The following is a 57,671-nucleotide window of genomic DNA, read 5'->3' as shown; positions in this document are numbered from 1 at the left end:
TTGCTAGCTTAAAAACAACCGTTAAAGTTTGCAAAAAAACATCGCAAAGAGCATGGAGTGTACTGCTATGCGCTATTATTTTTTTTATTATAGGGTATTGGTGGATACTCTATTATTTTTCAAACCACGACATTGCACCCGTCGTTATGAATATGGTGGCTATGTTGTTACTTGGCGGTGGTGGGTTTGTTTTTTTAGTTATTAAACTGAGCTTAAAAAGTATTGTTAAAATAGAGCAAGCAACGCAGTATCAAAAATATCAAACTGAGCACGATAACTTAACAACTCTACCTAACCGCGATAAATTTTTTAAATCTTTAAGTAAACAAGTTGAATATCCTTCCCCATTTTCACTATTTTATATCGACTTAAATAACTTTAAACAAATTAATGATGCGTTTGGGCATCAGTGTGGTGACCAACTCTTGGCTGCATTTGCCAATAAACTAAATAAAGAATTATGCGGCATTGCTAAGTTATATCGAATAGGTGGCGATGAGTTTGCTTTTTTATTGCATACCGATACAGATGAAAGCATGAATTATTGTGTAAACATTATAAACTCAGCCGTCAAAAGTCCGTTTTGTACGAATGAGCAAATGGTTAAAATACAATTAAGTATAGGCGTAAGCCGTTTTCCTGATGATAGCCGATTGCCCGATCAGCTATTAAAAAAAGCTGACTTGGCACTGCATGAAGCTAAAAAAACATTTCAACCTTTGGTAAATTACTCATCTGCAATAGGTAAACGAGCTGAGGACTTTTTTGATTTATCAGCCAAAATTAAAGTGGCATTACATAAAGATGAGTTTGAGCTTTATTTACAACCCATAATGGACTCTAAAGATCTGCAATTACATGGCCTAGAAGCGCTTATCCGATGGCCGCAAGATGATGGTAGCTTTATTAGTCCAGAAAAGTTTATAACCGTAGCTGAGCGTACAGGGCTTATTTTTCCTTTATCGAAATGGGTTGTACAAGAAGCCGTTAATCATATTAGAAAGCTCAAGCTATTTGGTTTCACCGGTACTATACATGTCAATTTATCAACGAAAGATATTGAAAGCAGCGAGTTTTACGATTTTATAATTAGTTTACTCGCAACCGACCCTACATTAAGCGACTCGTTAATTTTTGAAATTACAGAAGGTGCAATGATGACAAATATACCGGCTGCTAGAAAAATGATGCAACAGTTGAGTATGCGCGGGTTTAAATTTAGTGTTGATGACTTTGGCACTGGCTTTTCGTCACTGTCATTATTAAGAGAGCTGCCAATCAATCAAATAAAAATTGATCAGTCGTTTGTCAAAGATATGCTTACTAACTCGCCTGATTACGCCATTGTAGAATCTACATTGTTTTTAGCGAGTCGATTAAATTGCGATGTAGTTGCTGAAGGAATAGAAACTAAAGAGGTAGAACAGGCGTTGTTGAGTCTTAACTGTGATTATTTACAAGGGTATTTATATAGCAAACCAATAGATATAGATGAATTTATAAATGTTTATTTAAGTGCAGAAAAAGTAAGTNATGAATTTATAAATGTTTATTTAAGTGCAGAAAAAGTAAGTTGAATTTAATGAGTATTGAGAAGTTTTAGACAGGGGAGTCAAATTGGCTGGGATACCAGGATTTGAACCTGGGAATGCCAGGATCAAAACCTGGTGCCTTACCGCTTGGCGATATCCCAACTATAAATTTGAATTAGTTTTAGTTCTTAATAAGAACATGGTGCGGAAGGAGAGACTTGAACTCTCACAACCTAAGTTACTGGAACCTAAATCCAGCGCGTCTACCAATTCCGCCACTCCCGCATTACTAAGTTGCTAATTTAAACTCTAAGCTAGAGCAATTCTTTTATCCAACTTTCCTTGGTAGAAGAAGTTGGCTGGGATACCAGGATTTGAACCTGGGAATGCCAGGATCAAAACCTGGTGCCTTACCGCTTGGCGATATCCCAACAAAGAATTCTTTATAATTTTAGTTCTTATAAGAACATGGTGCGGAAAGAGAGACTTGAACTCTCACAACCGAAGTTACTGGAACCTAAATCCAGCGCGTCTACCAATTCCGCCACTCCCGCATCAACAATTTGCCAATTTAAACTCTAAGCTAGAGCAATTCTTTTATCCAACTTTCCTTGGTAGAAGAAGTTGGCTGGGATACCAGGATTTGAACCTGGGAATGCCAGGATCAAAACCTGGTGCCTTACCGCTTGGCGATATCCCAACAAAGAATTAATGATAATTTTATTTCTTATCAAGAAATGGTGCGGAAAGAGAGACTTGAACTCTCACAACCGAAGTTACTGGAACCTAAATCCAGCGCGTCTACCAATTCCGCCACTCCCGCATCGTTTGTACAATAAAGTACAGGTAGTTATTTTAAACTCTTCATTGAGCTGCAATTTAACTCTTGCAGAGCCATTTCTAAAAGAAGAAATGGTGGCTAAGACGGGATTTGAACCTGTGACCCCATCATTATGAGTGATGTGCTCTAACCAGCTGAGCTACTTAGCCATTGTTGGCTGGGATACCAGGATTTGAACCTGGGAATGCCAGGATCAAAACCTGGTGCCTTACCGCTTGGCGATATCCCAACAATAACAATTGATACTTTTAATTCTTATCAAGAATTATGGTGCGGAAGGAGAGACTTGAACTCTCACATCCTAAGATACTGGAACCTAAATCCAGCGCGTCTACCAATTCCGCCACTCCCGCATCGTTTGTACAATAAAGTACAGGTAGTTATTTTAAACTCTTCATTGAGCAACAAAAAAATAATGGTGGCTAAGACGGGATTTGAACCTGTGACCCCATCATTATGAGTGATGTGCTCTAACCAGCTGAGCTACTTAGCCATCTTTTTTTGTTAGCACTTCATCGCTGAGTGCGGGGCGTATTATGCTGATATGACCCAAATTCGTCAACACCTTTTTTGCAAAAAAACACTTAACTGTGTTTGTTTGCAGGAAAATTAAGCTAACAGGCTAAAATTTAATAAAAATGCTGTTTTTTTAGCTGCCTTTAAGGCGCGGAATCTTAATTAACCCTGTACTTCTTTAATTAAGCGATATTACAAAGATAGACTAGTTGAGGCTAATTATTATTTTTATAATGCTTAAATACAAAAAAGGCTCGTAAAAACGAGCCTTTAAAAATTATTACCAAGTGAAATTGGTTTAATTTGTACTTATACGTTGAACAAGAAGTTCATTACATCGCCATCTTTAACAATGTACTCTTTACCTTCTTGACGCATCTTACCTGCTTCTTTTGCGCCACTCTCACCTTTAAAGGCAACAAAGTCGTCAAAAGCAATAGTTTGCGCACGGATAAAGCCACGCTCGAAGTCGGTATGGATTTTACCCGCTGCTTGTGGTGCTGTTGCACCTACAGGGATTGTCCATGCGCGTACTTCTTTTACGCCAGCTGTGAAATAAGTTTGTAATTGTAGTAATTCATAACCACCACGAATAACAAGGTTAAGACCTGGCTCTTCTAGACCAAGATCAGCCATAAACTCTAGCTTGTCTTCGTCATCTAGTTCTGAAAGCTCAGACTCGATAGCGGCACATACAGGAACAACAATCGCATCTTCAGCTGCGGCAATAGCGCGTACGCGGTCAAGGTATGGGTTATTTTCAAAACCATCTTCAGCAACGTTTGCAATATACATTGTTGGTTTAATCGTTAAGAAGTTAATAGAGCTGATTGCTGCTTTTTCTTCTTTAGTTAGTGCTAGACCACGTAAAGTTAAGCCTTCGTCAAGATGCACTTTTACTTTTTCAAGTACAGCATTTTGCTCTTTAGCGTCTTTATCGCCACCTTTTGCTTTTTTTGAATTACGGAAAAGGGCTTTTTCAGCGCTATCCATATCAGCAAGTACTAACTCAGTGTTGATTACGTCAATATCGTCAGCAGGGTCAATAGTGCCTGCTACGTGGATGATGTTTTCATCTTCAAAACAGCGAACTACGTGGCCAATTGCATCGGTTTCACGAATGTTAGCTAAAAACTGGTTACCAAGGCCTTCACCTTTAGATGCGCCTTTTACTAAGCCAGCAATGTCTACAAATTCCATACTGGTGGTAAGAACTCGTTGAGGATTAACTATTTTAGCAAGTTCGTCTAGACGAGGATCTGGCACAGGTACCACACCTGTATTAGGCTCAATGGTACAAAAAGGAAAGTTAGCGGCTTCAATACCCGCTTTAGTTAGTGCATTGAAAAGCGTTGATTTACCAACGTTAGGCAAGCCAACGATGCCACATTTAAAACCCATAGTAAGATACCTTGTTTAGAATTCGTTTAAACGGTGTACTTGGACCCAAGTTACTAGGGTTTAAACGAATGTAGTCTGTTTTGTGCTTTTAACACACCATCTTTTGCAAGTATTTCCATGCAACGAACTGCTTCATCAACAGCAGCATCCATTTTTTCTTGGTCTGCTTTGACCGCTTTTCCAAGCACCCAACCAGTAACCATTTCACGATGCCCCGGATGACCTACACCAATGCGCAAGCGCATAAAGTCTTTTTGATTTGCCATTTTTGCAATAATGTCTTTTAAACCATTATGACCGCCATGCCCGCCGCCTTTTTTTAACTTGGCAACGCCTGGGTCTAAATCCAATTCGTCATGGGCAACTAAAATGTCCTCGACAGGGATTTTGAAAAAATTAGCTAAACTACCGACCGCTTTACCACTTAAATTCATGTAAGTAGTGGGGATCAATAATTTGAATTCTTGGCCTTGAATGATCACTTTGCCTGTAAGGCCGTGATATTTAGGATCGTATTTTAGGGTGCAGTTGTAGCGTGCAGCGATTTGCTCGATGAACCAAGCACCTGCATTGTGGCGTGTGTTTGCGTATTCGGGGCCTGGATTAGCCAGGCCCACAAGCATTTGAATAGAATTCAAGGTTGCGAGACCTTAAAAATTATTCTGCTGCTGCAGCGTCGTCTTCAACTGGAGCTGCTTTGTTTGCTTTGATAGTCAGGATAGACTGATCATGGCCTTCGCCTTTACCTAAATCTACAGAGCTAACGCCTTTAGGGAAAGTAAGGTCAGAAATATGAACAGAATCGCCAACAACAAACTTAGAAACATCTACTTCAATGAATTCTGGAAGTGCTTTTGGAAGACACGTAATTTCAACTTCAGTTAACTGGTGAACAACAGTTGCGCCAGCTTTAGTTACAATATCTTCACCGATGAAGTGAAGAGGAACTTTAGTTTGAAATTTATGAGTAGCATCTACACGTTGGAAATCAAGGTGAGTAAGCTTAGGCTTGAATGGGTGACGTTGGATATCTTTTAAGATTACTTCAACAGCTTCGCCATCTACGTTAAGCGTAAGGATATGCGTGTAAAAACCTTCGTCTTCTTGTGCTTTGATCATATCTTTATGAGCAAAAGTAAGAGATAAAGCTTCTTTGTCAGCTCCGTAAAGGATTGCAGGAACTTTGTCTTCGCGACGTAGGCGGCGGCTCGCACCAGTACCAGTTTCTACGCGAAGTTCAGCGTTATATGTATAAGTTTTGTTAGACATGATGTCTCCAGTTATTAAAATGTGTAGGGCCTTTGCGACCAAGGTCCCTAGCCAAAAGGCGCGCTATCATACCACCACGCCCAGACAAAATAAACATCGCTTACAAAAAAAGCGCCAAAAGGCGCTTTTATACTCAGGAATGTTTAATTTTAGTGTTCAAACATCGCTGAGATAGATTCTTCGTTACTAATACGACGAATAGTCTCTGCTAACATGTCAGCAAGCGTAAGTACCTTAATTTTATCAAGGGCTTTAAGCTCGTCAGATAGCGGAATTGAGTCAGTTACAATTACTTCGTCAATCATCGAGTCACGTAAGTTTTCTGCTGCTTTACCTGAAAGAATAGGGTGCGTTGCGTATGCAAATACGCGTTTAGCGCCATGTTCTTTAAGTGCTTCTGCGGCTTTACATAACGTACCACCGGTATCAATCATATCATCTACGATAATACAATCACGACCTTCAACGTCACCAATAATGTGCATTACTTGAGAAACGTTTGCTTGAGGGCGGCGTTTGTCAATGATTGCTAAATCGGTATCGTTTAGTAGTTTTGCAATTGCACGTGCGCGTACAACACCACCAATATCTGGAGATACAACAACGACGTCTTCAAAGTCGCGTTCTTTCATATCTTCAAGTAATACAGGGCTGCCAAATACGTTGTCTACTGGTACATCAAAGAAGCCTTGGATTTGTTCAGCGTGTAAATCAACCGTAAGAACACGGTCAACACCAACGCTTGATAAGAAATCGGCAACGACTTTAGCGGTAATTGGAACACGGGCAGAACGTACACGACGGTCTTGGCGCGCATAACCAAAATAAGGAATGACGGCAGTAATACGACCTGCAGATGCACGACGTAGAGCATCAACCATAACGATAAGTTCCATTAGGTTATCGTTTGTAGGGGCACAGGTTGATTGCAAGATAAAAACGTCCGAGCCACGAACATTTTCATTTATTTGAACACTGATCTCACCGTCGCTAAAACGGCCAACAACAGCATCGCCTAATTCAATATATAAACGTTTTGCAACTTTTTGAGCTAACTCAGGTGTTGCGTTACCAGCGAAGAGCTTCATGTCAGGCACGGTAGGGTTCCTCAGGCACTGAATATTTGGACTAACGGGCAATGATAAATACCACTGCGAGTTAACTTATGATTACTTGTACGTTACTTCATTGATCGAATATGGCGGTTAACTCCGTATGAGCAGGTGAGACATTTGCGCTTGAAGCCACAAAACCCTGCCAAGTATGGGGGAGATTTTCAAGTACATCTTGTGCTTGAACTTGACTAGCAAATTCGACAAAACAACATGAACCTGTTCCGGTCATCTTCGACGGTGCGTATTTTAGCAACCACTGGAGGGTTTTTTCAACCTCGGGGCAAAGCTTTTTAACTAAAGGCTCACAATCATTGGTTAAAGTATGGTGTTTCCAATCGCCTATTATTTTTGGTGTGTCGCGTTTTAAATCTGGATGTGTAAATATTTTTGCAGTACTTACATGTTGGTTTGGGTGTACAACGCAGTACCATTTTTGTTCAAGTTTTACCTGGTGTAATTTCTCACCAATACCATGCGCTATGGCGCTTTGCCCTTGTATGAACACCGGAACATCAGCCCCTAATTTAAGTCCTAATTGGGCTAGAGTTTCTAAATTTAGTTCTAATTTCCATAATTTATTTAGCGCTAATAAAGTACTTGCGGCGTCGGATGAACCACCTCCAACACCTCCGCCCATGGGTAAGCGTTTAATTAAATTTATTTTTACACCTAAAGAGGTTTTACAGTGTGTTTGTAATAATAAAGCCGCTTTATAGATGAGATTATCATTTAGGGGTATGTCTTTAGTATCACCACCGACAGAAATACCACCGTCTGTTGTTAGCTCAAAATGCAACTCATCACCAAAATTTAAAAAAGTAAATAAGGTTTCTAGTTCATGATAGCCATCTTCTCGGCGAGCATTAATATGTAAAAATAAATTGAGTTTTGCCGGGGCAATAAGTGAAAAAGAGGTTTTGTTATTCATACTTATTTAAACTGCCAATCGTAGAGTTGAATTTTTATTTTTATTTGTTGATGCTTTAACGTCAGTTTAGTTGGTAACCAGTAACCTGCGTTTTGTACGTAAGTGCCGTAATCTATTTGCCATTTCTTGCCTGTATTATCAAACCATAATACTTGCTTTGCACGGCCTAGTTCATCAACGACTAAACTTTGATCGTCAATGGTGCCCTTAAGCCAGTTATCGGCGTTATCAACAGGGAGTGTAAAACCCGTTAAACGCTTTAAAAGCTCTGCAGCATTAGTATCAAAGTACTCATCGCCGTCAAACTCTAATTCAGCACCATTTGCTGTTTGTTTAAGCGACAAAATACGAGTACCAATAAAAGTAGTCAGTATTAAATTATTGGAATTTGTTGTTTGCTGCCAATTTAAGTTTGCAGATTGACGCTCTTCTGGGCTTATAAACGCGAGTTTCCCCTCGACCTGCCAAGTTTTTTGAGCAGCTAAACGTGGTTTCCAATCATCATAAAGTGTTGTTTTTGTATCAATTTGATGGGCACAGCCACCTAATAATAAAAAAAACATGAATAAAATCAAATATTGTCGAATCAAATGTTGTTCCTTACTTTCCATATTCCGCTGATTTTTGGTAAAATTACCGCCTTTGAAGTAGGGCTCAGCAATATTTGGCAAATATGACCATAATAGCACTAGGTATAAATCACAAAACCGCATCCGTAGAATTACGTGAAAAAGTGGCTTTTTCGCCTGAGCAAATTTCAGAGGCGTTGCAACAATTAAGTGGCCATGCCGACTTTAATGAAGCGGTTATTGTGTCTACCTGTAATCGAACCGAGATCTATTGTAGCCTCGCTCAGCAAAATTCCCAAACACTGTTAACTTGGCTTGCCAGTTTCCATGGTTTGGATGAACATGAACTGAGCAGCAATATATACTGCCATGAAGGTAATGACGCCATTAACCACTTAATGCGCGTAGCGTGTGGGTTGGATTCTCTTGTGTTAGGCGAGCCGCAAATTTTAGGGCAAATAAAGCAATCGTTTTTTAGTGCTAAAACCCACGATGCAATAGGGGTTACTTTTGATAGGTTGTTTCAAAAAACCTTTTCGGTAGCGAAGCAAGTTCGCACTGAAACAAATATAGGCGCAAGTGCCGTGTCGGTTGCATTTGCGGCTGTTAATTTAGCAAAACATATTTATGGCAAGCTTGATCAAACCAATGTGTTATTGATTGGTGCTGGTGAAACCATTGAACTGGTTGCTAAACATTTATATCAAAATGAGCCTAAAAAAATAACGGTCGCGAATAGAACAATTGAACGTGCTCGCAGTCTTGCTGATGAAGTGTCTGCAGATGTTATCGCACTTGCACAGTTACCAGAACGTTTACATGAAGCCGATATAGTCATTAGTTCTACCGCCAGTACTTTACCTATTATTGGTAAAGGGGTGGTTGAGCAAGCGCTTAAGCAGCGCCGTCACAAGCCTATGCTATTTATAGATATTGCGGTTCCGCGCGACATAGAAAGCCAAGTAGGTGAGCTAGATGCTGCCTATTTATATTCCGTTGATGACTTACAAACCATTGTAAGCGAGAATATGGCAGCGCGTGAGCAAGCTGCACAGCAAGCGCAAATAATTATTACTGAACGCACCAAAGAATTTGCAATGTGGATGCGCTCACTCGATTCGGTAGATTTAATCCGCCATTATCGAAATGATGTACAAACAATTAAGTCAGAACTTGTAGAGCGTGCTGTTAGTCAGCTAAATACAGGTAAAGATGCAGAAAAAATTATATTAGAGCTCGCCAATAAATTAACCAATCGCTTAATGCACGCGCCTACCCGTGCAATACAAGACGCAGCGAAAAAAGGTGAAGTGGCGCAGCTAAACCAGTTGAAAAAAATGTTAGGTATTGATCAGGAATAACCGTTAAATGAAAGAGTCTGTTTATAATAAATTAGAAACCTTAGTAGAGCGTTACGAAGAAGTACAAGCGCTACTAAGCGACCCGTCGGTCATTAGTGATCAAAATCGTTTTCGTGGGCTTTCAAAAGAATACTCTGAGCTTGAAGAGATTGTAAAAACGTTTTTAACTTACAAAGAAACGCAAGATGATTTAGCCAGTGCAGAAGAAATGCTTAAAGATTCTGACCCTGAAATGCGTGAAATGGCGCAAGAAGAATATAAAGAAGCTAAAGCACAAATTTTGGCAATTGAAGATCAAATTCAAGTATTAATGTTGCCAAAAGATCCGCGAGATAATAACAACGTGTTTGTTGAAGTACGCGCTGGAACAGGCGGTGATGAAGCGGCTATTTTTGCTGGCGACTTATTCCGTATGTACAGCCGCTATGCAGAAACTAAAAAATGGAAAGTAGAAGTTGTGAGCACCAATGAAGGTGAGCACGGTGGTTACAAAGAAGTTATTGCAAATATTAGTGGCGAAGGCGTTTACGGTCAATTAAAGTTTGAATCAGGTGTACACCGCGTACAACGTGTGCCAGAAACTGAGTCACAAGGGCGAGTTCATACCTCTGCGTGTACTGTTGCGGTAATGGCGGAAGTACCAGAGGCAGAAGCGATACAAATTAATACCGCAGATTTAAAAGTTGATACATTTCGTGCATCAGGCGCAGGTGGTCAGCACGTTAATAAAACAGATTCTGCTATTCGACTTACACATATACCTACCGGTGTTGTGGTTGAGTGTCAGGATCAACGTTCACAGCATAAAAACCGTGCTAAAGCGATGTCAGTACTTGCAGCACGTTTACAACAGGCTGAAGATGAAAAGCGCCATGCGGCAGAAGCATCTGAACGTCGTGACTTAGTAGGTAGTGGCGATCGTTCTGAACGTATCCGTACTTATAACTACCCACAAGGTCGTATTACCGATCACCGTATTAACTTAACACTTTATCGTTTGAATGAAGTGGTAGCGGGTGATTTAAGCTGCGTTATTGACCCATTAATGCAAGAACATCAAGCTGACTTATTAGCGGCTATGGGCGACGAGTAATCGTGAGCCACACTCTTGAACAAGCTATTGCTGCAGGCGCTAATTTATTAGCACCTAGCAGCGAAAGTGCTAAATTAGACGCACAAGTTTTACTTCTACATATTCTTCAAAAACCTCACAGTTACCTTTTTACTTGGCCAGAGCATGCGCTTAATGCCGAACAACAACAGCAATTTAATACATTTTGCCAAAGACGTTTAAACGGTGAACCTGTTGCACATATTACGGGGCAACGTGAATTTTGGAGCTTATCGCTTGAAGTTAACGCAACAACTTTAATACCTCGACCAGATACTGAAACGTTAGTAGAACAAGCACTTGAAGTGGCTGTACCTGCTACAGCTAAAGTGCTTGATTTAGGCACGGGTACTGGTGCAATCGCACTGGCCCTTGGTAGTGAAATGCCTAATTGGCAAATTATTGCAGTAGATAGAGTAAGCGATGCAGTTGCACTGGCTACACGTAACCAGCAGCGATTGGCTATTAATAACGTTCACGTTAAGCAAAGCAACTGGTTTAGCGAGTTACATGGTGAGAAATTCAACCTAATTGTTACCAACCCGCCTTATATTGAAAGCAGTGATATACATTTAAATCAGGGCGATGTGCGCTTTGAGCCTTTGTCGGCATTAGTGGCTGATGATTGTGGAATGTCTGATATTAAACAAATAATTACACAATCACGTGACTATTTGTTATCTAGTGGCTATCTTTTAATAGAACACGGTTTTGAGCAAGGTGAAGCTGTTCGTCATTTCTTCAAAAAAATGGCATTTGTGGATATTAAAACAGTGAAAGACTTTGGTGATAATGACCGTGTAACGTTTGCACAGTGGCCCTAAAGAATAATAATTGCCTGCTAGTGCGTTAAATAATGCCATGAAGGAATTTCGACTATGATGGGTGATTTTTTATTTTCAGATGAGCCAGAAGAAGCAATCAATGAGATTGAACTCGGTACCTGGAAAGTATTAATCGTTGATGATGAACCTGAAGTTCATGCTGTTACAAAACTAGCGTTGAGTGATTTTGAGTTTCAAAATAAACGCTTAGAATTTATTAGTGCGTACTCAGGTGCTGAAGCAAAAGAGCTTGTGAAAGAGCATCCAGATGCAGCCATTGTACTACTTGATGTAGTAATGGAGACCGATGATGCCGGTTTGCAAGTTGCTAAGTTTATTCGTGAAGAAGCTAAAAATAATCATATTCGAATTATTTTAAGAACGGGTCAACCTGGTCAAGCACCTGAACGACAAGTAATTATTAATTATGATATTAACGATTACAAATCTAAAACAGAGCTAACGGCTCAAAAGTTATTTACTGTTATTATGTCGAGCCTGCGTTCGTATCGGGATATTATTTCGATTGAGCAGTCACGCGAAGGGCTTGAGAAAATAATTATAGCGTCCCGTGATATTTTTTCTGCGCATTCAATAGAGCACTTTATTGAAGGCGTTATGCAGCAGTTAACTTCTTTACTCGGTATTGCTGATCAAGCTATGTATGCAACTACTTTAGTTGCGCAAAATCCTGAAGCACAAAATAATAAAAAATTAATTGTTTGCTCGGGTACCGGTGACTTTGAAAAAAGTGAAGGTAAAGAGCTCGATGAGGTATTACAAGCTGAACAGTTAAGTGCATGTCATCAGGCGCTTAATGAAAAAAGCATTATTTATAAAGATAACTACTTATTTGCGTATTGTAGCAGTGAGTACAATCATAATTCGATGCTATTTATATCAGGTATTCCAAAGGATTTAACGGATACTCAGCGCCATTTAATTAAGATTTTTTCTCAAAATGTGCAACTTGCGTTTGAAAATGTACAACTTCAGTCTGAAATAGAAGCAACGCAACAAGAGCTTGTTTACAGGTTAAGTGAAGCGGTAGAGCAACGCTCAACAGAAACGGGTAATCATGTTAAGCGTGTAGCACATATTTGTCATATATTGGCACAAGGGTATGGCTTATCTAAGCATGATGCTGATTTAGTAAGGTTGGCGTCGCCTCTTCATGATGTAGGCAAAGTGGGCATTCCTGATGCGGTATTAAATAAACCAGCAAAGTTAGATGCCCAAGAATGGGAAGTGATGAAAACCCATACTGATAAAGGCTATACTATTTTAAAAGACTCGCCGCATGAGATTGTTAGTGCAGGCGCAATTATTGCAAAAGAGCATCATGAAAAATGGGATGGCTCTGGTTACCCACAAGGTTTAAGCGGAAACGCAATTAATGTATTTGGTCGTATAGTTGCACTTGCTGATGTATACGATGCACTTCGCCATAAACGATGCTATAAAGAACCTTGGACACTGCAAAACGTAGTTGATGAAATTAACGCTCAAAAAGGCACACACTTTGAACCGAAATTGGTTGAAGTATTTAACGAGAAGCTTGATGAGTTAGAAGCGGTTCTTAACCGTTTTCCTGATTAAATTTTTATAAAACAGAAGTACAGGGGCATATGGATTATTTAGCAGTAAAGCATTCACACATGGCAATTGCGATGTTGAGTGTGATTTTATTTTATGTTCGCGCATTTTCGCGAATGGGCAGTGGTAAATTAGCAAAAAATAAAGCGGTAATGATTGGTAGTCATAGTATAGATACTTTGTTATTAGTGTCTGCACTTACGCTTATATTTATGGCTAAAATTAACCCGTTTGAACAATATTGGCTATTAGAAAAAATAGTTTTAGTGGTTATATATATTGGTATTGGGGCTAAAAGCGCCAGACAAACTAAAATGACGGCTAAAGTTGCTTACGTTTTAGTTAACACTGCTGTTATTTTAGCGATAGGTTATTTAGCGACGTCTAAATCAGCTTTTTTGCTTTAATTTGCTTTAAGTAATACCTGACTATTTGAGCTTTATAGTTGTTTTATAAAGCTCAAATACGACTCTCTCTCAGAAAATATTCAAAAACATCTCTATATTGGTATATAGCTTTAAAGTTAGGTAAACTAGGCCTTCGTTTTCTAAAATGTTGCAGTATTAATGACTACCCTCGGGTTTGACGAACACGATGAATCTTATCTTGATGATGCTTACGATGAATTTACACCTCCAGCGATTTACCGCTGTATTAAAGCAGAGTCAAAATGGGACCCTCAGATAGATTTAACACCATGTTATGAAACTTTAACTGACTTTGAACAGCAAATTTCAGCGCTGTGTTTAAAAGTGAGTGATGAGCACGATCGCTTCGAAAAATTATTAGATATGTTTTACAGCGATTGGCTATTTAGTGCCTCAGGCTTAAAAGTGCCAGAATACAAATTAAATACATTAAGCTATACGCTTTCTATGCGTAGTGGCTCACCAACAACGCTTGCAATTATACTTTGTCACTTTTTACAACAAGCTAACTTTGATGCAAATCTTAGTCTTACGCTGGGTGATGTTGGTGTTCATGTGGCGATAAGTGATGAAGAGGGCTACATAATTGAGCCAAGCAGCGGGCAACAAAGCTGGTATATCATCCCTGAAAACGCAGATGAAGATGATGGGCAAGAACAAGAGCCTTTAGAGTTAATTTTTGATGACGAAGTATATAAGCTATTTTTAGCTCAGCAAAAATGGTCTTTCATTAGCGAAAACAAATTTGGTCATGCTTTGACCTGTGTAGAGATGCTAATGGAGCTAATAGGCGACGACCCGTATGAGAGACGCGACAGAGGTTACTTATTAAATCAGCTCGGTTGCCCTAAAATGGCACGTGATGATTTACAGTTTTTTGTCGATGAGTGTCCGGACGATCCTGCAATAGAGATTATTCAACACCAAATAGAAGAACTAGAAGATAATAATAAAACGCACCATTAAGAATAGGAATAATTATGGTTGAAACTCAAAGCGCATTAATTACAAATGATGCCGTTGTGCTTGGTTTGCTTGCTATTATTTTGGGGTTTATTTTTAAAACCTCAAACAGTGAGCGTCCAGCTTTAAAACGATTTTATAAATACGTACCTGCTTTACTACTGTGTTACTTTTTACCTTCGTTATTAAATACCTTTGGTATTGTAGATGGTAATAAATCCAATGTTTATTATGTGGCTTCGCGCTACTTACTGCCTGCTTGTTTAATACTGCTTACCATTAGTATTGATTTAAAAGCTATTATTAACTTAGGCCCTAAAGCGCTCATTATGTTTTTAGTGGGTACATTGGGCATTGTTATTGGTGGGCCATTAGCTATTTTAGTCGTGAGTGCATTTGATCCAAGTATTGTTGGTGGTCATGGGCCCGATGCAGTATGGCGCGGTATGACAACCGTTGCGGGTAGCTGGATTGGCGGTGGTGCTAACCAAGCATCAATGAAAGAGATGTTTGAAGTTGGTGGTGATATATTTTCTGTAATGATTACAGTAGATGTAATAGTCGCGAATATTTGGATGGCTGTTTTATTGTTAATGGCAGCAAACCATAAAAAGATTGATGCAGCTACGGGTGCTGATACAAGCGCAATTGAAGATTTAAAAAAACGTGTTGAAGCCTATCATGCTGAACACGCACGTATTCCTACTCTTAACGATTACATGACGCTGCTTGCAATTGCATTTGGTATAACCGGTTTAGCGCATTTTTGTGCTGACTTTTTAGGTCCGTACTTTGGCACGACTTATGAGTGGGCAAAAGAATACAGCTTAAACAGTAAATTCTTTTGGCTAATTGTTATATCAACAACGATTGGCATAGGCTTATCGTTTACTAAAGTTAGACAAATAGAAGCGTTTGGCGCTTCAAAAGTAGCCTCTAGCTTTTTGTATATTTTAGTTGCATCGATTGGTTTGCATATGAATGTAACCGCTATTTTTAATAACCCAGGGTTATTTTTAGTTGGTGCCATTTGGATGTTAGTGCATGCAAGCATAATGTTAGTAGTAGCTAAACTAATTAAAGCACCGTTATTTTATATGGCAGTGGGCTCGCAGGCTAATGTGGGCGGTGCAGCGTCTGCACCTGTTGTAGCATCAGCATTTCACCCTTCGCTTGCGCCTGTTGGTGTCCTGTTAGCTGTACTGGGCTATGGTGTGGGTACTTATATGGCTTATATTTGTGGATTAATGATGCAAGCAGTTGCACCGTAAGGAATTTAAATGAAAGACCAAATTATTAAAATTAATGAAATTGAACTAGCAAACAACAAACCGTTTGTATTGTTTGGTGGTATTAACGTATTAGAATCTCGCGATTTAGCTATGCGTGTTGCAGAGCATTACGTAGAAGTTACGACGAAACTCAATATTCCTTATGTATTTAAAGCGTCATTTGATAAGGCTAACCGTTCTTCAATCAATTCGTACCGTGGTCCTGGTATGGAAGAAGGTTTAAAAATATTTGAAGAGATTAAAAAGACTTTCAACATACCGCTTATTACTGATGTACATGAACCGCATCAAGCAGCACCTGTTGCTGAAGTTGTTGATGTAATTCAGTTACCAGCCTTTTTAGCACGTCAAACAGATTTAGTTGTGGCGATGGCTAAAACAGGTGCAATTATTAACGTGAAAAAACCACAGTTTTTAGCGCCACATGAAATGCGCCACATCATTACTAAATTTAATGAAGCGGGTAATAATAACATCGCACTTTGTGAGCGTGGTTCTAGCTTTGGTTACAACAACCTAGTGGTTGATATGCTGGGTATGGATGACATGAAAGCAATGGCGCCTGTTATTTTTGATGCAACACATGCACTTCAGCGCCCTGGTGGCCGAGCTGATTCTGCTGATGGTCGTCGTGCACAAGCAGCAGAGCTTGCACGCAGCGGTATGGCGCTAGGTATTGCAGGTTTATTTATTGAGGCGCATCCAAACCCTAATGAAGCTAAATGCGATGGCCCATGTGCGCTAGCGCTTAGTAAGTTAGAAGGATACTTAACGCAAATGAAAGCGGTTGATGATTTAATTAAAAGCTTTGCCCCACTTGATACAAGTGCAAGCGATTTATAATTAAGCATGATGTTTATTAAAAAGCGACTCAGGTCGCTTTTTTTATGCCTTTAATATACACAAACTTATATGATGTATATAATCTCACGCATAAGAAAAACTAATTCTAAGCTTGGTTATTATGTCAAGACGGGTACCTCCATTAAACGCATTAAAAGCCTTTGAAGCGGCTGCGCGTCATTTAAGTTTTACTAAGGCTGCAGAAGAGCTCTATGTAACGCAGGCGGCAGTAAGTCATCAAATAAAAACACTTGAAGAGCATTTAGGTTTAAAGTTGTTTTTACGTAAAAACCGCTCATTATTATTAACTGAAGAAGGCCAAGGCTATTTTTTAGATATAAAAGAGATTTTTACTCAGCTTATTGATGCAACTGAAAAGCTATTAGCCCGTGGTGCTAAGGGCTCATTAACAGTTAGTCTAACACCAAGTTTTGCTATTCAGTGGTTAGTGCCTCGTTTGAGTTTGTTTAATGAGTTACACCCAGAGATAGACGTGCGAATAAAAGCACAAGATCAAGATGAAAACTCACTGACTGATGACGTAGATATTGCTATTTACTATGGAAGAGGTCATTGGAATGGCGTACAAGCGTACAAACTTCATACCGAATATTTAGTACCACTTTGTAGTCCTATGTTATTAAGCGGATTAAAGCCGCTTGATCAACCTAGTGATTTAGCGCATCACACCTTATTGCATGACACCACACGTAAAAACTGGAAAACGTGGATGAAAACTGCAGGCGTGCGTAACATTCAGGTAAATCAAGGACCTATATTTAGTCACTCATCAATGGTGTTACAAGCTGCAGTACATGGGCAAGGTGTGGCAATTGGTAATAGTGTATTAGCTAAACCCGACATAGATGCAGGGCGTTTGGTTATTCCGTTTAATCACAGTCTAGAAAGTAAAAATGCATATTACTTAGTGCTTCGCGAATCGCAAACCGAGCTTGGTAAAATAGTTTCGTTTAAAGAGTGGATGCTGAGCTTAGTAGAGCATGAGCAAGAACATGAGTATTAATAATGATTGAATGGTTTAAAAGCACCGCACAACCTGCAATTGCACAGTTTATATTTGCGCATGGTGCAGGTGCCGGTAGCGATTCTGACTTTATGCAACATATGGCAAAATTAATAAGCGAGCAAGGTGTTGATGTTGGTTTATTTGATTTTGAATATATGCAAATTGCTAAACAAACTAATAAACGTAGGCCTCCTGAGCGAGCGCCAAAGCTACTTACTTATTATGAGCAAGTGCTTGGTCAGGCGCAGCCAGATTTACCGTTATTTATAGGCGGTAAATCGATGGGCGGACGCATGGCATCAATGCTTGCGTGCAGCACAGAGCAAAGACTTTCGGGTGTTATTGCATTTGGTTATCCATTTCATCCGCCGGGTAAGCCAGAAAAGTTACGCACCGATCATTTTGCTGATATTGTTTGCCCTTTTTTAGTATTACAGGGCGAGCGAGATACATTTGGTACACGTGAAGAACTGCTTACTATGGAAATGCCAAAACAGCCTTTACTCACATGGCTGACTGATGGCGATCATTCATTAAAACCACGTAAAAAAAGTGGCGTAACTGAACTGCAAAATAGAGAAACAGCAGCGTTAAGTGCCGTTGAATTTATTAAGCAACAAGTAGAGATGTGTTAAGACTCGATTAGGGGATTAGATGATTAAATTATTTTTAATGGCCGGCAGTATTTTTTGTATGCTCTCGGTTATGTTAGGTGCATTTGCTGCCCATGGTTTAAAAAGCCGTTTATCGGAGTATTCATTAGGGGTTTTTAAAACAGCTGCTGAGTATCAAATGGTGCATGGCCTTGCACTTATTGCGGTGGCTATTTTAATTAAATGGGGCATAAATCTGAGTTGGGCTGGTGGCTTTTTTATAACGGGCACACTACTTTTTAGTGGCAGTTTATATTTACTCGCTCTAACAGATATGAAGTGGCTAGGGCCGATAACACCGCTTGGTGGATTGTGCTTTATTATTGGTTGGATTGTTATTTTAGTGCAAGTCGCACGATTTAAGTTTTAAAGAGTTTAAGGGTTAATATGTCTAGTGTTGTGATTTATTGTCGTAGTGGTTTTGAAAGCGATGCCGCTGCTGAAATAACGTTTCATGCTGCAGAGCAGGGTTTTGCAGGGTATGTAAAAGCAAAGCCAAATACAGGTTATGTTGTTTACGAATGTTTTGAAGCGCATCACAGCGACGAAATAATCAAAAAAGTCGATTTTAAAAATATGGTGTTCGCACGCCAATGGTTTGCCGGTACATTACTTGAAAACATGCCAGTAGAGGACCGTGTAAGTGCAGTAGTTGAAGCTGCTAAAGATTTTACATTGTGCTCAGAGCTGCGCGTAGAAACGCCAGATACAAATGAAGGCAAAGAGCTTTTAACGTTCTGTAAAAAAATATCAACGCCGCTTAAAAAAGCCCTCGAAAAACAAAATACAGTACTGCGTGAGCCAAAAGCAAACCGCCCAGTAATGCATGTCATGTTTTTAACAAACAATACGGCTTATGTTGGTTACTCGTATAGCTTTAATAATTCTCCATTTTTCATGGGTATTTTACGCCTTCGTATGCCAAGCGATGCACCGAGTCGTTCAACGTTAAAACTCGACGAAGCGTTTAATGTATTTATTCCTGAGCAACAACGTGAATCACGCGTGGCAGCAGGTATGCGCAGTGTTGATTTAGGTGCATGCCCGGGTGGTTGGACTTATCAGCTTGTACGCCGTGGTATGTTTGTAAGTGCGATTGATAACGGCCCAATGAATGACGATTTAATGCAAACGGGGCAAGTTAAACATTTTAGAGCAGATGGTTTTAAATATCGCCCAGAAAAAAGAAATATTACTTGGTTAGTGTGCGATATGGTGGAAAAACCAACCAAAGTGACTACGCTAATGATTGACTGGGCAGTAAATGCATACGCAAAAGAGTTTATATTTAACTTAAAACTACCTATGAAAAAACGCTTTGATAGTGTTTATGAATGTCTTTCAATGATAAGAAAAGAGCTTGAGAAACATAGTATTAATTACGAGTTACAAGCTAAACATCTCTATCATGATCGTGAGGAAATAACCGTTCATTTAAACGTTACTAAGGTGCCACAAAATTTGTATAGTTAATATGTAGAGGCTAAAAGTGGTAAAAAACAATATTAATAAATGGTTAAGTTTACTTTTTTTATCACTTTTAATCACAGGTTGTGGCGGCGGCGGAGAAGGTAGTGATTCAACTACGCCCTCTGGTAACGCTGCGCCCAGTGTTACGCTCTCTGTTAGTAGTAACGTTATTGTCTCTAACCAATCGTTTACTATTACTGCGCTTGCAAGTGATAGTGACGGGCAAATAGCCAATTATCAATGGCAACAACTTAGTGGTCCTGAATTTACATTTATTGTTAATGGCAATACGCTTACAGCCACTGCACCGAGTGTAACCACTGATACGACCTTTAGCTTTTCAGTTACTGTTACTGATAATTCAGGTGCTACTGCACAACAAGTATTTTCAGGCACTATCACTTCTCAAAATAATGCACCTACAGTTAATATTACAGGCCCAAGTAGTGCACTTGCTAACACACAAGTAAGCTTAGTTGCTAACGCTCAAGATACAGATGGAACCATAAGCACTATTAGTTGGATTCAGTCTGCGGGAGATAATGTTGATTTTAGCCAGTCAGATGGTGTACTTAGTTTTACTGCCCCCAATGTATCTGAAAATACAACGCTAGGCTTTAGCGTAACCGTAACAGATAATGCCGGTAAAAGCGCTCAAGCGAGTAAAACGGTTTTAATTAATCAAGTAAATAGCGCGCCAACAGTCATTGTTACAGGCCCAGAAGAAGCTGAAAAAGATGACAGTGTAACCCTAGTTGCAGATGCACAAGACAGCGATGGTAGTATTAATAACATAACCTGGCAGCAAACAAGTGGCCCTGTAGTTGAATTTACCCAAACAGAAACAAGTATTAGCTTTAATGCGCCCACTGTTGCGCAAAATACCAATGTAACGTTTGTAGTAACTGTTACCGATGACGATAACGCTACAAATAGCGCCCAGAAAATAGTTGTAATATTAGCCCCAAATAATCCACCGGCTGCCGATGATGTAAATATAAATGTGCAATATAACCAAGCCACAGAATTTAGCTTAGTGGTTAGCGACGCTGATAACGATAGCGTACAGATTGACTTTGGTGATGATTTAAATGGAGCGAAAATCAGTGTTATTGATGGCCAAGCCTTACGTTTTAGTTACACACCTCCTGCAAACAGTATCACTCCACAAAGCTATACGTTAACGGCGACTGATACAAAAGACACAACCGAATTTGTACTGAGTGTTACCGTTGTTGATTCAACGCCCGCTACAATTAGTAATGTAACGCCCCAAAATAGTAATGACCCAGTCTTTGTAGATAGCCCTGTTAGCATTACATTTTCAGATATTATGCTCGTGAGTACTTTAGCCGTTAACTCTAGCAGTGGTACTTGTACTGGAAGCGTACAAGTGTCAGCAGATAATTTTACTACTTGCTTGGCCTTAACTATTGAAAGTTTGTCGGGTACTACCAGCGACACAAGTACTTATTTTCATACTGTAAATTTAAGCGCAAGCTTTGATGAAGACACTCAATATATTGTTCGTGTTACAGCTGATTTAGCTAATTTTGATAGCACAACTATTTTGGCGCAAACTGCCACCTCGTTTACAACTTCTAGCCAAGATATAAAAATAACAGAGCTTTCATCTGTGCAATTTAGTAATGACTTACCTTGGATTGAACTTTATAACGGCACCGGTGCGACAGTAAATTTACAAGACTACTCTCTTAAAGCTCGCAGTATTAATATGTCTGATAGTACGTTGAGTGATGAGCAAATATTTACGCTGCCTAATAAAGAGCTTTTAAATGGCGCCTATATTATTTTACAAAGCCGCTTTGGCGATGATTTTTTAGCAAGTGCGTCATTAAATAACACTAAGCTTGTGCTTGTTGGTAGCGCGAATGATCAAATTAGGCCTTATTGGTACATAAATGGTTTTGCAGAATTACTTAATAGTGCGGGTACACAAACTATCGACTTTGTTAAGTTTGGAAATTCAACCCAAGAGCCTGAAACAGCCTCGCAGTGGCAAGGCGAAAATGCTGCACAAATACTGCCAGAGCAGGGCGCCAGCTTAAAGCGTACGCTCGGCGCAACCGATACCAACCAAAATACAGACTGGAACTACTCAGTATTCAATACTCCGGCAGGGCCTAACGATATAACTTGCTCAATAGATGATGATGAAGACGGTATTCCAGATTGCGCAGAGGTAGAGGGAGCAACATTTGGTGGGCTGCCTTTATATGAATGGGGAGCGCGTACTTCACAAAAAGATATATTTATTGAAATAGATTATATGGATAGTAGTGATGTTGGAATAACCCCTCATCGAACTGCACTTGAAAAAATTGTTAGTGTATTTGCAAGTAAAGGCTATACCGTTCATTTTGATGTAGGTGACTTATTTGATCAAAATAGCGATATTGCGCCGCAAAACTTTGATTTAGGTGGCGGAAATGTTGTCCCTTTTAATAGTTATACTCCGTTTGAGTACGATTTAAGTAGCCCTAATTTGTTTGCTTATAAAATGGAATATACCGATATAACCCGCAGACCCATTTTTCATTACTTATTAATGGCAAGTAGTGGAAATGAAGATGGCAGTATTAGTGGGTCGGGTATTGCTGAGATCAGCGGTAATGATTTAATGGTAACTATGGGCGGCTGGGGCTTAACGCTCGATACGCAAATATCAACCAATGTAACTTATAATTATCAAGCATCAACTATCTTTCATGAGCTAGGCCATAACTTAGGCTTATACCATGGTGGCGATGAAGAGGTTAACTTTAAGCCTAATCATTTAAGCTCTATGAATTATTTATATCAATTAGCGGGTTTATCAACAATAGGTAATAACGAAGGCGATCGTTATTATGAGCGTTTTTATCCAGGCAATGCTAGCTGCGATATTACACCAAATACTAATAGTCATTTAGGCTCTACAGATGATTTTATTATTGATTATTCAAGTGGTAGTTCAGCAGATTTAAATGAGAGCACAATACTTGAAGCACAGGGGTTAAATCGAAATGGCTCACTACCTGTTGATTTTAACTGTAATGCAATTAACACCGAAAGCTTAACCAGCTTTGATACTAACCAAGATAATACAATATCAATACTTAGTGATGTAGATGAGTGGAGCATGCTTAATTTGCAGTTTTATATGCAAAGTGCAGGTAATCGATTTGGCGTGCCAAATACTAATAATAGTAAGGTGTATAATTTACAAAGCTCACCTACTAATATTGAAACGCTGCCCAGTTATATAAAAGAAGCGCAGCCAAGTAGTGCAATTATTGCTGAGTTAAAAGCAATTAAAGAGCATTAATATGAAACTAGGGTTAAGTATTAAGTTTATTGTTGGTAGTAGTTTTTTAAGCTTACTAATAGCGTGTAGCGATACTAACAATGCACGTGAATGGTTACTAAAAAATGACAATTTATATTACAAAAATACAGCTATTGAATGGCGAGTTGAATCAGTAAAGGGCTGTAAGACATGCGTTATAAACCAAGATGTTGTTTATCAGCCTGAAGGCATTAGTAGTTATAATACGTTAATGCAGAGTCAAAATTGGGTGGCGGTACATGAGTTAAGTAAAATCAATGTTATCCGTTTAAAGATGCCAGACCAAACACCTTACTTATTCGTAGAGCGTATAAAAGGGCGAACACTAAAGCTGTTTGATCAGCAGCAAAACTACAGTATAAAAATTGGTGAAGTTACAGCCGTTAATTTTAACAATCAGCGCTTTAGTATTTTGATTAAAAAATTTGAAGAAGTAGATAAACAAAGCGTCGCATTACCAAGGCGTGCATCGCTTGAGTTTATTGTTTTAAAAATAGATTAAAAAAGCACCTTAGGTGCTTTTTTATCTCGGGTGCGGTGTCCTTTGAATATTGAAAAGTCAGCAACCTCTTAATTAACTACGGTATTTTGGTCGATAATTATCGACCCACAAACGTGTTGCACCACACACAGCTACAGGCATAACTATTAAGTTTACAAAGGGTATAGCCGTTAATAACATAACAGCAAAACCAAACCCGTATGATAAACCTTGCTTAGATTTTAAATCGTCTTTCATCTGCTTAAAGCCAATTTTATGGTTATCAAACGCATAGTCTTCATACTGCACCGCGTACATCCAACAGGTAAACAAAACCCATAGTATTTGGCCAATGACAGGTAAAACCCAAAGTAGTATGAAAAAACCAATAGCGCGAGGAAGGTAATAACATAATTTTTTCCACTCACGGCCAAGCATTCTAGGCACATCTTTTAATAAATCGGCAAAGCCGTCATCATTAATTTTTTGACCCGTTAAATAAAGCTCAACTTTTTCGCTTAATAAAGCATTAAAGGGGGCTGCAATAAAATTAGTGATGACTGTAAAGAGCATACTATAGCTAAATAGCACGACTAATACTGCAATTGGCCACATTAGCCATTCAAGCCAGCTTAACCATTCTGGTAGCATGTTGTTAATGTAGCTAAAGCTATCACTTAACCATCCAAACAAGAAAAACAACGAACTACCAAACAGCAAAATATTAATTAAAAGCGGGATAAGTACAAAACGCTTTAACCCCTTTTGGCTAATTAATTTAAATCCTGAAAAAAAATATTCCATACCTTGTGTGATCTGCACTGTAACCTCAAAAAATATTCACCATTATTGACAGTATAAATAGCTTAATAATTTTAAACAGTATTTTTAGGTAACAAAGTGTTTAAGTTAAGTAATAACAACGGCCAGTTTACTATTTTTTTCTCCCAGCTTAATAAGCGACAATTAGTTTACAAGCTTTATACATTGGCTCTATGGCGTAACCAGGCGCTAACTTACCTTGATTTTTTGGTAGTGCAAAGCGTACTATAGCTGATCTAGCCACTCTAGGCTTAGGCATCGTTTTGATGCATTGTGGAGAAATTAGTAAAGTTGCTGCGTCAGTGCGTTGCAAAAATAAAGGGTATAAATAGTGATGTACAAAAATCAGGAAGTAATTTTACGATTGCGCGCTAATATTCCAGCGTTTGAATGCGTAAAAGGATGCCACGACTGCTGCGGGCCAGTAACAACGTCTTCAGAGGAAATGTCGCGCTTACCGGTAAAAACAGATGCGGAGCATGAAGCGGCGTTAAACGAGTTCAATTGTGTGCATCTTGGCCCCAATGGCTGCACTGTATATGATGAGCGCCCATTAATTTGTCGCTTATTTGGTACTACGCCAAGAATGCCTTGCCCGAATGATCGTCGACCAGATGAGCCTGTTGACCCTAAAATTGAGCGCGAAGTACATCACTTTATAGCAAACACGCGTCAAGTATTAGTGTAAGTATCGTATTTATTAAAGTAATAGGCGCTTATTAAGCGCTTTTTTATGTGTGTTATACGCGTTGCTAATAATTTAAAAACTATCAATAAATTTACCCAAAATATTATCTTAGTTATTTTTACAAAAATACTATCAATACATATTAAATATATTGCGAGATTAATTATGCATTTGACTATTAATATACTTAGCCTTATGTATCTTGTTCTATCGCTGTATTTTCCATCTCTTTATTTATATTGCTATTTCTGTTTTCCTAACCCCTTCAAAATTGTTGTTTTATATTTGTTTATTATTAAAAATAGCTGTAAGCAAGGCTTTACTATTGTGTAAATTCACTATTAATAATTAGAGTACCGTTGGATTAGGTGGCTGAAAAGGGTAAAATATTTACAAGTTGGCAGTTAAGATATTTGTTATGGCATTTTCTAAACTCGGAATAAAGTAAGATCGAAAGATAATTTAACCTTTTGATTCGCGTCGCTTCATTTCGTATTTAGGGTGGGTGTTGTGGTATGTCGCTATGTCGGTAACTAAAAATCCATCAAGAGACGATAAATGAGCACTACTGGAGTAACAAAACAACATGAGGATGAGCATTCATCTACAATAAAGTATTTGGTAGGGGTAGATATACCGGTATTTTTAATCAGTGGTGGCATTCTTGTGCTATTTGCTGTGCTAGCACTTTATGATATTGATTTGATGTCGGGCTGGATCAATACCGCCTTTGCTTTTTCTACTAAGACGTTTGGTGCCTTTTGGCAAATATTATTGCTTTCGACCTTTATAATTGGTTTTTTTTTAGCCTTTGGACGTACCGGAAAAGTGGTATTAGGTGGTTTAAAAAAACCAGAGATTAACACCTTTAAGTGGATCAGCATTATTATGTGTACACTCCTTGCTGGTGGTGGGGTGTTTTGGGCTGCTGCTGAGCCCATGGCGCATTTTATTTCGCCGCCGCCAATTTTTGGTGGTGAATCAGGCACTAAAGAGACTGCATTTAATGCTTTAGCGCAAAGCTTTATGCATTGGGGATTTTTAGCCTGGGCTATTTTAGGTAGTCTGACTGGCATAGTTTATATGCATTTACATTACGAAAAAGGTTTACCGCTTAAGCCACGTACTTTGTTGTATCCGGTATTTGGTGAGCGCGTAATGAAAGGTGCATTTGGGGCTATTGTCGATTCGTGTTGTGTTATAGCTGTAGTAGCAGGCACGGTAGGCCCTATTGGTTTTTTAGGGTTGCAAGTAAGTTTTGGTTTAGAAAAGCTATTTGGTATTCCAGATACTTACACCACTCAAGTGGCTATTTTATTTGGTTTAATTGCAATTTATACTCTATCTGCTGTAAGTGGCGTCACTAAAGGAATTCAATTACTCAGTCGCTTTAATGTAATTTTAGCCGTAGCGTTAATGCTGTTTATTTTGCTGATGGGGCCTACAGCTTTTATTTTTGATAGCTATATACATTCGTTTGGGCTTTATATTAATAACTTTATTCCTATGGCCACTTTTCGTGCCGATACCGCCTGGTTAGACTGGTGGACGGTATTCTTTTGGGGCTGGTTTTTAGGGTATGGACCTTTAATGGCTATGTTTGTTGCACGAATTTCACGCGGCCGTACTATTCGCGAAATGATCACGCTTATCTCAATAATTGCTCCTGTTATTACTTGTTTTTGGTTTACGATAGTGGGTGGTTCAGGTATATTTTTTGAGTTAGCAAACCCGGGTGTTATTTCAGAACCCTTTGCGGGCTTAAATTTACCCGCTGCACTGTTGGCTATTACTGAGCAGCTGCCTATGGGCTTTGTTATATCGGTGTTGTTTTTAATTTTAACCACAATATTTGTAGCAACCACGGGTGACTCCATGACCTACTCGGTATCTATGGTAATGACGGGTAACGATCATCCGCAAACACCCGTTAGAGTGTTTTGGGGTATTATGATGGGGGTGATGGCAGCAATATTAATTTCGATAGGTTCAGGTGGTATTTCTGCACTGCAGTCGTTTATTGTAGTAACCGCCGTACCTGTATCATTTGTGTTGTTACCATCACTTTGGACTGCCCCACAAATTGCGAAAAAAATGGCTACTGAGCAAGGTTTATAAACAATAGGTATTAAAGCTAAATAAAGGATTGATTGCCCAACGTGAGGTAATCAATCTTATTTATAGGTTAGCGCCCCCTGCATCGAGTCTAGAGTGGTCGGGGTTTTCTACCAAGACCCCCACACCGAGATAATTTATTTTTAGCCAAATATCTTCGTCAATTCCGATCCCATGATTAACTGAGTGATTTTTGTTTTTTCAATTTTTTCAGCGCTAATCATATAACTGTTATCACTTTTAAGTGAGGTAGTTATACCAACCTGCATAAATATTTGATCATTTTAACGAATTAAATTGCACTATAACGTTGTTAAAAATTTTTTATTTAGAATAACTAGATACAAAAATTTTTGCCTAGTTCTAGTGTAATTTTCTTAACGTTAAATAGACCCCGTATATAAGCAGATTGGTATTAAATCGACCCTTGAACTACAAATAATGGTTAACGCTTGCTTGTCATCAGAGGTTATTAAGTTGGTTACACCGCTACTATAGCTAGGGTAACGTCTACCTAAAACGCCCGCATAAAGTAATGCTAATACGACTAATCTGTATGTTCTTTTTATTATTTAGTGTACTTAATAGCGATAAGCCTAGCCCTAGAAGCAAAATAGGGGCGGGTATAAAAGCAGGATTAATCAATACTAAAATTGGCGTAGCAATAACCCCTAAGCCAAAACCAAGTAAACTTTGCAGTGCAGCAGCACCAGCAATAAGGGTTAAAGCAAGGATTAAAATTAAAGGGTCGGTGAGCATAATCACACAGCAAAGAGGCATAACGATTAAGTTTATAAATGGTATAGCGGTTAATAACATAACAGCAAAACCAAATCCGTACGATAAACCTTGCTTAGCTTTTAAATCGTCTTTCATCTGCTCAAAGTCAATTTTATGGTTATCAAACGCATAGTCTTCGTATTGCACCGCACACATCCAACACGTAAATAAACCCCATAATACTTGACCAATGACCGGTAAAACCCAAAGTAATATAAAAAAGCCAATAGTGCATAGAGGGTAGTAGCACAGCTTTGCCCACTCACGGGCAAGCATTCCAGGTACATCTTTAACTAATTCAGAAAAGCCATCATCGCTAATTTTTTGGCCCGTTAAATAAAGCTCAACTTTTTCGCTTAATAAAGCATTGAATGGGGCTGTAATACCAACCTGCATAAATCTTTGATCAATTTAACGAATCAAATTGCACTACAACGTCGTTAAAAATTTTTTATTTAGAACAACTAGATACAAAAATTTTTGCCTAGTTCTAGCGTAATTTTCTTAACGTTAAATAGACCCCATATATAAGCAGATTGGTATAATAAAATTAGTGATTATAGTAAATAGCATGCTGTAGCCAAATAATACGACCAAAACTGCGATTGGCCACATTAACCACTCAAGCCAGCTTAACCACTCGGGTAGTATATTATTTATGCATCTAAAACAGTCGCTTAACCAGAAAAATAAAAAACAACGAGCTACCAAATACTAAAACATTAACTAAAAGCGGGATGAGTACAAAACGCTTTAACCCTTTTTGGCTAATTAATTTAAATCCCGAAAAAATATTCCATACCTTGTATGATCTGCACAGCTACCTCAAAAAATATTTTCCATTTGCACTTGTATAAATAGCTGAGTAATTTTAAACAGTATTTTTAGGTAACAAAGTGTTAGCTTTAATGTTGCTATTTTGGTTATATGGTAACTACAGATGTTTAGTAATATGCAATTATGATTGATCAAAATAGGCCAGATTAGTTTTTTATTAGTAAAATAATAACCTACTAATCATGACTATACTGAACTTTACTACATAGTAAAAAAGCATCTGCTTGAGGCTTTTGTTGTATCAATATGTATAAATAATGCGAGCAAGTGAAAATGGGTACGGACAGGTTAAAAAAGTTATTATCTCACCAGCAAGGCATTTTATCTAAAATTGCATTAGGGGCACCTTTAAATGAGGTGCTTACTGAAATTTGTTTATCGATAGAAAAAATTATGGATGATGAATCTGCTAGGTGTTCCATTTTATCAGCTAAAGGCGAGCAGCTTTTTCATTGTGCAGCCCCTAATATTCATCCAGAGTACTGTGGTTTGCTTAATGGAGTTTACATAGGGCCAAAAGTGGGTTCATGTGGTACTGCTGCATTTTCGAAATCGCGCATAATTGTAGAAAATATTGAAACTTCACCACTGTGGGTGGATTTTAAAGACTTAGCGTTAAAGTTTGATCTTAAGTCATGTTGGTCAACGCCTATTATGTCAACTCAAGCTGATTTGTTAGGCACCTTTGCTATCTATCACAGCAGCCCTAAAGCCCCATCAGAGCAAGAGTTAGAATTAATAGATTTTTTTGTACACTTTTCAAGTATTGCTCTTGAGAAAAGTAACGAATTTGAGAAGGCAAAACAGCTTGTCGCTAATTTACAGCACAGTAATGAAAAATTTAAAGCCTTTACCAAAGTAATGCCCGATCTCATCCTCATTTTAAGTGAAGACGGCATATATACCGATGTTTATGGTACTTCTAATGAGTTACTGCTTGATTCGACCATGGATATTATTGGTCAAAATGTTAAAGACTTACTTCCTCAAAAAGATGCGCAAATGATAATGGCAGTCATTGCAAAAACGTTGTCGACTAACGATATGCAAATATTTGAATATGAATTAAATGTCCCGAAGGGGAGTATAGTTTTTGAAGGACGAGCCGCTGCTTTAGATCATTACCATCCTGAGAACCCGACAAAACGGCATATTGTATGGATGGCCAGGGATATTTCAATAAGGAAAAAAGCAGAGCAAGAAGTTCATAAGCTTGCATTTTATGACCCACTCACCAATTTGCCAAATAGAAGAATGCTTAGCGATAGGTTAAATACGTGCGTAGAGAGCATCAAAAGTATAAAAAATATTGGAGCTTTATTATTTTTAGACCTAGATAACTTTAAGCGTATTAATGATTCGTTGGGGCACAGTGCTGGAGACGAAGTGCTTGTAGAGCTATCAAAAAGATTAAACGCCATAATCAAAAGCTCAGACACGTTAGCTAGAGCCGGTGGCGATGAGTTTATTATTTTACTTGAAGACATAGGTGAAAATACAAAGCAGGCAATTTATGAATGCGAATCCGTGGCAAAAAAAATCCAGAGCGTGTTTCATGATAATTTTGAAGTCGGCGAACTTGCCTTTCAAGTAAGTTGCAGCATAGGTATTTGCCTAATTGACAGCGTAAACGCACAAACTGACAATATATTAAAGTTTGCCGACACTGCTATGTATCGCTCTAAAAAGAAAGGCGGAAACAGCAGTAGCTTTTACGATCCAGCGTCGCAAACACTGCTTGAAAAGCAAACCGAGCTTGAAACCGACATTGTTAGAGCTATTGCTTCTGATGAGTTTTGTGCTTATTTTCAGCCACAAGTTAATACTTGCGGAGATATTATTGGAGCTGAAGCGCTAATTAGATGGAACCATCCGCAAAGAGGCCTTATAGCGCCAAATGAATTTATACCTATAGCTGAGCAGTACGGACTTATACAAAAACTACAAAATGTAGTATTACGCGATATATGTATTTTAATTAATGAACTTAAAGAAGCCAGCGCTATTGACGATTCGTTCTGTGTTTCAATTAATATTAGCCAAAGTCAGTTTAATTCATCAAATTTAAAAAAGGAGCTGTTTAGTACTATAAGCGAGTTTGATATTCGAGCTTCACAAATTAAGTTAGAAATAACCGAGTCAATGCTCTCAAGTGATGTAGAGTATACAATTAAACAAATGAAAGAGCTTATTGCTGCGGGTTTTATATTTTCTATTGATGATTTTGGAACTGGGTATTCTTGCTTAGCTTACTTAAGTGCGTTTCCCGTTAAAGAATTAAAAATAGATAAAAGTTTTATAGATAAAATTTTAGACAATGATATTGGTTTTAATATCGCGCAAACAATTATTAGCTTAGGGAAAAGCTTAAATTTGGCCGTTGTTGCAGAAGGTGTAGAAACCGCTGAGCAATATGATTTACTTAAAAAAATGAACATTGATTCGATGCAAGGTTATTTAATCGCAAAACCAATGGATAAGGAGCGCTATTTAAAATGGCATAACGCTAAAAATAAGCCTCACGATCTCATTACTTAAAGCTCAACGCAATTTAATAGCAATAATCTAACTACTCATTTTGGTACTGGATTATTTATTGCTCTTAGTGATGAAATTTCACAATGCGGGCTCCCCTAAAGATTTTTTTGTTAAACAGTGCTAAGCTACGTCCGCTTAAATATATTATTTAAAGCTTAATAAACTTATAACAATGAATGGAAGCTTTATGCAGTTAGTTGATTTGAATCCAAGTGATCCCGATGTAGTTAACGTATTTGACGATATAGACCGACTTATAAATTCGTTGTACCCTGTTGCAACAGCTCAGTCTCTTGAGTTAGACGAATTAACCTCACCTAATGTATATGCTATTGGTTTAAAAACCGAAGAGGGAATTATTGCCTGCGGTGCGATTGTCGAGAAATTTGATACTCAACCTTATGGCGAAATAAGACGTTTATACGTTAAACCAAGCCATCGTGGTAAAGGGCTATCGAGACGTATTATGCAAATTTTATTGCATCAAGCTGGTGAAAAGCAAATCCCGTTAATACGTTTAGAGACAGGCCCAAAGCAAATAAAATCGATCAGTTTATATGAAAATTTAGGCTTTAAACGTTGTGGCAGCTTTGGCTCATATGTCGATAATCCACAAAGTGTATTTATGGAGTTAGGGCTTAGCCAATAAGTTAACTAGCTCTGCGGCATGTTAAAGTTTAATATGTCGTAAATATCCTTCCCTACAATCACCCATTATTACCTTGCAATAAACGCTATTCTTAAAACTAATCACTATGAAAACTCCTTTTATAGATAAGCAAAAAATACTTCACTGTTTTTAACACCTGTCTTCGTATAAAATCTGTCTCGATAATTAGTAATTAACTTACAAAGCGAGAATTTTTATCTTTTCTAATAGTAGCGATAAACCAATGAGCGAAATAACAGTAGTAACCCACAATGGTAATTTTCATGCAGACGACGTTTTTAGTATTGCGGTACTTAAACATATTTTGCCAGCGTTTAAGCTTGTTCGTACTCGCGATAAAGCGCTTATAGAAAGTGCTGATATTGTTGTTGATGTAGGCGGCGAATATAACCCAGATACAGGTCGATTTGATCATCATCAACGCGGTGGTGCGGGTGAGCGTGAAAATGGCACTCCTTATTCATCATTTGGTTTAATTTGGAAAAAGTACGGTTTAACGCTTTGTAATGATAATCAAGCAGTAGCAGATAGAGTTGACTCTGGCCTGGTATCGACTATTGATGCCATTGACTGCGGTTACGTAAAAGGTGTGGTTGAGGGCATAACGCTGAGTCAAACAATTTCAATGTTTAACCCTACATGGGAAGAAGAAAGTAACTTTGATGCCTGTTTTGATGAAGCCGTTGAATTTGCAGCGCGTATGCTAACGCGTTTTATCGCTTCAGCTCACGGTAGTGTAAATGCAAAAGCGATTGTTGCTAAAGCAATTGAAAATGCAGAAGATGCCCGAGTAATTGTGCTTGAAAAATACACACCGTGGAAAAAAACAGTGCATATTTTATCAAGTGACGCACTATACATGGTTTACCCATCGCATTCTGGGCAATGGATATTACAAACAGTACCCGTTGAGCCTGGCTCGTTTGAAGATAGAAAATCGTTGCCTAAAGCGTGGTCTGGTTTATCTGATCAAGCGTTTGTAGATGAAACAGGTATTGCCGATGCCGTGTTCTGTCACAACGGTTTATTTATAGCGGGTACCAAGTCGTTTGAAAGCACAATGAAACTTGCCACCATGGCGCTTAGCGAATAACAACGCAGATTCATAACGAATACTAAGCATAACAATTTATATAGATTGTTATGCTTGTTATCTTAGCGTGGAGCATTATGTTTGAACTAAAAACAATCGCACTTTTTACTATTACAGCCTTAGCAGAAATAGTGGGTTGTTATTTGCCTTACCTTTGGCTTAAGCAAGATAAAAGTATTTTACTTTTAATTCCAGCGGCTTTAAGTTTGGCACTATTTGCATGGTTGCTATCTTTACATCCTACTGCAGCAGGGCGCGTGTATGCAGCTTATGGCGGCGTATATATTTGTGTTGCGCTATTATGGTTATGGGTTGTTGATGGCGTAAAGCTTACTATGTGGGATATTATCGGTGGTTTAGTAGCACTGCTAGGTATGGCGATAATTATGTTCGCCCCAAAGTCTATTTGATTCAAAGACATGCCAAAGCTTACTCATAATGAAATCACGCATGAGCTTCCTGAAAGCCGATTTTTTGAAGATATGTTTGGGGTAGACTACCCAGGCTATCTCCCATATTGGCTTGCCTATATGAACCCAAAAGAGAGGCAAGCGTACCTCTTAGCTAACAAAGTCAGAGTATATGGATATAGTTGATGAGATGTATAACGAAAGCTTTAATTGGCAAGAATGGTTACCTTACCCTTATTAAAACGTCACAAAATCCCGCACGCTAATTATCTATTTACTGTAATAAGATGCTCTAAAGTTTTAATTTGAATACCTAACTAGCGCTTTTTTCAAATAAGGAAAAAGATGAACATTTCATGTCTTGTGATTATTTTTGCATGTATAGCAGCTAGCTATCTTTTTTTTGCGTTTTTTATTTATAGGCTACCAAAACCCCAGCAGCAAAAATGTATTGAAGGTGAAATTGTATTTATTTTTATTGATATGAATACTCACTATAAGTATTGATGAACGGTTATGTTTTTTTAGATTGACGTTGAACGTTTTAGGGGGACAAATTTACCCATATATTAAAAAAAATATATATGTATTACTTAACCACAATAAACTGGCTGAACAGCCAGAAATATCGGGCGAAGAGGTTGCACGTCCTTAATTTACTCGGGCAGCTCATTTTTGCTAATAAAATTTATAATAAGTGATTTTAAAATTGTCACTTTTACAACTTTCCTTATCTTTAATAGTCATCAACGCCATATTTTATATACGCTAGAGAGCAATACGTGATTGGTCGTTTTATCAATATTAAAAATCACTCGTTACGAGTAAAAATACTTGTTGGACTTGAATGTCTATTTTTCTTTTAATGCGCGGCACTAGCCGAGTCGGCATTAATTAAATAAAAGAGAAAGATAAATGAAAGAAACAACATCACTAGAACAAGCTCGTACGAGCTACAATGTTCGTCATTGGAGCCAAGGTTTTTTTGGTATTAATGATCAAGGTGATGTGTATGTTGCACCCAAGGCTCATGCACCAGAGCAAACCATTGCATTAACAGATATCGCAAAGCAACTACAAGAGAAAGGTTTAAGCTTACCTGCTTTAGTTCGTTTTCCGCAAATTTTACACCATCGTGTACACAGCTTATGCGGCGCATTTAATACTGCGATTGAAAACTATGGTTACCCTAAAGACTACCTATTAGTTTACCCAATAAAAGTAAACCAACAACGTGAAGTGGTTGAAGAAATAGTAGCAAGCCAAGCACAAGTAGAAAAAAAGCAACTTGGTTTAGAAGCAGGCAGCAAGCCTGAACTACTTACGGTACTAGCACTGGCTGAAAAAACCAGCGCGGTTATTGTATGTAACGGCTACAAAGATAAAGAATACGTACGTTTAGCACTTATTGGCGAAAAGCTAGGTCATAAAGTGTATATCGTACTTGAAAAGCTTTCTGAGCTAGACATGGTACTTAGCCAAGCAAAAGAGCTTAACGTAAAACCACGCATTGGTATTCGTGTACGTTTAGCATCGCAAGGTAAAGGTAAATGGCAAGCGAGTGGCGGCGAAAAATCAAAATTTGGTCTATCTGCATCGCAAGTTTTGCATGTAGTTAATCGTTTAAAAGACGCAAACCAGCTTGATTTACTTCAGCTAGTACATTTTCACTTAGGGTCACAAATGGCGAACATTCGTGACGTACGTTTAGGTGTAAGCGAAGCGGCGCGTTTTTACTGTGAGCTACGTAAGTTAGGCGCAGAAATTGATTGCCTTGATGTAGGTGGTGGATTAGCTGTTGATTACGACGGCACACGTAGCCAATCGCATAACTCTATGAATTACAGCTTAGCTGAATATGCAAATAACATTGTGTACACCATTGGTGATACATGTAAGCAATATGAGCAACCAATGCCGACTATTATTTCTGAGTCGGGTCGTGCGCTTACAGCGCATCATGCTGTGCTTATTTCTAATGTTATTGGTACTGAAAGTTACACGCCAGAAGAGTTAGTAGCGCCAGCGGCAGATGCACCACTTTTATTAAAAAACATGTGGGCATCGTTTGTGCAATTAACTGATTTAACGGATGACCGTGCATTAATTGAAATTTATCACGACAGCCAAGGTGATTTAGCTGAAGCGCATAACCAATTTGCACTCGGTTTATTAGACTTAGCGCAGCGTGCGTGGGCTGAACAAATTAATATTCGTATTTGTTATGAACTTAACAAGCACATGGATAACAAAAACCGTTTTCATCGTCCTATTATTGACGAGTTAAACGTACGTTTAGCCGATAAGTTTTTTGTAAACTTTTCGTTATTTCAATCGCTTCCAGATGCATGGGGCATTGATCAAGTGTTTCCGGTATTGCCATTAAGTGGCTTAACTGAAGCACCAAAAAAACGTGCTGTATTACTTGATATAACCTGTGATTCAGACGGTGCACTTGAGCATTACGTAGATGGACAAGGCATTGAAAGCACACTACCTGTACCAGAGTTTAGCGCTGATAAACCTTATTTAATGGGCTTTTTCTTGGTGGGTGCTTATCAAGAAATTCTAGGTGACATGCATAACTTGTTTGGCGATACGCACAGCGCAATTGTTAATATGGATGAGCAAGGCGTTGCAAGTATTACCGAGATAAACCAAGGCGACACTGTTGCCGATATGATGCGCTATGTACATTTAGATGTTGAAAGTTTTCAGCAATCATACGAGCAGTTAGTAAGCACTAAAATTGAAAAACACGAACAGCAAAGCGTTTTAGACGAGTTGCAAAGCGGCCTTGATGGCTACACTTATTTAGAAGAGTTATAAGTAATGTCGACTTTGTTTGGTCACGCAGATCACTCATTGTACTCAAATGGGATGACGTTTTTGCGTCGTCCTATGGTGCAAAATATTAATGCAATTGATGCAGACGTAGTCGTTTTAGGCTTACCGTTTGATTTAGCGACATCGGGTCGCCCTGGTGCACGTTTAGGTCCGGATGCGATTCGTCGTGCGTCGGTTCATTTAGCATGGGAAGACACTAAGTACCCGTGGACGTTCCCGTTATTTGAGCGTTTAAAAGTGGCAGACGCAGGGGACTTTACTTACCCTGTTGGCGATCCTGAGTATTTTACTGCGCAACTAGAAATGGCTGCTGAGCAAATACTTCGCCAAGGTAAAACGCTATTAGGTTTAGGGGGCGATCACTTTGTGACGCTTCCGCTATTACGCGCTCATGCAAAAATACATGGCAAAATGGCGTTAGTGCACTTTGATGCGCACACCGATACCTATAGCAATGGCTCGCGTTTTGATCACGGCACTATGTTTTATCATGCACCAATGGAAGGGCTGATTGATGTTGAGCACAGTATACAAATAGGTATTCGTACCGACTTTGATCAAAGTAAACATGAGTTTGCTGTGATTGATGCAATGCAAGCCAACGATTTACATGCAAATGATATTGCAGCGCAAATACTTGAACGAGTAGGTGACCTACCTGTTTACTTAACGTTTGATATAGATTGTTTAGACCCTGCGTTTGCGCCTGGTACAGGCACTCCTGTGTGCGGTGGTTTAACGTCAGATAAAGTACTTAAAGTACTGCGTGCGCTAAAAGGCATAAACATGGTAGGTATGGATGTGGTAGAAGTATCACCTTCGTACGACCAAAGTGAGCTTACCGCAATTGCCGCAGCAACCATTGCGAGCGAATTACTGCATTTGTGGACGCATAAAAATAAGTACTAATTTTACAAATTAAATACTACAAAAAAGGGTATGCGCTTGCATACCCTTTTTTTACTTAGAGGTATCGATTATTCAGCAGCTTAATTTCCTTTAACCAAATAACGCTTAGCCCAATAAGAGGCAGGTTAGTAGTTACAGGGTTAAATGCTTCAATAAGCAATTGTTGCTGCACTGCAACTACAGCGAGTAGAAGGCCAATTAATGCTAAAATATTTAAAATTACTAAGTGTTTATTTTTATAAAACACAAATAAACACAATCCAAATATAATTTCGCCAAAACCCGCCGAACGTGTAATTAAGTCAGACACTTCTGCTGAAAAACCAGCACTGCCAGTCATTAATTTTTCAAGTGGTGCAATATGATAAAGCTTTGGAAAAAAGCCATGATATATCCAACTTAAACTCACTATGTAACGAGCAAGTTGAATATAACCGCGATTATTTCCTAGCATTATTAATACGCTCTTGTGCACTTGGGTGGCTAGATAAATACTCTAAAAAGTCATTTACTTTTTCGAGGTGCTCGTTTTCGCTGGTATGGCTTTCTTGCAGCGCTTCTATTGCATCAGCAAAATCATTACTCGAATACCCAAGCGACTCTAATTGAATGAGTGCAAAGGTATCTGCCTCGCGTTCCATATCTCGTGAAAACCCTTGCTGAGCAAACGATGCACCCGTACCTAATGCAACCTCTGCAACCCCTTCTAAATCACCAAATACAACCGCTAGCACAATCGTACTTGCGGCAGATTGTGCTGTAATACGTACGCTATGCTGGTGGACTACATGGCCCATCTCGTGTAGCAATACCGCTTTTAGTGCATTGGGTTTATCGGCAAGTAAATTTGCTAAATCATCTGTGACCACGATACGACCATGGGGTAGTGCAAACGCGTTAGCACCAAAGCTGTCTGATTTATAAAACGATAATCTATAAACCGATTGATCAAGCGATAACGCATTAAGCATACTTGTAAAATGCGCTTGTACTTTAGCTTGTTGCTCTGCGGGCAGCTCGCTTGGGTCAAGCGCAATCTTTTTAATTAGTGTAAAGCTTTGCTCCCCCATTTGTTCCACAACATTTCGTGGCAAGGTATCAACACTGTAAACAGCAATGGCCGGTACCGCTTTATAAAGTACTAACCACATAAAAAGCGGTGTAAATATGACTGCAGCTAAAATTGCCCATTTACTTTTTTCAAGGCGCTCCATTATGTGATGGTTATTTTCTTTAAATGGCCATCTGTAACTTACATCTTGAGGAATAAAACGACTGCCATCTTCAAAGTTTAGTTCGTCGGCAAGTCCTGCCATCCCCGAACTTAATTTTAGACTTGAGATTGCGTGGCGAGCTATAACGTGTTCATCGTTGATAACTTCAATGTGTGTGTCGCTAATAGTTGCAACACACACTTGATAGTTACTCGATGCGATGGGGAAAAAATGTCCCTTTACATGCATAGTGAGCTCTTAAGTTAGAGAAAGGTCAATATCAAATACGTTTGCAGCTTCCTCAGCAAATGATGATTGCTGTTCTTGCGCGGTATCAATTAGGTTTAATGCACCAGGATAAATAGTGACGTTAGTTACATCAGCGAGCATTTTTGATGTACGTACTTTTGTCCATGGGTATGCAAGGCCTAAAGAAAATACAATAGCCAACATATTAGTTAATAGTAAAACAGCGAAAGGAATTGGTTTTAGCTCTGATTTAAATGTAGCAACGCCTTCAAAATAGCTGTTATCAAAAATGTGATTTCTAATAGCGGCGTGCCATACAGCAGAAACAATGGCAATCATTAGCACATAGGCAATCATCATAAAGATAGGAAGCATAACCATAGCTGCAGAGTTTTCTAAATTTTGTTGATTTTCAATATCTACTAAGTTGAGGCCAAATAATCCTAAAATCCCCATAAATACCACCATGGTGATAGAGCTCACTACAAAGCAAATAAGCGCTGTTAAGTAATAGGTTTCGCCTTTTAGATTTACAGTAAGCGGTTTGTCGCCATAACTAATATTGCTATGGATATAGCTATCAATACGTTTTATAACGTAAGGCATTAATAAATAAAGCGTAAATATGCTGGCAATAGGTAAAAGTATAAAGTTAACAAAGGCTTCGCCATAGCTGCCTTTAAAAGCAAAGCGAACATTACGATGGCGGGTCATACGCAGATTAAAACGTAAACCTTGGTTAATAATCCATGGCATTAAAAAGATAAAACCAAGAGCAATAAACAGGCCTAAAATAGGCATAAAGCTAATAGAAAATGTATAAATAAAAAATACAATAACCGCTAAAATCCGACCTTTTAAAATTTGTATTGGCGTTGCTAGGTAGTCAAAGCTATGACCATCTATGCGGGTGTGGCCGTAAAAATAGCGATGCGTACGTACTTTAGCCCACGCTGAGTATATGCCAAGCGTAATAACGCTAAGTAATATATTTACAATCCAAATTCCAAAAAACTCACCGCCTTTACCACTAAACTGCACTTTTCCGCTAAAAATTGGTTCAGCAGGCTCATTTATTGGTGGGGTTGTTTCAGATGGGGTAGGGTGTATTGATTCCATTAAAATTATATCCATGTTGTTTTTTTGTTAATTTACCCATTTTTAGTGCAAAATTCAATGTTTATAATTATCTCACCCTTCTGTAAACAGCCATAAATAGGCGTTTTAAGTATTGAGTTAAATACTCTAATACTTTTTTATAAATAAACCTCGCTGGTTTTATTTATTTGGCTGGTAACTGGGATCTTTAGCTTTTTAATATGCGATTTAGCTACTATACATAGTTAATGCTGCTTAAATGTAATGGCATTAATTATGTATTAAGCACACCTACGTACAATTAAGCTAATTGATTTATATGCCAAAATAATAGATTGTAAGAGTAGTGAGGATGTAAATTTATTTAGGTTTTACAGCTTTTATCACCGCTTTAAATAACATTAGGATATTTATTATGTTTCAAGCAGTCGTGTTAGGGGGATTAGAGTTTAGCCCGCTGATTGTTTACTTCCCAATTGCGTTTATTTTAACAGCGCTGACTCGTTTTGCTTTGCATCGACTAGATTGGCATGACCGTATTTGGAAAGTGGCTTGGTTTGAAGTGTCACTATTTGTTTGTTACTTGGCACTGGCCGTCTATTTACTAAGTGGAAGATAAATTGAATGATTAAATATCTGCGTATTACTTTTACTATCTTGGTTGTTATAGCTGCGGTTTTTGCTGGGCGTTGGGTATGGACTGACTACATGCATACTCCTTGGACGCGCGACGGTCGCATTCGAGCAGACATAGTTACAGTTGCTCCAGACGTGTCGGGTTGGGTGACTGCTTTAAACATTAAAGATGGTCAAAACGTACAAAAAGGCGAAGTACTTTTTAATGTTGATCAAAAGCGTTACCAAGCAGCGCTTGATAAAAGTAAAGCCAATACAGAAAATACGCTATATACATGGGAGCTTGCTAAACATAAATACGAAAGACGTGTTGAGCTAAACACTCAACAGGCAATAAGTGAAGAAACGCTAGAATCAACACGTATCAATACTAAAATTGCTGAGGCAAATTATAACCTAGCTAAAACAGAGCAAACAATTGCGCAATTAAATGTTGATAGAACTAAAATTGTTGCGCCTGCATCGGGGCAAATAATTAATCTGAATTTACGCCAAGGTAACTATGTAGCTCAAGGCACACCTGTGTTTGCTATCGTGCAGTCAGATTCATTTTACGTAACGGGTTACTTTGAAGAGAGTAAAATACCGCTTATTTATCCTGATCAAAAAGCTAAAATAGCGCTTCTAAGCGGTGGTAAGCAATTAACGGGGCATGTAGTGAGTGTAGGTAAAGCAATTGCAAATACGAATACACAAAGTAACGGGCAGCTTTTACCACAAGTACAACAAACATTTAATTGGGTACGTTTATCGCAACGTATTCCTGTTGATATTAAGTTAGATTCATTGCCCGAAGATACACAGTTAAGCGCAGGAATGACCGCCACAATACATCTCGCTACACGTTAAGGGGAAGACAGTGGGCGTTGTATTACAAAATTTGTTTTTTCCTAAAAAACAGGCAATTATTTTTGCGACTAAGGGCGTTATAGCCATGGTAATGGCGCTTACTATTGCTATGTGGCTTAATCTTGAAAGACCTTATTGGGCGTTAGTCTCGGCTATATTTTTGCAATTACGCCCGCAAAGCGGATTGGTTATTGAAAAAGCAATTTGCCAAATAATAGGCACCATAGTGGGTGGTTTATTTGGCATATTGCTTTTAACTCAGTTAATTCTCTACCCTTATTTAGCGCTCGGTGCATTGGCATTATGGTTGGGGGTAAACTCTGCGTTATCGGCAATGGTACGCCAAGCAAACTTTGTTTATGCGTTTGCTATGGCAGGTGTAACAGCCGCTATTATTGTACTTTTAGTCATGGTTACTCCGGCAATGGTGAGCAGCCAAAGCATATTTGATATTGCACAAGCGCGCGTGAGTGAAATAGTAATAGGCTCAATATGTGCAGGCCTTGTGAGCCATTTGTTTTGGCCTGTAAAAGTTAAACACTTACTGCAAGTACAAGCGCGGTCGGTTATAAACCAAACGTTAGATTATTTAGTAACTGAGCTTGATTCTAAAGGCTCGCACGAAAATCGCCATCAGCAAATAGATGGCATTATGGCAACATTAGGATCAATAAACGAAGACTCCAGCGCAGTAAGGTACGAAGGGCCAAAAGGTCCAGGGCGCTCACGTGCTGCAAATCAATTGTCGCAAAAAGTACTTTCTTTACTGGCTTCAATTCAAATAATTGGTCGCCTGCAACGAAACCACGCAGACCTTATTACTCCCACATTAGACAAATTAATAAGTAAACTTAAACACGTATTCGCGCAAATTAAAGAATCTGACGATTTTGATTACTGCGCCGAACAAGTTAAAACGCTGCGTAAAGAGCTAACCGACTATAGAGCAAATACGGTGTGTGATTCGCCATTTGAATCTCACATGCTCAATGTGAGCTTAGAAGTGGCAGCGGACTTAACAATTTTACTACGGGCATACAGAGCTTTAGAACAACGCGATAAAACATTATTAAATGCACCCAGTATGCTTACATATCGCGACCCATTAGCTGGCATTATTGTTGGATTTAGAACTGCTTTGGTGTTTTCTATCGGCGCATTTATTTGGATTAATACAGGTTCTTCAGCTGCATTATTAATTATGATATTACCGGTCATATTTTCGATAATGCTGTCGAGAATACCCTTGGCTATTTTACAGGTTGTAATTAAACGTTTATTGGCAGGTATAATTGTTGCTACTTTTGTAACTATTTTTTATGCGTTAAATTTACTGTCGCAAAGTGGTGGGCAATTAGAAATATTGTTGCTTGTATTAGCGGGTCCGTATTTTTTGGGTTTGCTGTTACTCGCTGATCAACAAACGCTGCCATACGGCTTAGGGTTTTGTATTCCATTTACTATTTTGGTTAGACCCAGCACGGATATGAGCCTAGCTTTTTCAATTGATTATACACTCAGCTCTGCAATCGCGATTTTTGCTGGCGTGAGTATTTTATTTTGGATTTTTCAGTTATTTACAGGACCAAGTGTTCAGTTACTTGTTCATCGTGTTTTTAAGGCTACCTATAAAGATTTACTCGAAATAAATACCCATCAAACTCCGAGTATTTGGTACAATCGCCGCATGGCAGATAGGTTAATACGCTTAACTAATTACGATCAGGGCTCACGCTCAAGAGCTATTACTGACCTTGCATTAACAGCTTTAAACTTAGGGCACGCGTCGGTACGATTAAAAGCAATTTGCGAAAATCTTGCTGGTGACACAAAGCTAAAATATTTAAATGAGTGGCAACGCACGTTGGCTGATGCATTTATGCTGGCTACCAAAGGTAAGTTTGATGAAAACTTTAAGCAAGCGTCTGATAATCTTTATAACGAATTAGCCGCATCTGTTGGTGATTCAAACCAATTAGAGGCAATAAAAGGGATGTTTATTCGCATTAATCTGACCTTTGAAAGAAGTGCGAGTAAGATAAATTAGCCCTATTCGCTGCTTTTCGAGTTCAGATGTTATAACGAAATCTGTTATACTTGCTGGATAATTTTATGGGGCTGTTATGATTTCAAAAAACCAACTCAAACTTATTCGCCAACTTGGCCAAAAAAAGTACCGAAAGCAATATAATCAATACCTTGTACAGGGTGAAAAAAACGTACTTGAGTTATTAAACAGCCCATTAAATGCGGTTAATATTTTTGCTACAAACGAATTTATAAATGCGTACCAAGGTGAGTATCAGCACGCTAATTTTATTGAAGCGGATGAAGAGACCCTCACTAAAGCGAGCACGCTAGTTAGCAATAATGCAGCCATTGCTATTGTTGATATGCCAAAGGCAGCTTTACCACAAGCAAATGGCTTAATACTCGCGCTTGATGGCGTATCAGACCCTGGTAACTTAGGCACAATAATTAGAGTAGCTGATTGGTACGGTATTAAACATATAGTAACTAGCACCGACAGCGCAGACGCTTACAACCCTAAAACAATTAGCGCCACAATGGGCTCATTTGTAAGGGTATCGGTAAGCCAAGTAGATTTACCTGATTACTTACAGTCTTTAAATTTACCTGTTTACGGTGCTTTTTTAGATGGACAAAGTGTACATAAAACCCAATTTACGGGCTCAGGCGTTTTGCTAATGGGCAGTGAGTCGCATGGTATACGCGAGACATGTGCAAAGTTAGTGACCAATAAAATCACCATTCCCGCTTTTGGTGGAGCAGAGTCACTTAATGTTGCAATGGCGACCGGTATTATTTTAGATAACTTTAAACGACAAGCTTAATCTATTAGTAAATTATGGGTTAAATTGTTTATGACAAATAACAATAATAAATTGGTAATAACAATAAGATGCGCTTAAGCACTATTAAATTAGCGGGCTTTAAATCGTTTGTAGAGCCCACTAAAATTCCATTTCCTGATCAAATGACGTGTGTTGTAGGCCCTAATGGCTGTGGCAAATCTAACGTTATTGATGCAGTACGATGGGTGCTAGGTGAAAGCTCTGCTAAAAACCTGCGTGGCGATGCCATGACCGACGTTATTTTTAATGGCTCAACTAATCGTAAAGCCATATCACAAGCTTCTGTAGAGCTTGTTTTTGATAACGATAAAGGTAGTCCTTCTAATACATTTGCCGACAGAAACCAAATTGCAATTAAACGCTTAGTAACGCGCGACGGGCTATCGCTGTACTTTTTAAATGGCAGTAAATGCCGTAAGCGTGATATTACCGATATATTTTTAGGTACAGGTCTTGGTCCGCGTAGTTACGCGATTATTGAGCAAGGGATGATCTCGCGCTTAATAGAAAGTAAACCACAAGAATTACGTGTATTTTTAGAAGAAGCCGCTGGTGTTTCTAAATACAAAGAGCGCCGCCGCGAAACACAAACACGTATTAAAAGCACCCGCGAAAACCTTGAACGTTTACTCGATGTGCGTAAAGAGCTGCAAAGCCAGTTAGATAAATTGGCTGTGCAGTCGGTTGATGCAAAAAAATACCGAGAGTTAAAAGCGCAAGAGCGAACGCTAAAAGGGCAAATTGCGGTTTTAAAATGGCAAAAGTTACATCAACAACAACTTGAAAAAAGTACTCTAATTAAAAAACTGAACGATCAAATTTCTTTTTTTAAAACTGCTAACTCAGGGCATGACGATGTACTTGCAAGCTTAGAAGGGCAAGTACAAGCCAAGCAAGATAAACTAAGCGATGCACAGCATCAGCAACATGTAATACACACCGAGCTTACCCGCGCTGAGCAACAGCAAATAAATGTAAAGCAACAAACTCAAACGCTTAAACAAAATTTAATTAAATTACAGCAACGCCAAACCCATAGCACTGAGGTTAAAACGCAGCAGCAAATTGTGTGCGAGCAACTAAATGAAGCCCTGCAAGAGGCAAGTGAAAACGCGTTAATGTGCGAAGAGCAAGTTAGGAAGTTAACGCATGAGCTTGAGGAATTATTAGCACTGAAGCAGCGCCACAATACACACTGGCAAACTTTGTGTGAGCAACAGCAACAACTTAATAATAGTGCGCAACTGCATAGCAGTCACATTAAACAAACTCAGCAGCAAATAAGCCACGTTAACGAGCAAATTGATCAGTTAAATACGCAGCTTACTGACTTACAAAGTAGCGATGTAGAACAACAATTAACGCAGCAAACACAGCAAACACAAACATTAACCCAAGAACTTGCTGCTAAACAAACAGCGCACACACAGTGCAGTGCTAAGCTTGAAGTGCAAAATGAGCGTGTTAATAACTCACAAAAGCAATATTCGACGCTTACTCAAACAATAAATGAGTTAAAAGCCAGTATAACGGGGCTTAAAAGTACATTAGGGCTTGATGAAAAAAGTGAAAGTACTAATGGTTTGTTTAATCAGCTAAGTGTTAAAGAAGGCTTTGAGCCCTTAATAGAGCAAGCACTTAAATCGCTAGAGCACTTAAATGTAAGTGAGCAGCAAGCTGATAATAGTGTGTGGCCAATTAGTGGTAAGCACATTGCTGAAAATAGCTTAGCGGCATTCATAGCAAGTGGCGTGTACCCAGATCATTTAACGCGTATTGCTTATAGTGAGAGCGGTGATCTAACGCTCTTAAACGATGCCTATTATACAGCCGTTATGGATAAAAACGGCGCTTTATATGGTCGTAACTGGCATGTAAGTGCCGATCGAAATGCCGAAAACTCATTACTTTTAAAACATAAGCAATTACAGGATAAAACTCAGCAGTTAACTAGTGCCGAGTATGAGCTAAAACAAATAACATCGACTCGTGATGAACATATAGCCAAGCAAGTAAAGTTAACTAACGAGCAGAGCGAGCTTAAAGAAGCGATACATGAGCTTGCGCAAAATATAGCGGTAGGGAGTACGCGAAGCGATATGCTCAAACAGCAAGTAGCGCACTTTAAGCTGCAGCTTGAAAAACGACAGCAACAAAAACAGCAATTAACCACTGCGCTTTTGCAATTAAATAACGTGCTTGATGAGCAAACAGAGCAATTGGAAGTGTTAAATGAGCAGCAACTTAACTTAGCGGATGAGGTAGACGCTGCAAATAGCCTGCGCTCACAAAGTGATAAAAGTTATAGCGAAGTATTAAGCATGCTTGAGCAATATAAAACACAAGCACATAAGGCAACGCTCTCAGAGCAAAAGGCACGCAGTGAATGGCAGTTAAGCCAAACCAAATTGAGCCATGCGGAGCAAGAGCACGTTAGTGCATCTGAAGGTGCGCAAGAACTACTTAGTGAAATAGAAGAGCTGCTGATACCAGAGCAAGAACTTGGCGATAAAATTACGCAGCTCTTAGCACAGCATCAAAAAGGTGAGCAGGCATTAGTATTGCTACAAAAAGAATTAGCTCAGGCCAAAGAGAGCTTAAACACTAAGCAAATAAGCCTTAAAAATTCACAAGGTGAGCTGGTGGGCTTGCAAGAGCAGCACCAAAAGCTAACAATTGAAGAGCAAAGCTTAGTAATAAAAGCGCAAGTTGCGCTTGAGCCATTAGAAGAGTTGAAACAAAGCTTAAAAGCAATACTTGATGAATTACCTGATTCATTAAACTTAAGTGCAGCGCAAAATCAGTTAGCCGGATTTACTAATCAGGTAGAAAAATTAGGTGCAGTAAACTTAGCGGCAATAGAAGAGTTTGATTTAGCTAAAGCTCGTAGTGATTATCTTGATAATCAATTAGATGATTTAACAAAAGCGTTAAGTACCCTTGAAGGTGCAATTCGTAAAATTGATAGTGAGACCAAAACACGCTTTAAAGCGACGTTCGATCAAGTTAACGAAGACTTTGCAGAGCTATTTCCTAAAGTTTTTGGTGGTGGTAGTGCGTATTTAGAATTAACCAGTGACGATTTACTCGAAAGTGGTGTTAGTATAATGGCACGACCACCGGGTAAGAAAAATTCAACAATTCATTTGTTAAGTGGTGGAGAAAAAGCGCTGACCGCATTATCATTAGTGTTTTCTATATTCAGGCTCAATCCAGCTCCTTTCTGTATGCTGGACGAAGTAGATGCACCATTAGATGATGCCAACGTTGTGCGTTTTTGCCGTTTGGTTGAAGAAATGTCACAATCAGTGCAGTTTATTTATATTAGTCATAATAAAATTGCGATGGAAATGGCTGGTAGATTAACAGGTGTTACTATGGCAGAACCTGGCGTATCGCGTATGGTTGCTGTAGATATAGAGCAGGCTGTGCAACTTGCACATGCATAAATTTTTATAACAAGTGTATTATTTTTTAATTAATATACAGGTTTTAGGCATATCAAATAATAAAAGGTGAGGGGATGGCCGAACAATTAAGATGGGTTTTAATCATTATCAGTGTAGTTGTCATTGGTGGTTTATTAATACATGGATTGTGGTCTGTGAGAAAAAAAGACCGCCCAGAAGTATCTGATAACGAGCGGGTTGAACCATTACAAGAAAGCGCATCAGCTTCATCTAAACCGTTTCGAACTGAGGCTGAACCAAAAGAGCTAATGCAAAACGAACGTGATGAGCCACAGTTTGGTGAGCTTAACTTTGATGAAAATGAGCCGCAAATAGATACAAGCGTTCCAGAAGTGCCGATTGAAGATGACCTAGAAATAGTTGATGACCTAGAAGCAAAAGAGCAAAGCGCTGAAGAAGCACCTGCCCAAATGTCTGACTTTGTTATTGTACATATTCAAATGCCGGAAGAGCTTAGTATGCAGGGCAGTAAATTATTGCCGGCAGTTAACACTTTAGGTTTTAAATATTCTGAGGAAGGCTTTTTTAATCGCCACTTAGATCCGGCTGGTCAAGGCCCTGTTTTATTTAGATTAGTAAATATGTACAACCCAGGTACGTTTGATATTGATAATATGGAACAGTTTAGTACCGCTGGGGTAAGCTTATTTATGACGTTACCGTGCGACGGCGATGGTCTAGCTGCATTTAATATGTTGCACAGCGCAGCTAAAAAGTTAGCGGATGAATTTGGTGCACAAATTTTAGATGCTGAGCGAAATGAAATGACAGTAGATCGCGTAAGACAATATGTTGAGCAGGTTCGTTCTTTTTCAGCGTAAATAACGCATACATTATATTTTTATAAGCCACTGGACGGTGAATCGTCAAAGTGGCTTTTTTTATGTTTATTGAGGTTTAAATGTCTAGCAGCATTAGTGAGCAAGTTAATCATCTTCGTACTACATTAGAGCAACACAACTATAATTATTATGTGCTCGACACCCCCAGTATTCCTGATTCTGAATACGATAGGTTATTACGCGAACTAAGCGCACTTGAAACCGAGCATCCTGAATTTTTAACCGCCGACTCACCTACACAAAAAGTAGGCGGTGCAGCACTTAGTAAATTTGAACAAGTAGCGCACCAAGTACCCATGCTCTCACTTGATAACGCCTTTAGTGAAGAAGAATTCACTGCGTTTAATCGCCGTATAAAAGAGCGTTTAATGAGTACTGATGAGCTTACTTTTTGTTGTGAGCCAAAACTTGATGGTTTAGCTGTATCAATTATTTATCGCGATGGTGTGCTTGTACAAGCGGCTACTCGAGGTGATGGTTTTACTGGTGAAAACATTACTCAAAATGTTAAAACCATTCGTAATGTACCGCTCAAGCTCCGTGGTGATTACCCAAAAGAGCTTGAAGTTCGCGGCGAAGTATTTATGGACAGCGCTGGCTTTGATAAATTGAATACTGAAGCGCAAAAACGCGGTGAAAAAGTATTTGTTAACCCGCGTAATGCAGCCGCGGGGAGTTTGCGTCAACTCGACTCTAAAATTACCGCTAAACGCCCACTCATGTTTTATGCTTACAGCACCGGGCTTGTTGCTGATGGCAGCATTCCTGAGGATCACTATCAGCAATTAGAAAAGCTGACTGATTGGGGACTACCTTTGTGCCCAGAAACAAAATTAGTTGAAGGTCCAAAAGCCGCGCTCGATTACTACAGCGATATTTTAACGCGCCGTGGTGAGCTTAAATATGAAATTGATGGCGTAGTAATAAAAATAAATAAAAAGACCTTACAAGAGCGCTTAGGCTTTGTGGCACGTGCTCCTCGTTGGGCTATTGCGTATAAGTTTCCGGCGCAAGAGGAAATAACCCAACTACTTGATGTTGATTTTCAAGTCGGTCGTACTGGCGCCATTACACCTGTTGCACGTTTGAAGCCTGTTTTTGTGGGTGGCGTTACCGTATCAAATGCAACGCTTCATAACAGTGATGAAGTTGCACGTTTAGGCGTAAAAGTAGGCGATACAGTTATTATTCGCCGTGCTGGAGACGTAATCCCACAAATAACTCAAGTTGTACTTGAACGCAGACCTGATGATGCCAGAGATATTGAATTCCCGACGACTTGCCCAATCTGTGATTCTCATGTTGAAAAGGTTGAAGGCGAAGCTGTAGCCCGTTGTACGGGTGGACTTGTATGTCCTGCACAGCGTAAGCAAGCTATTAAGCACTTTGCTTCGCGCAAAGCGCTGGATATAGATGGTCTTGGCGATAAGATTGTTGATCAGTTAGTCGATAGAGAACTTATAAAAACGCCTGCTGATTTGTTTATATTAAAACAAGGGCATTTTGAATCACTTGAGCGCATGGGACCTAAGTCAGCTAAAAACTTAGTAACAGCACTTGAAGAGGCTAAAGGCACTACGCTTGCTAAGTTTTTATACTCTTTGGGTATTCGTGAAGCTGGTGAAGCAACAGCACAAAATTTAGCAAATCACTTCCTATCCCTTGAAAATGTAATAAATGCCAGCATTGATAGTTTAACGCAAGTAAGTGATATAGGCGAAATAGTAGCTGCTCATGTTCGTGGCTTTTTTGATGAAGAGCATAATTTAGCAGTTGTTAATGCGCTGATAGATCAAGGTGTAAACTGGCCAGCGTTGAGCGCACCTTCTGAGGAAGAACAGCCGCTCGCTGGGCTTACATATGTACTTACAGGTACGCTTAATACACTTAATCGCAATGATGCAAAAGCACGATTACAACAACTTGGTGCCAAGGTGTCTGGTAGCGTATCGGCTAAAACAGATGCGTTAGTGGCGGGTGAAAAAGCAGGTTCAAAACTAACAAAAGCACAAGACCTAGGCATAGACATACTAACTGAAGATGAATTAATTGAGTTGCTTATAAAGCATAACGGTTAGGAAAATGACAATGAGCCGATATGGGCCAGAATACTGGGATAAGTACGGAAGTTACCGTACGCCTATTGCATTTCATTTAAGTGTGCTTGTGCTATTACGCAGTTATTTTATTTGGGTTATTGCGGCTTTAAGCCGCAGGCCTGAACTAGATTTAATGTCGTTATTTTTTAAAAATAAAAATGATTTTTTTATCGCAATAACGATTGGAAGTATTGCAATAATACCGACTATTTTATTTTGTTTACGCAGACCACGAGATTCACACAGTGCAAGCAACAGGTTAGCAAGAATATGGCGACATATGCGCTGGCCTCTTATTTTATGTGCAGTTGTTGATTTAACATGGTTAAGTGTTCAAGCGGCGCATAGCCATTATCGATTTTCATCATTTTTAGCAGTACAAATGATGATTGTTTTATGGGTATTATGGTATTTGGTGAAAAGCCGCTATTTAACTGTTTTCTTTAATGATTGGCCTGAGCCGACAGAAAAGGCATCAGAAGAAAAAAAGCGACTTAAAAGGGATTAGTTGTGGACGCCGTAAATAAAAAAATAGCGATAGCTATATCGATAATAGGCTTTGTGCTTATTATTTTAATGATTAGCACTGAGCTTTTAGAGCTTATGTGGTTTAAAGCGTTATTTGGGCTATGGGTATTTGTTTTTTGCTCAAGCGTTTATAGGTTAACGCCTTTATTTAAATCAAGAAACAGGTTAGAGGATTTTATTCAGCGAGACGCCCAACACTTATTACTTTTTAGTTTGATGGGATTTTTTGATAAAAAGCACGGTCCAGATTGGTTAGTTATTGAGAGTATTGAACGTATAACGACAAAGGATGATGAGCTAATAATTTACAGTAATAACGAGCGCCAAATGAGTGTTAGTTTACCTGTAAAAAAAGCAGAGCTAGATAGTTTTATTAAACGAATACTTACCGACTCAGAAAAACAAAATATTACCTTTAGCTAAGAAAATTACCTTTAAGATTGAACGAGTTTTAGTCTTAAACTGTCAACACTCCTTAGCTGATCTTTAGTGTATTAAATAACGTAATAATTAGCCGTACTTTTTATGACTTTATAAAGTATAGCTAATCAACTATTCAATGAGGCTATTATGTTGAAGTGGAATGATGTTATTAACTTTGCCACCAATGGCAATCCTACCCCAAGTAAAAAAGTAGTCAAAACTGACGAGCAGTGGCGGATGCAACTATCAGAAGATGAATATTACGTAACACGTAAAAAGGGAACAGAGCGCCCAGGTAGCTCGGGTAGTTGTACATTACTCGAACCTGGCAAGTATGTGTGTATTTGTTGTGATAATCTATTGTTTGATGCTGATGAGAAGTTTGATAGTGGTACTGGTTGGCCGTCATTTACGCAACCTGCGACAATTGAAGCGATTGGCTATGTAAGCGATACAAGTCATGGTATGGAGCGCATAGAGGTGGTTTGTAACGTGTGCGATTCGCACTTAGGTCATATTTTTCCAGATGGTCCATTACCAACGGGTTTACGTTATTGCGTTAATGCCGCATCAATGAAAAAGCTCTAATATTTTATTTACTAGCGCTTTGAATATCTAAATTCATTTCTTTTGCTATGTGCAAAATCTTATCTAAACGCTGCGTCTGATCTGCTTGTAATTTAGTTTTATCAAGAAGGGCGTAGCACCTTCTAGCAAGATCCATATTAAATGAGCTGCCAGATTGCTTAGTTGAATCAAATAGGCACTGTAATAAATTAAGTGCGATACTTTGATTACGAGGCATGACTCTAAACGCTTGTGTAAAAGCTTCCAACGCAGTATTTAATTGGCCTTTATTAAATTGACTAACGGCATGGTTGTTAAGCTCTTTTGGACCCATTTTAATATCGCGTCGCTCACTTTGTTGCTGCTGAATATAACGTAAGTAAGTTGTGTCGCTAACTGCGGGATGTCTTTCACAGTGGCTAATTATTTGTGTGAATAAGGTTTGCGCCTTTTGATGAAACCCCAGTTCATGAAATGCTTTTGCTTTATCAAGTGCGCCATCAACCGATCGGATATGAGTATCGTCATCATCAAGTTGTTCAATTAGCTTTTTCGCTTTTTGATGCTCGTCTTTTAAGTAATGGAGTCGTGCATTAAGTACATCAATTTGAGCTTGATTTGTATTATTAGGAAACTGTTTTTTTAAATCATTAATGTACTGATTGGTTTGCCTAGAAATTCGTTGAATTTGATCGGTTTGATCAGTCGTTAGCGCAAAGTCGATACCTGCACGTGCTGCATTCAAATATACATCGGGGTGGTCGTGTATTGAGTGTTTTGCAAAGGTGGCTATATCTTTTTGAGTTAAATAGCTTTTTTCGTAGTCGTGATTAATTAGCGACACATTACTTAGCGATTTTTGGCGTGTGATATTTCGCGGTGCAATTTCTGCAGCTTGGCTTAAAAAGCTTTGTGCTAGCTCAAATTGATTTAGCTTTATTTCTAATCTGCCCAACAAATCAAGGGCTACTAAACGAGTTTCTTGGCGCTCTAACATTGTTTTGAGCATTCGCTGCGCCAAAATATGTTCGTTATTCGCTATAAGTGCTTCTACTAAGCCTACTTTTGCCCAAGCAAATTTTTGAATGTCGAGAACAGACTTAAAAAAGTCTTTCGCATCTTGAGCGCGCTTTAAGCGAAGTAAGGCATCACCTTTTAAGCGAAGTAGGATAGGGCTGTAATTATTATTATTTTTATCCAGAGCGGTATCAATAAACTTAATAGCTTTTGAATCGTTACCATCATCAATTAATGAATACACTGTTTGTAAGTCGTGTTTACGCTTTAGGATTCGTTCAATGCGTATTTTAAGCTCTTGTACTGTAAAAGGTTTAACTAAAAAGTCATCAGGTTGCAGCTCAAGAACACTATGAACGAGTGAGCCACTTGTTTCTGCTGAGATAAAAATAAAGCCAGTCGAGCTTTTTATGAGTTGCTTTACACGTAGCTCTTCATAAAGCTGGTAGCCATCTTGGTGTTTATTTAAGTTGAATGAGCAAACGATTAGATCAAATTCTTCACTTAAACACTGCTCTTTTGCAGAATTTGCATGATCAGCAAAGCGCAACTGCCGAAAGCCAAGCCTTTCTAACGATTGTTTCATATAGCTTTGAGCAAGTGGCTGCTCCTCTACTATAAGTATTTTGGCTTTTGAATAGATCTTAGTTGGCATTGGCTTAAGCGTGATTGTATTTAACACAGACTATAATCAACAGTTTAACTCCTTACAAGGGAATTTAAATGATAGCTGTATTTATTAGGTAGTTAACTTTGCCTAATACGTTTATCTAACTACGAAGGTACTGAGCCGAATAACATAATTAAAAACTAAATAAGTAAAATTGATAACGCTATATTTGATGAGTGCTTTGATATGGAAATTTAGATTTTAATAAAAATATGAAATGTATTTAAGGTAAAAAGAGGAGTTAAACGTATTCAATATGGGAAAAGAGTTATTACTAGAGAAGTTGTCATTTAAAGAGTTATCTGATGGTATTTATATGTGGTGGGTGATTACTTGGCTTGATACCAGTGACTTAATTACATACGACTTATACCAACCTGCATAAATCTTTGATCAATTTAACGAATTAAATTGCACTATAACGTCGTTAAAAATTTTTTATTTAGAACAACTAGATACAAAAACTTTTGCCTAGTTCTAGCGTAATTTTCTTAACGTTAAATAGACCCCATATATAAGCAGATTGGTATTATATATTGAGTTTTTATGAAGTTCTTAAATGTATTTAATATGCGAAGAAAGAGTTATTACTAGAGAGGTTGTCTGATGGTATTTATATGTGGTGGGTGATACTGGACTTGAACCAGTGACCCTCGCCTTGTAAGGGCGATGCTCTCCCAACTGAGCTAATCACCCACATATAATAGGTATGCCTGTTATTTAATTCTTTATTATCAAATTAACCGCTTGATGTAATTTGGTGGGTGATACTGGACTTGAACCAGTGACCCTCGCCTTGTAAGGGCGATGCTCTCCCAACTGAGCTAATCACCCAAATTACATTTTAATATGCACCATTCTAGGAATGGTGGGTCGTACTGGACTTGAACCAGTGACCCTCGCCTTGTAAGGGCGATGCTCTCCCAACTGAGCTAACGACCCATATTAATTTTTAAAACGCGACTATTGATATATAATAGGTTTATATGTGGTGGGTGATACTGGACTTGAACCAGTGACCCTCGCCTTGTAAGGGCGATGCTCTCCCAACTGAGCTAATCACCCACATATAAATTAAAACGCTACTATTGAAATAAATAGTACTGGACTTTAACCAGTGAACCTCGCCGTTACTTGTAAATAGCGGTAATGTTCTCTTTTTTCTAACTGAGCTAACGACCCATTTAGATTTTCTTGTAATATGCACCATTCTAAGAATGGTGGGTCGTACTGGACTTGAACCAGTGACCCTCGCCTTGTAAGGGCGATGCTCTCCCAACTGAGCTAACGACCCATATTACATGCTACTACCTATATAGATAGTACTGGACTTTAACCAGTGAACTTCGCCATCTTTTATAAAATGCGGTGATGCTCTCTTTTCTTGTAACTGAGCTAACGACCCATATTACAATTTTAAAACACGACTATTATATAATAATAGGTTTTATATGTGGTGGGTGATACTGGACTTGAACCAGTGACCCTCGCCTTGTAAGGGCGATGCTCTCCCAACTGAGCTAATCACCCATATATAAATTAAAACGCTACTATTAAAATAAATAGTACTGGACTTTAACCAGTGAACTTCACTGTTGCTTATAAGTAGCGGTGATGCTCTCTTTTTTCTAATTGAGCTTAGGACCCGTATAGAATTTAGATGTGAACACTTTAATTAAAAAGTGGTGGGTGATACTGGACTTGAACCAGTGACCCTCGCCTTGTAAGGGCGATGCTCTCCCAACTGAGCTAATCACCCACATCTAAACAACATTGCATTGCTGCGTTGTTGTGGGGCGCTATTATAGATAGAGTTGAAAATGTGTCAACACTTGAATGATAAAAATGTGCTGAATGAAGGTTTTATAAACAATAGGATATGGTTGAAGTCTATTTTATCATCAAATTTGATATTGCAGTTCAATTAAGCACCTAATAAGCTCCTAAAAGTGAGTAGGGAATTGTATTTTATTAATCTTAAATTTAGCTTCACGATACTTATTGTTTTTTTTACTGGAGTCGTTTTTATGATTATGAGCAAGATGGATTAATATTAGGGCTAGTTATTTAGTGAATAGAGCGGTCCTTTAAAAATGAATTTAATCTAAACTTCCCAAAACAAATGCTATTTTCAGCATTCTAAACTCTATTTTTGTACTTACTTTATTTTTATAAGCCAACCTAGCCAAATCGTAAATACTCATACTTCACTAATAGCCTTCGGATTAAGACTAAATAGATCACACATAACTAGTGCGTGTTGACCTTTGTGGATTGAACCCAAAGGGCAGCGCATGTTTGGACTTTATGCGGCGTTATCGCCTATTCATGGGTAATAACCAAACTACAATAGGCTCTGCCTTGCCTAAAAAGCAAACATACTGCTGCAAATTCACCCACCAAAGATCAACACGCCCTGAAGTTTTGTACATAGTATTACGAAGCTACAATGCTCTTTAAAAAATATTCTTCAAACAATAATCGAGTTTTTAGTACGAGTGACGCTGGTTAATAAGCAAGTAAAGGCTGCGGGTACTCTCAAATCCACATTTAAGTTTTGGTTATTATAAGCAATTGTAACTTTTAAAAGATTAAGGCGATTGGCGGGGCCTTAATTGGTAGTTTTTAGATAAGTTCAATTTGCATATAAATGTATACCTTTGCTTTGATGCAATTTTGTTGCATTAAATAGGGGAGTAGGGTGTTGTTAAGTATTCGCTGCGATATAGTGATGTTATTATAAGCAGTAGGGCTAGAATCTTATTCAAATTGTATTTTTTAGCACGCTTGATAGCCAGTTTGTTGAAAATTAAACCATTTAAATAAAGCTAGGTAAAAAACTGTTGACTTTATTTTGGGTGGTGCATAGAATGCGCCCCGCACTAAGCGATACACGATGTGTTTATCACGACGGGTATTGATTAAGTTGGGGCCATAGCTCAGCTGGGAGAGCGCTTCGCTGGCAGTGAAGAGGTCTGCGGTTCGATCCCGCATGGCTCCACCAAAAATTAGTGTTTTGTCCTAGGGTAGCAGTTTTCTGTGTCCCCATCGTCTAGAGGCCTAGGACACCGCCCTTTCACGGCGGTAACAGGGGTTCGAATCCCCTTGGGGACGCCACTTAACTTTTATTAGTTAAAGGCGGTTTTACCGAGAAAATAGCGTCACAATTAAAGCTCGAGTCTTTACTTGTATTAAACGCAATTACCTTAAAGCTCATGATGTGAGTTAAACTTATCAACTGTCCTAGTGACACATTTATGTGTCCCCATCGTCTAGAGGCCTAGGACACCGCCCTTTCACGGCGGTAACAGGGGTTCGAATCCCCTTGGGGACGCCACTTACTTATTTTCAATAGGGAAGTGAAGTGTTATTAAGAAAGCTCGCCTGAAACGAGTCTAAAAATTCAGTTGTCCTAGTGACACATTTATGTGTCCCCATCGTCTAGAGGCCTAGGACACCGCCCTTTCACGGCGGTAACAGGGGTTCGAATCCCCTTGGGGACGCCACTTACTTATTTTTAATAGGGAAGTGAAGTGTTATTAAGAAAGCTCGCCTGAAACGAGTCTAAAAATTCAGTTGTCCTAGTGACACATTTATGTGTCCCCATCGTCTAGAGGCCTAGGACACCGCCCTTTCACGGCGGTAACAGGGGTTCGAATCCCCTTGGGGACGCCACTTACTTATTTTTAATAGGGAAGTGAAGTGTTATTAAGAAAGCTCGCCTGAAACGAGTTTAAAAATTCAGTTGTCCTAGTGACACATTTATGTGTCCCCATCGTCTAGAGGCCTAGGACACCGCCCTTTCACGGCGGTAACAGGGGTTCGAATCCCCTTGGGGACGCCACTTACTATTTT

At 38.8% G+C, this 57,671-nt stretch carries 45 protein-coding genes, 23 tRNA genes and 2 pseudogenes; 40 read left to right on the top strand and 30 right to left on the bottom strand.

Annotated features, from left to right (window positions below):
* The first annotated feature begins 146 nt into the window (after window positions 1-146).
* Window positions 147-1,577: a putative bifunctional diguanylate cyclase/phosphodiesterase gene (locus tag I6F48_RS13065; protein ID WP_442960989.1), complete on the top strand. Its 1,431-nt coding sequence runs from the start codon at window positions 147-149 to the stop codon at window positions 1,575-1,577.
* Between the two features lie 41 nt (window positions 1,578-1,618).
* On the opposite strand, the gene I6F48_RS13060 is transcribed toward I6F48_RS13065, so the two are convergent.
* The 16 genes from I6F48_RS13060 to lolB form a co-directional block, all read right to left on the bottom strand.
* A tRNA-Gln gene (locus tag I6F48_RS13060) sits at window positions 1,619-1,693 on the bottom strand.
* 39 nt (window positions 1,694-1,732) lie between these two features.
* Window positions 1,733-1,817 (bottom strand) — tRNA-Leu (locus I6F48_RS13055).
* A gap of 71 nt (window positions 1,818-1,888) precedes the next feature.
* A tRNA-Gln gene (locus tag I6F48_RS13050) sits at window positions 1,889-1,963 on the bottom strand.
* Between the two features lie 38 nt (window positions 1,964-2,001).
* Window positions 2,002-2,086 (bottom strand) — tRNA-Leu (locus I6F48_RS13045).
* A 71-nt stretch (window positions 2,087-2,157) separates the two neighbouring features.
* Window positions 2,158-2,232 (bottom strand) — tRNA-Gln (locus tag I6F48_RS13040).
* Between the two features lie 38 nt (window positions 2,233-2,270).
* Window positions 2,271-2,355 (bottom strand) — tRNA-Leu (locus tag I6F48_RS13035).
* A 90-nt stretch (window positions 2,356-2,445) separates the two neighbouring features.
* Window positions 2,446-2,522 (bottom strand) — tRNA-Met (locus I6F48_RS13030).
* Window positions 2,523-2,527: 5 nt separating this feature from the next.
* Window positions 2,528-2,602, bottom strand: a tRNA-Gln gene (locus tag I6F48_RS13025).
* 39 nt (window positions 2,603-2,641) lie between these two features.
* Window positions 2,642-2,726 (bottom strand) — tRNA-Leu (locus tag I6F48_RS13020).
* Between the two features lie 63 nt (window positions 2,727-2,789).
* Window positions 2,790-2,866, bottom strand: a tRNA-Met gene (locus I6F48_RS13015).
* A 332-nt stretch (window positions 2,867-3,198) separates the two neighbouring features.
* Window positions 3,199-4,290: a redox-regulated ATPase YchF gene (gene ychF, locus I6F48_RS13010; RefSeq protein ID WP_007583951.1), complete on the bottom strand. Its 1,092-nt coding sequence runs from the start codon at window positions 4,288-4,290 to the stop codon at window positions 3,199-3,201.
* Between the two features lie 53 nt (window positions 4,291-4,343).
* Window positions 4,344-4,928, bottom strand: coding sequence for an aminoacyl-tRNA hydrolase (gene pth, locus I6F48_RS13005; protein WP_165740491.1), 585 nt, complete (start codon window positions 4,926-4,928; stop codon window positions 4,344-4,346).
* A 19-nt stretch (window positions 4,929-4,947) separates the two neighbouring features.
* On the bottom strand, window positions 4,948-5,559 hold the full coding sequence (locus tag I6F48_RS13000; RefSeq protein WP_008171830.1) for a 50S ribosomal protein L25/general stress protein Ctc: 612 nt from the start codon (window positions 5,557-5,559) through the stop codon (window positions 4,948-4,950).
* Window positions 5,560-5,708: 149 nt separating this feature from the next.
* Complete coding sequence (locus tag I6F48_RS12995; protein ID WP_007583957.1) at window positions 5,709-6,656, bottom strand: ribose-phosphate pyrophosphokinase; 948 nt, start codon at window positions 6,654-6,656, stop codon at window positions 5,709-5,711.
* A gap of 88 nt (window positions 6,657-6,744) precedes the next feature.
* A complete protein-coding gene (gene ispE / locus I6F48_RS12990) occupies window positions 6,745-7,602 on the bottom strand; it encodes a 4-(cytidine 5'-diphospho)-2-C-methyl-D-erythritol kinase (RefSeq protein WP_165728899.1) in 858 nt (285 codons plus the stop codon).
* A 2-nt stretch (window positions 7,603-7,604) separates the two neighbouring features.
* The gene (gene lolB, locus I6F48_RS12985; RefSeq protein WP_101164113.1) at window positions 7,605-8,192 is read right to left on the bottom strand and encodes a lipoprotein insertase outer membrane protein LolB; all 588 of its coding nucleotides are present in this window, start codon (window positions 8,190-8,192) and stop codon (window positions 7,605-7,607) included.
* Window positions 8,193-8,275: 83 nt separating this feature from the next.
* On the opposite strand from lolB, the gene hemA reads away from it, so the two are divergent.
* The 14 genes from hemA to I6F48_RS12915 all read left to right on the top strand — a co-directional run bounded on the left by hemA (window position 8,276) and on the right by I6F48_RS12915 (window position 23,590).
* Window positions 8,276-9,532 carry a glutamyl-tRNA reductase gene (gene hemA / locus I6F48_RS12980; RefSeq protein ID WP_010554718.1) on the top strand — a complete coding sequence of 419 codons (1,257 nt, stop codon included), beginning with the start codon at window positions 8,276-8,278 and terminating at the stop codon, window positions 9,530-9,532.
* 7 nt (window positions 9,533-9,539) lie between these two features.
* Window positions 9,540-10,625 carry a peptide chain release factor 1 gene (gene prfA, locus I6F48_RS12975; RefSeq protein WP_024593863.1) on the top strand — a complete coding sequence of 362 codons (1,086 nt, stop codon included), beginning with the start codon at window positions 9,540-9,542 and terminating at the stop codon, window positions 10,623-10,625.
* A gap of 2 nt (window positions 10,626-10,627) precedes the next feature.
* Entirely contained in the window at window positions 10,628-11,467 is an 840-nt protein-coding gene (prmC, locus tag I6F48_RS12970) for a peptide chain release factor N(5)-glutamine methyltransferase (protein ID WP_165728898.1), read from the top strand.
* Window positions 11,468-11,521: 54 nt separating this feature from the next.
* On the top strand, window positions 11,522-13,066 hold the full coding sequence (locus I6F48_RS12965) for a response regulator (protein WP_007583964.1): 1,545 nt from the start codon (window positions 11,522-11,524) through the stop codon (window positions 13,064-13,066).
* A gap of 29 nt (window positions 13,067-13,095) precedes the next feature.
* Window positions 13,096-13,470, top strand: coding sequence for a SirB2 family protein (locus tag I6F48_RS12960; protein WP_007583965.1), 375 nt, complete (start codon window positions 13,096-13,098; stop codon window positions 13,468-13,470).
* 159 nt (window positions 13,471-13,629) lie between these two features.
* Window positions 13,630-14,457 carry a tetratricopeptide repeat protein gene (locus I6F48_RS12955; protein ID WP_007583966.1) on the top strand — a complete coding sequence of 276 codons (828 nt, stop codon included), beginning with the start codon at window positions 13,630-13,632 and terminating at the stop codon, window positions 14,455-14,457.
* A gap of 14 nt (window positions 14,458-14,471) precedes the next feature.
* Window positions 14,472-15,725 carry a DUF819 family protein gene (locus I6F48_RS12950; RefSeq protein WP_007583967.1) on the top strand — a complete coding sequence of 418 codons (1,254 nt, stop codon included), beginning with the start codon at window positions 14,472-14,474 and terminating at the stop codon, window positions 15,723-15,725.
* A gap of 9 nt (window positions 15,726-15,734) precedes the next feature.
* On the top strand, window positions 15,735-16,589 hold the full coding sequence (kdsA, locus tag I6F48_RS12945; protein WP_007583968.1) for a 3-deoxy-8-phosphooctulonate synthase: 855 nt from the start codon (window positions 15,735-15,737) through the stop codon (window positions 16,587-16,589).
* A 121-nt stretch (window positions 16,590-16,710) separates the two neighbouring features.
* On the top strand, window positions 16,711-17,613 hold the full coding sequence (locus I6F48_RS12940; protein ID WP_002958561.1) for a transcriptional regulator GcvA: 903 nt from the start codon (window positions 16,711-16,713) through the stop codon (window positions 17,611-17,613).
* Between the two features lie 2 nt (window positions 17,614-17,615).
* Entirely contained in the window at window positions 17,616-18,251 is a 636-nt protein-coding gene (locus I6F48_RS12935) for an alpha/beta family hydrolase (RefSeq protein WP_165725707.1), read from the top strand.
* A 19-nt stretch (window positions 18,252-18,270) separates the two neighbouring features.
* Window positions 18,271-18,639 (top strand): DUF423 domain-containing protein, encoded by a 369-nt coding sequence (locus I6F48_RS12930; RefSeq protein WP_007583972.1) that lies wholly within the window; start codon window positions 18,271-18,273, stop codon window positions 18,637-18,639.
* Between the two features lie 17 nt (window positions 18,640-18,656).
* Window positions 18,657-19,742, top strand: coding sequence for a 23S rRNA (cytidine(2498)-2'-O)-methyltransferase RlmM (gene rlmM, locus I6F48_RS12925; RefSeq protein WP_007583974.1), 1,086 nt, complete (start codon window positions 18,657-18,659; stop codon window positions 19,740-19,742).
* A 16-nt stretch (window positions 19,743-19,758) separates the two neighbouring features.
* Complete coding sequence (locus I6F48_RS12920) at window positions 19,759-23,067, top strand: PKD domain-containing protein (RefSeq protein WP_197119581.1); 3,309 nt, start codon at window positions 19,759-19,761, stop codon at window positions 23,065-23,067.
* 1 nt (window position 23,068) lies between these two features.
* Complete coding sequence (locus tag I6F48_RS12915; protein ID WP_197119580.1) at window positions 23,069-23,590, top strand: hypothetical protein; 522 nt, start codon at window positions 23,069-23,071, stop codon at window positions 23,588-23,590.
* A 72-nt stretch (window positions 23,591-23,662) separates the two neighbouring features.
* Here the strand turns inward: I6F48_RS12915 and cysZ (I6F48_RS12910) are convergent, their stop codons facing one another.
* Complete coding sequence (cysZ, locus tag I6F48_RS12910) at window positions 23,663-24,373, bottom strand: sulfate transporter CysZ (RefSeq protein ID WP_197119610.1); 711 nt, start codon at window positions 24,371-24,373, stop codon at window positions 23,663-23,665.
* Between the two features lie 352 nt (window positions 24,374-24,725).
* Here cysZ (I6F48_RS12910) and I6F48_RS12905 point away from each other — a divergent pair, with 352 nt between their 5' ends.
* Entirely contained in the window at window positions 24,726-25,079 is a 354-nt protein-coding gene (locus I6F48_RS12905; RefSeq protein ID WP_011327756.1) for a YkgJ family cysteine cluster protein, read from the top strand.
* A 558-nt stretch (window positions 25,080-25,637) separates the two neighbouring features.
* The gene (locus tag I6F48_RS12900) at window positions 25,638-27,197 is read left to right on the top strand and encodes a BCCT family transporter (RefSeq protein ID WP_197119579.1); all 1,560 of its coding nucleotides are present in this window, start codon (window positions 25,638-25,640) and stop codon (window positions 27,195-27,197) included.
* A gap of 768 nt (window positions 27,198-27,965) precedes the next feature.
* Here I6F48_RS12900 and cysZ (I6F48_RS12895) read toward each other — a convergent pair.
* Together cysZ (I6F48_RS12895) and I6F48_RS21365 are read right to left on the bottom strand one after the other, a co-directional pair.
* Window positions 27,966-28,358, bottom strand: a pseudogene (gene cysZ / locus I6F48_RS12895) (sulfate transporter CysZ); the annotation flags it as partial.
* Between the two features lie 162 nt (window positions 28,359-28,520).
* Window positions 28,521-28,774 (bottom strand): annotated as a pseudogene (locus tag I6F48_RS21365) (EI24 domain-containing protein); the annotation flags it as partial.
* A gap of 310 nt (window positions 28,775-29,084) precedes the next feature.
* Between I6F48_RS21365 and I6F48_RS12890 the strand changes: the two are divergent.
* From I6F48_RS12890 to speB, 6 genes are all read left to right on the top strand, one after another.
* Window positions 29,085-31,349 (top strand): sensor domain-containing phosphodiesterase, encoded by a 2,265-nt coding sequence (locus I6F48_RS12890; RefSeq protein WP_197119609.1) that lies wholly within the window; start codon window positions 29,085-29,087, stop codon window positions 31,347-31,349.
* A gap of 187 nt (window positions 31,350-31,536) precedes the next feature.
* Window positions 31,537-31,998 carry a GNAT family N-acetyltransferase gene (locus I6F48_RS12885; protein WP_165728892.1) on the top strand — a complete coding sequence of 154 codons (462 nt, stop codon included), beginning with the start codon at window positions 31,537-31,539 and terminating at the stop codon, window positions 31,996-31,998.
* 244 nt (window positions 31,999-32,242) lie between these two features.
* Window positions 32,243-33,112, top strand: coding sequence for an MYG1 family protein (locus I6F48_RS12880; protein WP_197119578.1), 870 nt, complete (start codon window positions 32,243-32,245; stop codon window positions 33,110-33,112).
* Window positions 33,113-33,189: 77 nt separating this feature from the next.
* Window positions 33,190-33,522 carry a YnfA family protein gene (locus I6F48_RS12875; RefSeq protein WP_039489462.1) on the top strand — a complete coding sequence of 111 codons (333 nt, stop codon included), beginning with the start codon at window positions 33,190-33,192 and terminating at the stop codon, window positions 33,520-33,522.
* Window positions 33,523-34,437: 915 nt separating this feature from the next.
* Window positions 34,438-36,351 carry a biosynthetic arginine decarboxylase gene (gene speA / locus I6F48_RS12870; protein WP_165728889.1) on the top strand — a complete coding sequence of 638 codons (1,914 nt, stop codon included), beginning with the start codon at window positions 34,438-34,440 and terminating at the stop codon, window positions 36,349-36,351.
* A gap of 3 nt (window positions 36,352-36,354) precedes the next feature.
* Window positions 36,355-37,278, top strand: a complete 924-nt coding sequence (gene speB, locus I6F48_RS12865; protein WP_007583987.1) for an agmatinase — start codon at window positions 36,355-36,357, stop codon at window positions 37,276-37,278.
* Window positions 37,279-37,333: 55 nt separating this feature from the next.
* Here speB and I6F48_RS12860 read toward each other — a convergent pair whose 3' ends face one another.
* From I6F48_RS12860 to I6F48_RS12850, 3 genes are read right to left on the bottom strand one after another with little or no spacing between them, the layout of a single operon-like run.
* On the bottom strand, window positions 37,334-37,732 hold the full coding sequence (locus tag I6F48_RS12860) for a DoxX-like family protein (RefSeq protein ID WP_165728888.1): 399 nt from the start codon (window positions 37,730-37,732) through the stop codon (window positions 37,334-37,336).
* The gene (locus I6F48_RS12855; protein ID WP_165741354.1) at window positions 37,719-38,741 is read right to left on the bottom strand and encodes a M48 family metallopeptidase; all 1,023 of its coding nucleotides are present in this window, start codon (window positions 38,739-38,741) and stop codon (window positions 37,719-37,721) included. Before I6F48_RS12855 ends, I6F48_RS12860 begins: the two co-directional genes overlap by 14 nt.
* Before the next feature lie 9 nt (window positions 38,742-38,750).
* On the bottom strand, window positions 38,751-39,860 hold the full coding sequence (locus tag I6F48_RS12850) for a YjgN family protein (RefSeq protein WP_007584000.1): 1,110 nt from the start codon (window positions 39,858-39,860) through the stop codon (window positions 38,751-38,753).
* Window positions 39,861-40,254: 394 nt separating this feature from the next.
* On the opposite strand from I6F48_RS12850, the gene I6F48_RS12845 reads away from it, so the two are divergent.
* From I6F48_RS12845 to msrB, 10 genes are all read left to right on the top strand, one after another.
* Entirely contained in the window at window positions 40,255-40,458 is a 204-nt protein-coding gene (locus tag I6F48_RS12845; protein WP_008171772.1) for a DUF1656 domain-containing protein, read from the top strand.
* Between the two features lie 5 nt (window positions 40,459-40,463).
* A complete protein-coding gene (locus tag I6F48_RS12840; RefSeq protein ID WP_007584004.1) occupies window positions 40,464-41,324 on the top strand; it encodes an efflux RND transporter periplasmic adaptor subunit in 861 nt (286 codons plus the stop codon).
* Between the two features lie 10 nt (window positions 41,325-41,334).
* A complete protein-coding gene (locus I6F48_RS12835) occupies window positions 41,335-43,371 on the top strand; it encodes an FUSC family protein (RefSeq protein WP_197119577.1) in 2,037 nt (678 codons plus the stop codon).
* 76 nt (window positions 43,372-43,447) lie between these two features.
* Window positions 43,448-44,179 (top strand): RNA methyltransferase, encoded by a 732-nt coding sequence (locus tag I6F48_RS12830; RefSeq protein WP_010555372.1) that lies wholly within the window; start codon window positions 43,448-43,450, stop codon window positions 44,177-44,179.
* Window positions 44,180-44,247: 68 nt separating this feature from the next.
* Entirely contained in the window at window positions 44,248-47,649 is a 3,402-nt protein-coding gene (locus tag I6F48_RS12825) for a chromosome segregation SMC family protein (RefSeq protein WP_197119576.1), read from the top strand.
* A 74-nt stretch (window positions 47,650-47,723) separates the two neighbouring features.
* Window positions 47,724-48,491: a cell division protein ZipA gene (zipA, locus tag I6F48_RS12820; protein WP_165728882.1), complete on the top strand. Its 768-nt coding sequence runs from the start codon at window positions 47,724-47,726 to the stop codon at window positions 48,489-48,491.
* Between the two features lie 80 nt (window positions 48,492-48,571).
* Complete coding sequence (gene ligA / locus I6F48_RS12815) at window positions 48,572-50,590, top strand: NAD-dependent DNA ligase LigA (RefSeq protein ID WP_197119575.1); 2,019 nt, start codon at window positions 48,572-48,574, stop codon at window positions 50,588-50,590.
* A 10-nt stretch (window positions 50,591-50,600) separates the two neighbouring features.
* Window positions 50,601-51,119, top strand: a complete 519-nt coding sequence (locus tag I6F48_RS12810; protein WP_007584017.1) for a DUF2919 domain-containing protein — start codon at window positions 50,601-50,603, stop codon at window positions 51,117-51,119.
* 2 nt (window positions 51,120-51,121) lie between these two features.
* Entirely contained in the window at window positions 51,122-51,562 is a 441-nt protein-coding gene (locus tag I6F48_RS12805) for a hypothetical protein (protein WP_197119574.1), read from the top strand.
* A gap of 147 nt (window positions 51,563-51,709) precedes the next feature.
* Entirely contained in the window at window positions 51,710-52,150 is a 441-nt protein-coding gene (msrB, locus tag I6F48_RS12800; RefSeq protein ID WP_007584021.1) for a peptide-methionine (R)-S-oxide reductase MsrB, read from the top strand.
* A 4-nt stretch (window positions 52,151-52,154) separates the two neighbouring features.
* Here msrB and I6F48_RS12795 read toward each other — a convergent pair whose 3' ends face one another.
* Window positions 52,155-53,801, bottom strand: coding sequence for a tetratricopeptide repeat-containing response regulator (locus tag I6F48_RS12795; RefSeq protein ID WP_197119573.1), 1,647 nt, complete (start codon window positions 53,799-53,801; stop codon window positions 52,155-52,157).
* A gap of 271 nt (window positions 53,802-54,072) precedes the next feature.
* On the opposite strand from I6F48_RS12795, the gene I6F48_RS21475 reads away from it, so the two are divergent.
* Window positions 54,073-54,201 carry a hypothetical protein gene (locus I6F48_RS21475; protein ID WP_269435025.1) on the top strand — a complete coding sequence of 43 codons (129 nt, stop codon included), beginning with the start codon at window positions 54,073-54,075 and terminating at the stop codon, window positions 54,199-54,201.
* Between the two features lie 235 nt (window positions 54,202-54,436).
* Here the strand turns inward: I6F48_RS21475 and I6F48_RS12790 are convergent.
* The 7 genes from I6F48_RS12790 to I6F48_RS12760 form a co-directional block, all read right to left on the bottom strand.
* Window positions 54,437-54,512: transfer RNA gene (locus I6F48_RS12790), tRNA-Val, on the bottom strand.
* Between the two features lie 62 nt (window positions 54,513-54,574).
* Window positions 54,575-54,650 (bottom strand) — tRNA-Val (locus tag I6F48_RS12785).
* Window positions 54,651-54,682: 32 nt separating this feature from the next.
* Window positions 54,683-54,758, bottom strand: a tRNA-Val gene (locus tag I6F48_RS12780).
* 47 nt (window positions 54,759-54,805) lie between these two features.
* Window positions 54,806-54,881 (bottom strand) — tRNA-Val (locus I6F48_RS12775).
* Between the two features lie 153 nt (window positions 54,882-55,034).
* Window positions 55,035-55,110 (bottom strand) — tRNA-Val (locus tag I6F48_RS12770).
* 160 nt (window positions 55,111-55,270) lie between these two features.
* Window positions 55,271-55,346, bottom strand: a tRNA-Val gene (locus I6F48_RS12765).
* Window positions 55,347-55,499: 153 nt separating this feature from the next.
* Window positions 55,500-55,575 (bottom strand) — tRNA-Val (locus I6F48_RS12760).
* A 1,169-nt stretch (window positions 55,576-56,744) separates the two neighbouring features.
* Here I6F48_RS12760 and I6F48_RS12755 point away from each other — a divergent pair.
* From I6F48_RS12755 to I6F48_RS12730, 6 genes are all read left to right on the top strand, one after another.
* Window positions 56,745-56,820: transfer RNA gene (locus I6F48_RS12755), tRNA-Ala, on the top strand.
* 37 nt (window positions 56,821-56,857) lie between these two features.
* Window positions 56,858-56,933 (top strand) — tRNA-Glu (locus I6F48_RS12750).
* A gap of 144 nt (window positions 56,934-57,077) precedes the next feature.
* A tRNA-Glu gene (locus tag I6F48_RS12745) sits at window positions 57,078-57,153 on the top strand.
* Between the two features lie 93 nt (window positions 57,154-57,246).
* Window positions 57,247-57,322 (top strand) — tRNA-Glu (locus I6F48_RS12740).
* Between the two features lie 93 nt (window positions 57,323-57,415).
* Window positions 57,416-57,491 (top strand) — tRNA-Glu (locus I6F48_RS12735).
* Between the two features lie 93 nt (window positions 57,492-57,584).
* Window positions 57,585-57,660 (top strand) — tRNA-Glu (locus I6F48_RS12730).
* The last annotated feature ends 11 nt before the right edge of the window (window positions 57,661-57,671 follow it).

Origin of the sequence: Pseudoalteromonas sp. SWYJ118, from assembly GCF_015864505.1 — a bacterium.
Taxonomy (GTDB): Bacteria; Pseudomonadota; Gammaproteobacteria; order Enterobacterales; family Alteromonadaceae; genus Pseudoalteromonas; species Pseudoalteromonas arctica.
This window is presented reverse-complemented; position numbering and strand designations above follow the sequence as displayed.

Coding starts and splice junctions, on each gene's coding strand:
- ychF (WP_007583951.1), bottom strand. CDS start 4,290: ATGGGTTTTAAATGTGGCATCGTTGGCTTGCCTAACGTTGGTAAATCA.
- I6F48_RS13000 (WP_008171830.1), bottom strand. CDS start 5,559: ATGTCTAACAAAACTTATACATATAACGCTGAACTTCGCGTAGAAACT.
- ispE (WP_165728899.1), bottom strand. CDS start 7,602: ATGAATAACAAAACCTCTTTTTCACTTATTGCCCCGGCAAAACTCAAT.
- hemA (WP_010554718.1), top strand. CDS start 8,276: ATGACCATAATAGCACTAGGTATAAATCACAAAACCGCATCCGTAGAA.
- prfA (WP_024593863.1), top strand. CDS start 9,540: ATGAAAGAGTCTGTTTATAATAAATTAGAAACCTTAGTAGAGCGTTAC.
- I6F48_RS12965 (WP_007583964.1), top strand. CDS start 11,522: ATGATGGGTGATTTTTTATTTTCAGATGAGCCAGAAGAAGCAATCAAT.
- I6F48_RS12960 (WP_007583965.1), top strand. CDS start 13,096: ATGGATTATTTAGCAGTAAAGCATTCACACATGGCAATTGCGATGTTG.
- I6F48_RS12955 (WP_007583966.1), top strand. CDS start 13,630: ATGACTACCCTCGGGTTTGACGAACACGATGAATCTTATCTTGATGAT.
- I6F48_RS12950 (WP_007583967.1), top strand. CDS start 14,472: ATGGTTGAAACTCAAAGCGCATTAATTACAAATGATGCCGTTGTGCTT.
- kdsA (WP_007583968.1), top strand. CDS start 15,735: ATGAAAGACCAAATTATTAAAATTAATGAAATTGAACTAGCAAACAAC.
- I6F48_RS12940 (WP_002958561.1), top strand. CDS start 16,711: ATGTCAAGACGGGTACCTCCATTAAACGCATTAAAAGCCTTTGAAGCG.
- I6F48_RS12935 (WP_165725707.1), top strand. CDS start 17,616: ATGATTGAATGGTTTAAAAGCACCGCACAACCTGCAATTGCACAGTTT.
- I6F48_RS12930 (WP_007583972.1), top strand. CDS start 18,271: ATGATTAAATTATTTTTAATGGCCGGCAGTATTTTTTGTATGCTCTCG.
- rlmM (WP_007583974.1), top strand. CDS start 18,657: ATGTCTAGTGTTGTGATTTATTGTCGTAGTGGTTTTGAAAGCGATGCC.
- I6F48_RS12915 (WP_197119580.1), top strand. CDS start 23,069: ATGAAACTAGGGTTAAGTATTAAGTTTATTGTTGGTAGTAGTTTTTTA.
- cysZ (WP_197119610.1), bottom strand. CDS start 24,373: ATGGAATATTTTTTTTCAGGATTTAAATTAATTAGCCAAAAGGGGTTA.
- I6F48_RS12905 (WP_011327756.1), top strand. CDS start 24,726: ATGTACAAAAATCAGGAAGTAATTTTACGATTGCGCGCTAATATTCCA.
- I6F48_RS12900 (WP_197119579.1), top strand. CDS start 25,638: ATGAGCACTACTGGAGTAACAAAACAACATGAGGATGAGCATTCATCT.
- I6F48_RS12890 (WP_197119609.1), top strand. CDS start 29,085: ATGGGTACGGACAGGTTAAAAAAGTTATTATCTCACCAGCAAGGCATT.
- I6F48_RS12885 (WP_165728892.1), top strand. CDS start 31,537: ATGCAGTTAGTTGATTTGAATCCAAGTGATCCCGATGTAGTTAACGTA.
- I6F48_RS12880 (WP_197119578.1), top strand. CDS start 32,243: ATGAGCGAAATAACAGTAGTAACCCACAATGGTAATTTTCATGCAGAC.
- I6F48_RS12875 (WP_039489462.1), top strand. CDS start 33,190: ATGTTTGAACTAAAAACAATCGCACTTTTTACTATTACAGCCTTAGCA.
- speA (WP_165728889.1), top strand. CDS start 34,438: ATGAAAGAAACAACATCACTAGAACAAGCTCGTACGAGCTACAATGTT.
- speB (WP_007583987.1), top strand. CDS start 36,355: ATGTCGACTTTGTTTGGTCACGCAGATCACTCATTGTACTCAAATGGG.
- I6F48_RS12860 (WP_165728888.1), bottom strand. CDS start 37,732: ATGCTAGGAAATAATCGCGGTTATATTCAACTTGCTCGTTACATAGTG.
- I6F48_RS12855 (WP_165741354.1), bottom strand. CDS start 38,741: ATGCATGTAAAGGGACATTTTTTCCCCATCGCATCGAGTAACTATCAA.
- I6F48_RS12850 (WP_007584000.1), bottom strand. CDS start 39,860: ATGGAATCAATACACCCTACCCCATCTGAAACAACCCCACCAATAAAT.
- I6F48_RS12845 (WP_008171772.1), top strand. CDS start 40,255: ATGTTTCAAGCAGTCGTGTTAGGGGGATTAGAGTTTAGCCCGCTGATT.
- I6F48_RS12840 (WP_007584004.1), top strand. CDS start 40,464: ATGATTAAATATCTGCGTATTACTTTTACTATCTTGGTTGTTATAGCT.
- I6F48_RS12830 (WP_010555372.1), top strand. CDS start 43,448: ATGATTTCAAAAAACCAACTCAAACTTATTCGCCAACTTGGCCAAAAA.
- I6F48_RS12825 (WP_197119576.1), top strand. CDS start 44,248: ATGCGCTTAAGCACTATTAAATTAGCGGGCTTTAAATCGTTTGTAGAG.
- zipA (WP_165728882.1), top strand. CDS start 47,724: ATGGCCGAACAATTAAGATGGGTTTTAATCATTATCAGTGTAGTTGTC.
- ligA (WP_197119575.1), top strand. CDS start 48,572: ATGTCTAGCAGCATTAGTGAGCAAGTTAATCATCTTCGTACTACATTA.
- I6F48_RS12810 (WP_007584017.1), top strand. CDS start 50,601: ATGAGCCGATATGGGCCAGAATACTGGGATAAGTACGGAAGTTACCGT.
- msrB (WP_007584021.1), top strand. CDS start 51,710: ATGTTGAAGTGGAATGATGTTATTAACTTTGCCACCAATGGCAATCCT.
- I6F48_RS12795 (WP_197119573.1), bottom strand. CDS start 53,801: ATGCCAACTAAGATCTATTCAAAAGCCAAAATACTTATAGTAGAGGAG.
- I6F48_RS21475 (WP_269435025.1), top strand. CDS start 54,073: ATGGGAAAAGAGTTATTACTAGAGAAGTTGTCATTTAAAGAGTTATCT.